The 57,671-nt window shown below is 59.5% G+C and carries 55 protein-coding genes (2 of these 55 cut by a window edge); 15 read left to right on the top strand and 40 right to left on the bottom strand.

Features of this window, described 5'->3' with window-relative positions; translation table 11 throughout:
• Together sufB and QP922_RS03435 are read right to left on the bottom strand one after the other, a co-directional pair.
• Window positions 1–477 carry the beginning of a Fe-S cluster assembly protein SufB gene (sufB, locus tag QP922_RS03440; RefSeq protein WP_284807929.1) on the bottom strand. The gene continues 969 nt to the left of window position 1, outside the view, so the window shows 477 of its 1,446 coding nt (coding positions 1–477); the start codon lies at window positions 475–477; its stop codon lies off the left edge, out of view.
• A gap of 21 nt (window positions 478–498) precedes the next feature.
• The gene (locus QP922_RS03435) at window positions 499–1,149 is read right to left on the bottom strand and encodes a helix-turn-helix transcriptional regulator (RefSeq protein ID WP_070671386.1); all 651 of its coding nucleotides are present in this window, start codon (window positions 1,147–1,149) and stop codon (window positions 499–501) included.
• Window positions 1,150–1,343: 194 nt separating this feature from the next.
• Between QP922_RS03435 and mptB the strand changes: the two genes are divergently transcribed.
• The 5 genes from mptB (at window position 1,344) to QP922_RS03410 (ending at window position 6,984) form a co-directional block, all read left to right on the top strand.
• Window positions 1,344–3,107 carry a polyprenol phosphomannose-dependent alpha 1,6 mannosyltransferase MptB gene (gene mptB, locus QP922_RS03430; protein WP_284807928.1) on the top strand — a complete coding sequence of 588 codons (1,764 nt, stop codon included), beginning with the start codon at window positions 1,344–1,346 and terminating at the stop codon, window positions 3,105–3,107.
• 6 nt (window positions 3,108–3,113) lie between these two features.
• Window positions 3,114–4,028, top strand: a complete 915-nt coding sequence (locus QP922_RS03425; RefSeq protein ID WP_284807927.1) for an ABC transporter ATP-binding protein — start codon at window positions 3,114–3,116, stop codon at window positions 4,026–4,028.
• Window positions 4,029–4,082: 54 nt separating this feature from the next.
• Window positions 4,083–4,844: an ABC transporter permease gene (locus QP922_RS03420; RefSeq protein WP_284807926.1), complete on the top strand. Its 762-nt coding sequence runs from the start codon at window positions 4,083–4,085 to the stop codon at window positions 4,842–4,844.
• Window positions 4,845–4,999: 155 nt separating this feature from the next.
• The gene (locus QP922_RS03415; RefSeq protein WP_284808032.1) at window positions 5,000–5,902 is read left to right on the top strand and encodes a COX15/CtaA family protein; all 903 of its coding nucleotides are present in this window, start codon (window positions 5,000–5,002) and stop codon (window positions 5,900–5,902) included.
• Window positions 5,903–6,015: 113 nt separating this feature from the next.
• Window positions 6,016–6,984 (top strand): quinone oxidoreductase family protein, encoded by a 969-nt coding sequence (locus QP922_RS03410; RefSeq protein WP_039675262.1) that lies wholly within the window; start codon window positions 6,016–6,018, stop codon window positions 6,982–6,984.
• Here QP922_RS03410 and QP922_RS03405 read toward each other — a convergent pair.
• Complete coding sequence (locus tag QP922_RS03405; protein ID WP_284807925.1) at window positions 6,981–7,925, bottom strand: heme o synthase; 945 nt, start codon at window positions 7,923–7,925, stop codon at window positions 6,981–6,983. The two genes, QP922_RS03410 and QP922_RS03405, sit on opposite strands and share 4 nt — an antisense overlap.
• A 276-nt stretch (window positions 7,926–8,201) precedes the next feature.
• Here QP922_RS03405 and tkt point away from each other — a divergent pair, with 276 nt between their 5' ends.
• The 5 genes from tkt to pgl all read left to right on the top strand — a co-directional run bounded on the left by tkt (window position 8,202) and on the right by pgl (window position 14,917).
• Complete coding sequence (gene tkt / locus QP922_RS03400) at window positions 8,202–10,277, top strand: transketolase (RefSeq protein ID WP_284808031.1); 2,076 nt, start codon at window positions 8,202–8,204, stop codon at window positions 10,275–10,277.
• 84 nt (window positions 10,278–10,361) lie between these two features.
• Window positions 10,362–11,447 (top strand): transaldolase, encoded by a 1,086-nt coding sequence (tal, locus tag QP922_RS03395; protein ID WP_284807924.1) that lies wholly within the window; start codon window positions 10,362–10,364, stop codon window positions 11,445–11,447.
• A 253-nt stretch (window positions 11,448–11,700) separates the two neighbouring features.
• Window positions 11,701–13,152, top strand: a complete 1,452-nt coding sequence (zwf, locus tag QP922_RS03390) for a glucose-6-phosphate dehydrogenase (RefSeq protein WP_502869585.1) — start codon at window positions 11,701–11,703, stop codon at window positions 13,150–13,152.
• Window positions 13,153–13,172: 20 nt separating this feature from the next.
• Window positions 13,173–14,111 (top strand): glucose-6-phosphate dehydrogenase assembly protein OpcA, encoded by a 939-nt coding sequence (locus QP922_RS03385; protein WP_070671164.1) that lies wholly within the window; start codon window positions 13,173–13,175, stop codon window positions 14,109–14,111.
• A 44-nt stretch (window positions 14,112–14,155) separates the two neighbouring features.
• Window positions 14,156–14,917 (top strand): 6-phosphogluconolactonase, encoded by a 762-nt coding sequence (gene pgl, locus QP922_RS03380; RefSeq protein WP_070671161.1) that lies wholly within the window; start codon window positions 14,156–14,158, stop codon window positions 14,915–14,917.
• 146 nt (window positions 14,918–15,063) lie between these two features.
• Here the strand turns inward: pgl and secG are convergent, their stop codons facing one another.
• From secG to pyrR, 29 genes are all read right to left on the bottom strand, one after another.
• The gene (gene secG / locus QP922_RS03375; protein WP_039675251.1) at window positions 15,064–15,297 is read right to left on the bottom strand and encodes a preprotein translocase subunit SecG; all 234 of its coding nucleotides are present in this window, start codon (window positions 15,295–15,297) and stop codon (window positions 15,064–15,066) included.
• 196 nt (window positions 15,298–15,493) lie between these two features.
• Window positions 15,494–16,273 carry a triose-phosphate isomerase gene (tpiA, locus tag QP922_RS03370; RefSeq protein WP_070671159.1) on the bottom strand — a complete coding sequence of 260 codons (780 nt, stop codon included), beginning with the start codon at window positions 16,271–16,273 and terminating at the stop codon, window positions 15,494–15,496.
• A 38-nt stretch (window positions 16,274–16,311) separates the two neighbouring features.
• Window positions 16,312–17,529 carry a phosphoglycerate kinase gene (locus tag QP922_RS03365; protein WP_070671157.1) on the bottom strand — a complete coding sequence of 406 codons (1,218 nt, stop codon included), beginning with the start codon at window positions 17,527–17,529 and terminating at the stop codon, window positions 16,312–16,314.
• A gap of 191 nt (window positions 17,530–17,720) precedes the next feature.
• Window positions 17,721–18,728 carry a type I glyceraldehyde-3-phosphate dehydrogenase gene (gene gap / locus QP922_RS03360; protein ID WP_070671156.1) on the bottom strand — a complete coding sequence of 336 codons (1,008 nt, stop codon included), beginning with the start codon at window positions 18,726–18,728 and terminating at the stop codon, window positions 17,721–17,723.
• Between the two features lie 389 nt (window positions 18,729–19,117).
• Window positions 19,118–20,107 (bottom strand): DNA-binding protein WhiA, encoded by a 990-nt coding sequence (gene whiA, locus QP922_RS03355; protein WP_070671154.1) that lies wholly within the window; start codon window positions 20,105–20,107, stop codon window positions 19,118–19,120.
• Window positions 20,108–20,248: 141 nt separating this feature from the next.
• Window positions 20,249–21,214, bottom strand: a complete 966-nt coding sequence (locus QP922_RS03350) for a gluconeogenesis factor YvcK family protein (protein WP_284807922.1) — start codon at window positions 21,212–21,214, stop codon at window positions 20,249–20,251.
• A 63-nt stretch (window positions 21,215–21,277) separates the two neighbouring features.
• Window positions 21,278–22,159, bottom strand: a complete 882-nt coding sequence (rapZ, locus tag QP922_RS03345) for an RNase adapter RapZ (RefSeq protein ID WP_284808030.1) — start codon at window positions 22,157–22,159, stop codon at window positions 21,278–21,280.
• 94 nt (window positions 22,160–22,253) lie between these two features.
• Window positions 22,254–24,308 (bottom strand): excinuclease ABC subunit UvrC, encoded by a 2,055-nt coding sequence (gene uvrC, locus QP922_RS03340; RefSeq protein ID WP_284807921.1) that lies wholly within the window; start codon window positions 24,306–24,308, stop codon window positions 22,254–22,256.
• The gene (locus QP922_RS03335; RefSeq protein WP_070671146.1) at window positions 24,308–24,871 is read right to left on the bottom strand and encodes a PH domain-containing protein; all 564 of its coding nucleotides are present in this window, start codon (window positions 24,869–24,871) and stop codon (window positions 24,308–24,310) included. Before QP922_RS03335 ends, uvrC begins: the two co-directional genes overlap by 1 nt.
• 82 nt (window positions 24,872–24,953) lie before the next feature.
• A complete protein-coding gene (ribH, locus tag QP922_RS03330) occupies window positions 24,954–25,436 on the bottom strand; it encodes a 6,7-dimethyl-8-ribityllumazine synthase (protein ID WP_284807920.1) in 483 nt (160 codons plus the stop codon).
• Between the two features lie 36 nt (window positions 25,437–25,472).
• Window positions 25,473–26,735, bottom strand: a complete 1,263-nt coding sequence (locus tag QP922_RS03325; RefSeq protein WP_284807919.1) for a bifunctional 3,4-dihydroxy-2-butanone-4-phosphate synthase/GTP cyclohydrolase II — start codon at window positions 26,733–26,735, stop codon at window positions 25,473–25,475.
• 11 nt (window positions 26,736–26,746) lie between these two features.
• Entirely contained in the window at window positions 26,747–27,361 is a 615-nt protein-coding gene (locus tag QP922_RS03320) for a riboflavin synthase (protein ID WP_284807918.1), read from the bottom strand.
• Between the two features lie 7 nt (window positions 27,362–27,368).
• Complete coding sequence (ribD, locus tag QP922_RS03315) at window positions 27,369–28,367, bottom strand: bifunctional diaminohydroxyphosphoribosylaminopyrimidine deaminase/5-amino-6-(5-phosphoribosylamino)uracil reductase RibD (RefSeq protein WP_284807917.1); 999 nt, start codon at window positions 28,365–28,367, stop codon at window positions 27,369–27,371.
• A gap of 8 nt (window positions 28,368–28,375) precedes the next feature.
• Window positions 28,376–29,053, bottom strand: a complete 678-nt coding sequence (gene rpe, locus QP922_RS03310; protein ID WP_284807916.1) for a ribulose-phosphate 3-epimerase — start codon at window positions 29,051–29,053, stop codon at window positions 28,376–28,378.
• A 28-nt stretch (window positions 29,054–29,081) separates the two neighbouring features.
• Window positions 29,082–30,623 (bottom strand): RsmB/NOP family class I SAM-dependent RNA methyltransferase, encoded by a 1,542-nt coding sequence (locus QP922_RS03305; protein WP_350309348.1) that lies wholly within the window; start codon window positions 30,621–30,623, stop codon window positions 29,082–29,084.
• The gene (gene fmt / locus QP922_RS03300; RefSeq protein WP_284807915.1) at window positions 30,620–31,585 is read right to left on the bottom strand and encodes a methionyl-tRNA formyltransferase; all 966 of its coding nucleotides are present in this window, start codon (window positions 31,583–31,585) and stop codon (window positions 30,620–30,622) included. The genes QP922_RS03305 and fmt overlap by 4 nt, the downstream gene beginning before the upstream one ends.
• A 71-nt stretch (window positions 31,586–31,656) precedes the next feature.
• Window positions 31,657–32,166 carry a peptide deformylase gene (def, locus tag QP922_RS03295; RefSeq protein WP_284807914.1) on the bottom strand — a complete coding sequence of 170 codons (510 nt, stop codon included), beginning with the start codon at window positions 32,164–32,166 and terminating at the stop codon, window positions 31,657–31,659.
• A 91-nt stretch (window positions 32,167–32,257) separates the two neighbouring features.
• Complete coding sequence (locus QP922_RS03290) at window positions 32,258–34,291, bottom strand: primosomal protein N' (protein ID WP_284807913.1); 2,034 nt, start codon at window positions 34,289–34,291, stop codon at window positions 32,258–32,260.
• Between the two features lie 11 nt (window positions 34,292–34,302).
• A complete protein-coding gene (gene metK / locus QP922_RS03285; RefSeq protein WP_284807912.1) occupies window positions 34,303–35,526 on the bottom strand; it encodes a methionine adenosyltransferase in 1,224 nt (407 codons plus the stop codon).
• 129 nt (window positions 35,527–35,655) lie between these two features.
• Window positions 35,656–36,897, bottom strand: a complete 1,242-nt coding sequence (gene coaBC / locus QP922_RS03280) for a bifunctional phosphopantothenoylcysteine decarboxylase/phosphopantothenate--cysteine ligase CoaBC (RefSeq protein ID WP_284808028.1) — start codon at window positions 36,895–36,897, stop codon at window positions 35,656–35,658.
• 110 nt (window positions 36,898–37,007) lie between these two features.
• Window positions 37,008–37,310 carry a DNA-directed RNA polymerase subunit omega gene (gene rpoZ / locus QP922_RS03275; RefSeq protein ID WP_039675212.1) on the bottom strand — a complete coding sequence of 101 codons (303 nt, stop codon included), beginning with the start codon at window positions 37,308–37,310 and terminating at the stop codon, window positions 37,008–37,010.
• 38 nt (window positions 37,311–37,348) lie between these two features.
• Entirely contained in the window at window positions 37,349–37,918 is a 570-nt protein-coding gene (gmk, locus tag QP922_RS03270; protein ID WP_284807911.1) for a guanylate kinase, read from the bottom strand.
• 7 nt (window positions 37,919–37,925) lie between these two features.
• Window positions 37,926–38,246 carry an integration host factor, actinobacterial type gene (gene mihF, locus QP922_RS03265; protein ID WP_039675208.1) on the bottom strand — a complete coding sequence of 107 codons (321 nt, stop codon included), beginning with the start codon at window positions 38,244–38,246 and terminating at the stop codon, window positions 37,926–37,928.
• A gap of 259 nt (window positions 38,247–38,505) precedes the next feature.
• Window positions 38,506–39,366, bottom strand: a complete 861-nt coding sequence (gene pyrF, locus QP922_RS03260) for an orotidine-5'-phosphate decarboxylase (protein ID WP_284807910.1) — start codon at window positions 39,364–39,366, stop codon at window positions 38,506–38,508.
• The gene (gene carB / locus QP922_RS03255; protein ID WP_284807909.1) at window positions 39,350–42,691 is read right to left on the bottom strand and encodes a carbamoyl-phosphate synthase large subunit; all 3,342 of its coding nucleotides are present in this window, start codon (window positions 42,689–42,691) and stop codon (window positions 39,350–39,352) included. The genes pyrF and carB overlap by 17 nt, the downstream gene beginning before the upstream one ends.
• A 30-nt stretch (window positions 42,692–42,721) precedes the next feature.
• Entirely contained in the window at window positions 42,722–43,867 is a 1,146-nt protein-coding gene (carA, locus tag QP922_RS03250) for a glutamine-hydrolyzing carbamoyl-phosphate synthase small subunit (RefSeq protein WP_284808027.1), read from the bottom strand.
• Window positions 43,868–43,993: 126 nt separating this feature from the next.
• Window positions 43,994–45,355 (bottom strand): dihydroorotase, encoded by a 1,362-nt coding sequence (locus QP922_RS03245; protein WP_284807908.1) that lies wholly within the window; start codon window positions 45,353–45,355, stop codon window positions 43,994–43,996.
• Between the two features lie 18 nt (window positions 45,356–45,373).
• Window positions 45,374–46,345 carry an aspartate carbamoyltransferase catalytic subunit gene (locus QP922_RS03240; RefSeq protein ID WP_284807907.1) on the bottom strand — a complete coding sequence of 324 codons (972 nt, stop codon included), beginning with the start codon at window positions 46,343–46,345 and terminating at the stop codon, window positions 45,374–45,376.
• On the bottom strand, window positions 46,346–46,942 hold the full coding sequence (gene pyrR / locus QP922_RS03235) for a bifunctional pyr operon transcriptional regulator/uracil phosphoribosyltransferase PyrR (protein WP_284807906.1): 597 nt from the start codon (window positions 46,940–46,942) through the stop codon (window positions 46,346–46,348).
• A gap of 172 nt (window positions 46,943–47,114) precedes the next feature.
• Between pyrR and QP922_RS03230 the strand changes: the two genes are divergently transcribed.
• The 5 genes from QP922_RS03230 to QP922_RS03210 all read left to right on the top strand — a co-directional run bounded on the left by QP922_RS03230 (window position 47,115) and on the right by QP922_RS03210 (window position 50,626).
• Window positions 47,115–48,461, top strand: a complete 1,347-nt coding sequence (locus QP922_RS03230; RefSeq protein WP_284807905.1) for a TIGR01777 family oxidoreductase — start codon at window positions 47,115–47,117, stop codon at window positions 48,459–48,461.
• An 87-nt stretch (window positions 48,462–48,548) separates the two neighbouring features.
• Window positions 48,549–49,064, top strand: a complete 516-nt coding sequence (locus QP922_RS03225; RefSeq protein WP_284807904.1) for a YbjN domain-containing protein — start codon at window positions 48,549–48,551, stop codon at window positions 49,062–49,064.
• Window positions 49,057–49,560 carry a YbjN domain-containing protein gene (locus tag QP922_RS03220; RefSeq protein WP_284807903.1) on the top strand — a complete coding sequence of 168 codons (504 nt, stop codon included), beginning with the start codon at window positions 49,057–49,059 and terminating at the stop codon, window positions 49,558–49,560. Before QP922_RS03225 ends, QP922_RS03220 begins: the two co-directional genes overlap by 8 nt.
• Window positions 49,557–50,144, top strand: a complete 588-nt coding sequence (locus QP922_RS03215) for a hypothetical protein (protein ID WP_284807902.1) — start codon at window positions 49,557–49,559, stop codon at window positions 50,142–50,144. The genes QP922_RS03220 and QP922_RS03215 overlap by 4 nt, the downstream gene beginning before the upstream one ends.
• 2 nt (window positions 50,145–50,146) lie before the next feature.
• The gene (locus tag QP922_RS03210; RefSeq protein WP_284807901.1) at window positions 50,147–50,626 is read left to right on the top strand and encodes a hypothetical protein; all 480 of its coding nucleotides are present in this window, start codon (window positions 50,147–50,149) and stop codon (window positions 50,624–50,626) included.
• Window positions 50,627–50,670: 44 nt separating this feature from the next.
• On the opposite strand, the gene QP922_RS03205 is transcribed toward QP922_RS03210, so the two are convergent.
• From QP922_RS03205 to QP922_RS03170, 8 genes are all read right to left on the bottom strand, one after another.
• Complete coding sequence (locus tag QP922_RS03205) at window positions 50,671–51,525, bottom strand: PPK2 family polyphosphate kinase (RefSeq protein ID WP_284807900.1); 855 nt, start codon at window positions 51,523–51,525, stop codon at window positions 50,671–50,673.
• A 24-nt stretch (window positions 51,526–51,549) separates the two neighbouring features.
• Window positions 51,550–52,305 (bottom strand): sulfite exporter TauE/SafE family protein, encoded by a 756-nt coding sequence (locus QP922_RS03200; protein ID WP_284807899.1) that lies wholly within the window; start codon window positions 52,303–52,305, stop codon window positions 51,550–51,552.
• Window positions 52,302–52,787 (bottom strand): pantetheine-phosphate adenylyltransferase, encoded by a 486-nt coding sequence (gene coaD, locus QP922_RS03195; RefSeq protein WP_284807898.1) that lies wholly within the window; start codon window positions 52,785–52,787, stop codon window positions 52,302–52,304. The genes QP922_RS03200 and coaD overlap by 4 nt, the downstream gene beginning before the upstream one ends.
• Window positions 52,788–52,792: 5 nt before the next feature.
• Window positions 52,793–53,362 (bottom strand): 16S rRNA (guanine(966)-N(2))-methyltransferase RsmD, encoded by a 570-nt coding sequence (gene rsmD, locus QP922_RS03190; RefSeq protein ID WP_284807897.1) that lies wholly within the window; start codon window positions 53,360–53,362, stop codon window positions 52,793–52,795.
• 62 nt (window positions 53,363–53,424) lie between these two features.
• Entirely contained in the window at window positions 53,425–55,521 is a 2,097-nt protein-coding gene (locus tag QP922_RS03185) for an ATP-dependent DNA helicase RecG (RefSeq protein WP_284807896.1), read from the bottom strand.
• A gap of 3 nt (window positions 55,522–55,524) precedes the next feature.
• Window positions 55,525–56,916, bottom strand: a complete 1,392-nt coding sequence (locus QP922_RS03180) for a DAK2 domain-containing protein (protein ID WP_284807895.1) — start codon at window positions 56,914–56,916, stop codon at window positions 55,525–55,527.
• A 10-nt stretch (window positions 56,917–56,926) separates the two neighbouring features.
• Complete coding sequence (locus QP922_RS03175) at window positions 56,927–57,568, bottom strand: uracil-DNA glycosylase (protein ID WP_284807894.1); 642 nt, start codon at window positions 57,566–57,568, stop codon at window positions 56,927–56,929.
• A protein-coding gene (locus QP922_RS03170) for a thiamine-phosphate kinase (protein ID WP_284807893.1) crosses the window boundary here: on the bottom strand, window positions 57,565–57,671 show its end. It continues 853 nt past the right edge of the window; the window shows 107 of its 960 coding nt (coding positions 854–960); its start codon lies off the right edge, out of view — the gene reads right to left on this strand; it ends in the stop codon at window positions 57,565–57,567. The genes QP922_RS03175 and QP922_RS03170 overlap by 4 nt, the downstream gene beginning before the upstream one ends.

Genomic DNA, 57,671 nt, shown 5'->3' with positions numbered 1-57,671 from the left:
GAAGATAACGCCTTGCGCCTCAAGATCCTCACGGATCTTGTGGTAGACCACCTCGGACTCGTACTGAGCAGCAACACCTGAGACAAGGCGCTTCTTCTCAGCATCCGGGATGCCCAGCTTGTCGTAGGTTTGCTTAATGTCTTCCGGAAGATCATCCCAGGTCTGGGCCTGCTTCTCGGTTGAACGAACAAAGTACTTAATGTTGTCGAAGTCGATCGCAGACAGATCAGGGCCCCACGTCGGAACCGGCTTCTTATTGAACACACGCAGTGCCTTGAGGCGCGACTCGAGCATCCACTCGGGCTCGTTCTTCTTCTTGGAAATGTCGCGAACGACATCCTCGCTCAATCCGCGGTGTGCTGCTTGGCCGGCTTCGTCGGAATCGTGCCAGCCATACTCGTAGCCGCCGATGGAGGAGATGATCTCGTCGTCGCTCATCTTGGTTTCAAGCCCTGGTGCTGGTTGTGCCTGTGTCAAAGCCCGCTCCTTTCTCGTCGATTAGCGTTCCTGCCGTTCCGCCGTAGAGGGCGACACGGGTGTTAAAGGGATATTTGTGGTGCAAATGCCGTGGCCGTCCGCAATGGAGGCCAAAGGTTGCACATGTTTTCCTAAAAGGGCAGAGAAGACTTCCTGTTCAGCCTCACACAGCTCCGGGTGCTCAGCGGCCACATGAGCCACCGGGCAATGGTGCTGGCAAATCTGCACGCCGTTACCCACAGACGTGACCGTGGCAGCGTAACCGTGCGCATCAAGAGCCTCAGCAAGCTGGCGTGCTACCGCTGGAACCGATTCATCTTCGTTGACCAGAGGTTTAACGTCTTCCACGAGGCGCTCGAAGCGAGTCTTGGCGAAGCGGCGTACCGCCTCTGGGCCACCTGTTTCACGCAACGCAGTCAGAGCTTCAGCTGCCAGTTCGTCGTAGGCATGGCCAAATTGTGCACGGCCTTGATCAGTGAGACGAAAATGTTTGGCTGGGCGGCCACGCCCCGCCGTATGCCCGGGGCGGGCTGGCGGGCGGCGGTGTACCACCTCAGTGAGTCCTTCTTCCACCAGAATGTCTAAATGCCGGCGGATGCCAGCAGCCGAGAGACCCAGGCGCTCACCCAGGTACGACGCCGTCACGGGGCCGTCCTTGAGAAGCAGCAACATGACATGGCGGCGGGTATCGCCCTCGGTGGAGCGAGTCTCCTTGGTCACGGTGTGCACCTCCTTGAGTGTGTCCTGGGGAACGTGTCTCAGATTAGACAACACTAGTGTTCCTTAATTGATTCCCGTTTTCCACCTTTTAGCCTTCATCGGGACGTGCGTGTCGCCTGCGAGGCGAGCGACTAAGGTAGACACTCATGAATGAGGAGCGTCACTACACCCGATCGGGGCGGTTCATGCGCGTCGTGTGGGGTGTACGCGATGAACTGCCACGGATGGGCCTCGCCGGTTCACGTTCGGCTCTCCTCCACGAGGATGCTCCATATGCGGCACGCACGGATCACGAAGCCGGGCTTGGCGACGACCACCGGCGCACCATCGCCCATCTCCGTACATTGTTCACGTTGCGGTGGTTGGGCACCATCGGCGCTTTGCTCATCGGACTTGGGGGCCTCGGTGCAGGCGCGCTGCCGGTAGTTGGCAACCCTTATGAGTCCCTCCCCTTTGGTTCGCTCATGTCCCGCATGCTGCAATCGGCGTCTGCCCTTGTCTTCATTGGTGTGGCGTTCATGGTTCTGGCCTGGGTCTGCATGGCGCCCCTCGTGGGCGCTCCCTTGCGTCTGCCGATACCAAGGCAGCAGTCCTCGGGAGAAAACTATGGACAGGAACAGCGTTTTAGCCATTCTCCCCGCGTGGTTACTCAAAGTCAGATGTGGCGTACGTGGCTGGGATGGGTGCTGCCGCTTGTCGTCACCGCTCCCCTTTTTACCCAGGACATCTACTCGTACTTGGCCAACGGGTCGATTGTCATGCAGGGCCTCGATCCCTATTCTGCTGGCCCTGTCGAATTGCTCGGCGCCGATGACGACCTTGCTCGTTCGGTCCCCTTCATTTGGGCCAATTCGCCGTCGCCTTATGGGCCTGTTGCCTTGGGTTTGGCCGCCGTGGTGAGCTGGTTGACCAATGATTCCATTATTTGGGGCGTCATCCTTCACCGCCTTTTCTCCCTGTTAGGAATTGTCGCCGCGGGGTGGGCCATTGCTCACTTGGCGGCGCGCTGCCGAGTTTCCCCCGAGGCCGCACTTTGGCTGGGCATCCTCAATCCCCTCACCATCCTTCACCTCGTTGGCGGAATACATAATGAGGCCTTCATGTTGGGGCTTGCACTCGTGGGCCTCGAACTAGGTTTACGTGCGGTCAATGACGAGCACTCCGCACGCTGGCATCAATGGCTTCTGTTTATAGCCTCCGGTGTCCTCATTTCCTGTGCCGGTATGGTCAAGGTCACTGGCTTTATTGGGTTGGGTTTTGTTGGTATGGCGTGGGCCAAGAGGCTCGTCGATAAGCACAGCGTCTCGCCACTTCGCGCCGTGCTCAGCGCTGGAGTCGTGCAGCTCGTCGTCCTAGCCCTCTCCATTGCGTTCATAACTGTTGTTACTGGCATAGACATTGGCTGGGTCTTCGGCCAGGGCGGTGCAGCGACAATTCGCTCCTGGCTGTCCACGACGACGTCGGTAGGCGTCGGCGCCGGTTTCCTCGGCATGCTGTTGGGGCTTGGCGATCACACCGAGGCAATCCTCACCGTCACCCGCAGCGTCGGCGTGATCATCGCCACCGGTTTTATGGTCCGCATGCTGTTCGCTGTCTACCGCGGCGCTATCCACCCAGTGGGTGGTCTGGGCGTATCCACGTTCGTCCTTGTCGTCTTTTTCCCCGTCGTCCAGCCGTGGTACATCCTGTGGGCAATCCTGCCGCTAGCTGCATGGGCAAACCGGCGCTTCTTCAGGATGGCGGTCATTCTCTATTCTGGCGTGATGAGTTTCATCGTGCTGCCCCGCGGTTTGGGGCTTCCTCCGGGGACCGTCTTCGTCATATATCTCGCCGCACTTCTCACCTTTGTGGCTCTCGCTACGGTGGGGTGGGTTGCGTTACGCAGGGCTGGTGTCCGTGTCCTACACTAGGCCTTCGTGAATACAACAGCGCTGGCCCTGGATAACGTTGTCAAGACCTATGGTGACGTGAATGCGGTAAACGGGTTAAGCTTCCGCGTCAATCGAGGCGAGATCCTCTGCTTGCTGGGCCCTAACGGCGCCGGTAAAACGACCACCATTGACATGTGTGAGGGGTTTACCACGCCCACATCTGGCACGATCAAAGTCCTCGGTCTCGACCCTTCCAGGCAACCGGATGCCGTGCGCTCCCGCATCGGCATTATGTTGCAAGGCGGCGGTTCCTATTCCGGAATCAAGGTGCGCGAGATGCTCAAACTCAGCGCTTCCTATAACAAGAATCCTTTGGACCCAGACTGGCTGCTTGATGCTCTCGGCCTAGGTGGTGTCGCGAACAATACCTACCGGCGTCTCTCCGGCGGACAACAACAGCGGCTGTCCTTAGCCCTCGCCATCATTGGGCGCCCAGAACTGGTGTTCCTCGACGAGCCCACCGCCGGCATGGATGCTCAATCGCGGCTTGCCGTGTGGGACCTCATCCGCGCCTTGCGCGCCGATGGCGTAACTGTCGTGTTGACCACGCACCTTATGGATGAAGCCGAGTCCTTATCCGACCATGTGGTCATCATTGACCACGGCAAGCTCGTAGCGAGTGGAACCACCACGGACCTTATGGCCTCAACGGAGACCTCCCAGGTGAGCTTTGAAACCGCCAGCCCGGTGGACATCGATAAGCTCCGCTCCGCAGGTGTCAATGCCGAAACGGTTCGCCCCCTGCACTACCGGCTGAGCACCCCCGCTCATCCCGAGGCAATTGCTGCTCTCACCGCGGAGCTGGCCCGGCAAGATGTCCTCGTGCGCAGCCTCGAAACATCACACCGCAATTTGGAAGATGTGTTCCTTGACCTTACCGGTCGGGAGATGCGCAGCTAGCAATCATTTATTTCCGCGCATCACGCTCGCGGAACGCTTCACGGAGACTACACAATGAGCACTTTCGCACCAGGTACGTTTACTCCTCAGCCGCAGCGCGTCGGCGTGGCATCGATGGCTCGCGCCCAAGGCGCTATCGAGTCAAAGCTCATGCTGCGTCATGGTGAGCAACAACTTCTCAGCATCATCATTCCTCTCGCTATCCTCATCGGCGCCCACCGCCTAGAGAGAACCACCGGTCACGGTATCGCTGAGATTTTCCCAATGGTGCTCGCTGTCGCCGCAACCTCGTCCGGGTTTACCGGCCAGGCAATCTCCCTTGCCTTTGATCGCCGCTATGGGGCCCTCAAACGAACAGGCGCCTCTGGCGTTCCCGCCTGGGCCATCGTCGTGGGCAAGATCATCGCCGTGCTCTCCATGGTCGTCCTCCAAGTTCTCGTCCTCGGCACAACGGCAACGATTCTGGGTCTGCGTGTAGGGGTGGAGGGTATTGCCGTGGGCCTCGTCGCTCTTGTGCTGGGTGTCGCGGCTTTTACGGCACTGGGACTTCTCCTCGGCGGCACTTTAAGTTCCGAGGTAGTTCTGGCCGTGTCCAACCTCATCTGGTTTATCCTCCTCGGCACCGTGGGATGGGTCATGTTCTCCCAGGGCTTGGGCGATAACGGGCTTCTTACCCTCGTGCCTACCGTGGCAATGGCGGCCGGCCTCGATACCGCGTTGAACGGGTCTTTCCCCGGATTCGAGCTCCTGGTTCTCGCGGGCTGGGCCGCGGCGGCGTCGGTTGCTGCGGTGCGATGGTTCCGCTTCGATGGCTAAATGTGACTTTTCTCCCCAGGTAGCTGTGCCAGGCTCCTGGTATTAGTTCCGGGCGCGCCCGGGCGGTAGGGTTAAAAGCTGTGAGTACCGCCAATATATCGTCGCCCCCATCATCCGTTCAGGCAACCCGTGGCCAAGTTGGCCCATCGGTGAAGATGCAGCGCATCCTCGCGCTGATCCTTCTTCTATGCCAAGGTGGCATCACTGTTTCCGGCTCCATTGTTCGCGTCACCGGCTCCGGTTTGGGCTGCGTGACGTGGCCTAACTGCCATCCCGGCTCGTTGGTTCCGCTCAAAGGCGCGGCCCCTCTGGTCCACCAGGTCATCGAGTTTGGCAACCGCCTCCTCACCTTCGTCGTCGCAGCCGCCGCTGTGGCCACAATCGTGGCGATGTACAAGGCAAAGCGGCGGAAAGAACTCAAGGTCTATGCCTGGCTGGGGCTCTTCGGCATCGTGGTGCAGGCGCTCATCGGTGCGCTCTCGGTCATCCTCAAACTGTCGTGGTGGTCTGTAGCGATCCACTTCCTTCCGTCCATGGTGCTGGTATGGATTGCCGCTCTGCTGTACTCGCGCATCGCCGAACCTGACGAAGGGATTCCTACCCGTCTCTTCCCTGCTGCTATTCGTACCCTCGCGGTGGTTGCCGCTATAGCACTGTCTCTTGTCTTGCTTACTGGCACCTTTGTGACCGGTTCGGGAACGCATTCAGGTGATGCCGGCGTCGGCATGGAGGGCCGGCTTGGCGTTGATACCTACGGCATGGCCGTCATTCACGCGATCTGCATGTACGTATATCTCGCGCTGACACTGGTCGTCGTATTCCTCCTACACCGCTCTGATGCGCCGACGGCCGCTAAGAAGGCTGGCTGGGTGCTCATCGTGTGCATCCTCGTGCAGTGGGCCATCGGAGTGCTCCAGTTCTACCTGCACATTCCTCGCTGGACTGTGCCCTTCCACGTCGGCATGTCCTCTGTTGTGACCGCGTTTACCGCGTTGCTGTGGGCTCATGGCCAACGCCGCATCCTCAAAGAAGAGCAGCCGTCCGCGTCCGTGCAGTAGTTGCTGCCCAGCGCGTTGAAAGCCGAACGGGGCAAAAAGGCGCGGTCTCCCCTCATGACGGAGACGGCGCCTTTTTGCTGCGCTCTCACCGTTATGTCGTTTAGCCTAGGTATATGCATGCAATTCAGGTAACCACGACCGGAGGACCTGAGGTCCTCACCTACACAGAGGTGGACAACCCCGCGCCGTCGGAGGAGCAGTTGCTTGTCGATGTCTCCGTGGCCGGCGTCAACTACATCGATACGTACTATCGTGAAGGCATTTACAACGCCTCTACCCCGTTCATCCTGGGTCTTGAAGGCACGGGACGAGTCGTCCACGATCCTAAGGGCGAGATTGCTGAGGGCACCATGGTGGCCTGGGACCATGCCTTTGGCTCCTATGCGGAGCAAGTGTGCGTGCCCCGTGATCGCGTCGTCGCCGTACCGGACGAGATTCCCTCAGCCGTTGCCGGCTCCATGCTTCTGCAGGGAATGACTGCCCACTACCTCAGCCATGGCGTCTACCAGCTCGGTGAAGGCGCTTCCTGCCTCATCACAGCCGGTGCCGGCGGAGTGGGCCTCATCCTCACCCAGATGGCCAAGTCACTGGGTGCAACCGTGTACTCGGTGGTCTCAACTGAGGAAAAGAAAAAGCTCGCCTACTCCGCCGGCGCTGACGAGGTCTTTCTCTACAGCGAGGGACTAGCTGAGCAGGTGCGCCGCTTTAATGGTGGCCGGGGCGTCGACGTGGTCTATGACGGCGTGGGCAAAGATACCTTTAACGAGTCCCTTGAGGTTGTCCGTCCCCGCGGCACCGTGGCACTCTTCGGCGCTGCCAGCGGTCCGGTTCCCCCGATGGATCCGCAGTTGCTCAACAAACACGGCTCCATCTTCCTCACTCGTCCCTCCCTTGGTGCGTGGACGGCACAGGAAGGCGAGTTCCAGATGCGTGCGCAGGCGGTCGTCCAAGCAGTGATCGACGGTGACCTCAACTTCCGTATTTCCGCCGAGTACCCCCTCGCTGAGGCCGAGCAAGCACACCGCGACTTGCAGGAGCGCAAGACAACTGGCTCGATTGTGTTGCGCGTACGCGAGGATTAAAAGAGGGTCACAGACCAGCCGAGCATTCGACCGATGGGCTCCCAGCCCACTACGGCGTCGACAGACAAGCCGATAAACAGTACCGAGAGGTAGTTGTTGGAGTAGATGAACAGGCGCATGGGCTTAACCTTGGCGCCCTGTTTGACTCCTTGGTGAAGGCGAATGGCCATCCATAGGAAGACCGCTCCCGAAGCTACCGCAGCGACGAGGTAGATCCACGATGCGGCCGGAATGATAAGCAGGGTAACTATGACCGTGCCTACCGTGTACCACACAATCTGGCGGGTCACTTCAGCTTCTGGGGCCACGACCGGCAGCATCGGTACGCCTGCCTTGCGATAATCCTCTTTGTACTTCATGGCGAGCGCCCACGTGTGCGGCGGCGTCCAAAAGAAGATGATGAGGAAAAGGACAATTGCCTGCCACCAGCGGTCCGGCTCCCCTGCCGGCGCATTATCGCGGATGACTGCCCAGCCCACCATTGCTGGCATGCAGCCGGCAAGGCCGCCCCACACAATGTTTTGTGCGTTTCGCATCTTGAGAAACTTGGTGTAGACGAAGACGTAGAAGAAATTGGTGAGCAGCACGAAAAAGGCTGCGAGCCAGGAATGAGCCAGCACGCCAAGCCAAAAGACCGACAGCGCCAACATAATCCATGCGAAGATCGCGGCATTGCGACGCGAAATGGTGGCGCGCACGAGTGGGCGTGCACGGGTGCGCTGCATCTTCTGATCGATTTCATAGTCCACAACATTGTTGAATGTGTGGGCCGCGGCCGCGCCCATCCAGCCGCCAAAGATGGTGGAGATGATGAGCCAGAAGTTCGAGGACACCGCCTCAAATCCGCGTTGTGCCTGGAGCATCGCCGGGATTGCCGCAACGAGGAGGAGCTCAATGATCCTCGGCTTCGTTAGCGCAAAATAGGCCTTGATGGTCTCCAAGGAACAGTCCTCCGTAAATCCGGCTACACCAGCGTCTGGGTTATGGGTCTTTGTAGTGGTCGGCTACGCGCACTGAAAAGTTCCCACGCATCCCACTGAGCTTGAGCACACAGGCGCTAGCCTCAACCATGCCAGCCTACCGCTCGGAACCCGGTTTCTATAATTCGGCGGAGCGTGGCCAAAAGCGCCTAGACTGTTGAACGGTATATCTGTTTCCAGAAGCGAAGTGAGGTTTTCGCCGTGTCGCACGAGAAGTTGTCCCCAGAACTGCAGGCTATGGTCCAGCGCCGCTACCCTTCCGACTGGACCGACCTTGATACCCGCGCTGTGGACACCGTGCGTGTACTGGCTGCAGACGCTGTCCAAAACTGCGGTTCGGGCCACCCGGGTACTGCGATGTCGTTGGCACCGCTGGCCTACACGTTGTACCAACGCGTCCTCAACCACGACCCCGCAGACGTGCACTGGGCTGGCCGTGACCGCTTCGTACTGTCCGTTGGTCACTCTTCCCTGACGCAGTACATCCAGCTTTTCCTCGGCGGCTTCGGCCTCGAGAGGGAGGATCTCAGGGCGCTGCGCACTTGGGGCTCCAAGACCCCGGGCCACCCGGAAGTCCACCACACCGACGGTGTCGAGATCACCACGGGTCCATTGGGCCAAGGCCTTGCTTCCTCGGTAGGTATGGCCATGGCGGCGCGCAAGGAGCGCGGGCTTTTCGACGCTTCCGCTCCCGCCGGCGAGTCTCCCTTCGATCACTTCATCTATGTCATCGCCTCCGACGGCGACCTGCAGGAAGGTGTCACCGCTGAAGCATCGTCCCTCGCGGGCACCCAGCAGCTGGGCAACCTCATCGTCTTCTGGGATGATAACCGTATTTCCATTGAGGACGATACGAATATTGCCTTCAATGAGGACGTGGTCAAGCGCTACGAGGCTTATGGCTGGCACGTGCAGACTGTGGAATCCGGCGAGGATGTCGAAGCCCTCGAAGCTGCCGCTGAGGCGGCCCGCGCCGAAACCACCCGCCCATCCTTCATTCGCGTCAAGACGGTCATCGGCTACCCAGCCCCCAACAAGATGAACACCGGTGGCGTCCACGGTGCTGCCCTGGGTGAGGACGAGGTCGCCGCCACCAAGGAAGTCCTCGGCTTCAACCCTGAACAGCATTTCCACATCGACGAGGATGTTCTGGCTCATACCCGTAAGCTCACCGCGCGCGGTGCCCAGAAGCACGCTGAATGGCAAAAGAAGTTTGACGAGTGGGCAGCAGCCAATCCGGAGGAAAAGAAGCTTTTCGATCGGCTCCAGGCCCGTGAGCTACCGGAGAACTTTGCCGCTGAACTGCCCTCCTGGGAGGCCGGTGAATCACTAGCAACCCGTAAGGCGTCTGAGGCCGCTATCCAGGCACTGGCGGCGTCCTTGCCGGAGATGTGGGGTGGCTCCGCCGACTTGGCGGGCTCCAACAACACCGTCATCAAGGGTGCTGATTCCTTCGGCCCAGAATCCATCACCACGAACGCATGGTCCGCACAGCCCTATGGCCGCAACCTGCACTTCGGTATTCGTGAGCACGCGATGTCCGCGATCATGAACGGCATCGCACTGCACGGAAATACCCGTGTCTACGGCGGTACCTTCCTCATTTTCTCCGAGTACCAGTATCCGGCCGTGCGCCTTGGAGCCCTCATGTCCACTGATACCTACTACGTGTGGACCCATGATTCCATCGGCTTGGGTGAGGACGGTCCTACCCACCAGCCGGTTGAAACCCTCGCAGCCCTGCGTGCCATCCCGAACCTCTCCGTCATCCGTCCGGCAGATGCCAACGAAACTGCCCAGGCTTGGGCCGCGGCAATGGAGTACAAGGCTGCACCGAAGGGCCTGGCCCTCTCTCGTCAGAATCTCCCGGTTCTCGAGGGCACCAAGGAGAAGGCCACCGAAGGCGTTCGCCGCGGCGCCTACATTCTTGTCGAGGCTTCGAAGGAGACCCCGGATGTCATCCTGCTGGCCACTGGCTCCGAGGTGCAGCTGGCCGTTGAGGCCGCTAAGCAGCTTGAGTCCGAAGGCACCGCTACCCGCGTAGTCTCTGCTCCGTGCTTGGAGTGGTTCGATGAGCAAGACACCGAGTACCGCGAATCCGTCCTTCCTTCCTCCGTCCTTGCCCGCGTGTCCGTCGAAGCTGGTGTGTCGATGCCATGGCACAAGTACACCGGTTCCTTCGGCCGCACGGTTTCGCTGGAGCACTTCGGTGCCTCTGCCCCGGCAGGCGAGCTTTTCGAGAAGTTCGGTTTCACAGCCGAGGCTGTAGTCGATGCCGCCCGCGATGCCCTCGGCGCCGCTCAAGCTAACTAGTCCACCGCCAACTTGCCCACGCTATTTCTTTAGCCCCACACCACGGCGTTTCGCCGCCGGACACGAAAGGATTCCGCACTCACCATGACGCACATCGATGATCTCGCTGAACTTGGCACTTCAACATGGCTCGATGATTTGTCGCGCGAGCGCCTCGATTCAGGTAATCTCCGCGAGCTTCTCACCTCCAAGTCCATCGTGGGTGTCACCACGAATCCGGCTATCTTCGCATCAGCGATGTCCTCTGGAACCTCCTACGACGCTGATATCGCTGCGCTGAAGGATCAGGAGGCAACGGCTGATGACGCTGTCTACTCCCTCGCCATCGACGATGTCCGCAATGCCTGCGATGTTTTCTCGGATATCTTCGACAAGACCGGAGGACGCGATGGCCGCGTTTCCATCGAGGTGGATCCGCGCATCTCCGCGGATGCTGAGGCCACGTTGGCTCAGGCCCGTGAACTGTGGGCGAAGGTGGATCGTCCCAACCTCATGATCAAGATTCCGGCTACGGAAGGTTCCCTGCCAGCTATCACGGACGCCCTCACTGAAGGTATTTCCGTCAACGTCACCCTGATTTTCTCAGTGGAGCGTTACGCTGAGGTCATCGCTGCCTACAAGGAAGGCATCGCCCGCGCGGCGAAAGCCGGTAAGGACGTCTCCGCTATCCATTCCGTAGCATCCTTCTTCGTGTCTCGCCTTGATACCGAGGTGGACAAGCGCCTCGAATTGCTAGGTAGTGACGAAGCTTTGGCACTTCGTGGGAAGGCCGGTGTGGCCAATGCTCAGCGTGCCTACGCACTGTTCACCAAGGAGTTCGGCGCCGATTCTGGGCTGCCAGAAAGCGCGCAAGTACAGCGTCCGCTATGGGCATCCACGGGTGTGAAGAACCCCGAGTACCCCGCCACGCTGTATGTCTCCGAGCTGGCAGGCCCGAACACGGTGAACACCATGCCGGAGAAGACTATCGACGCTGTCCTTGAACAGGGCAACCTGCACGGCGATACGCTCAGTAACGCTGGTGCACAGGCAGATAAGGTCTTCGCACAACTGGAAGCAGTGGGCATTGACTTCGCCGATGTCTTCTCTGTGCTGGAGCAAGAAGGCGTGGACAAGTTCGTCACTGCGTGGGAAGAACTCCTCTCCTCGATGACGGATCGCTTGGCTTAGCCGCCGCCTTCTCCGAGTCCATCCGCAGCCGGAAAAACCGCGCTGCGAAGCATCTCTTTAAGGTTCAGCCGCACCACTCGCCCCACCAACACACAGGCAACTATCGTTGGTGGGGCGCGTATCGCTATGCTGGGCTGTTGGACTTACCTCACACAGACCGAAAGGACACTTAGTGAGCACTACCAGCGCGTGGGTCAACCCGTTGCGCAACGCGAAGGACAAGCGTCTTCCGCGCATTGCTGGACCCTCTGGCATGGTGATTTTCGGCGTGACCGGTGACTTGGCACGCAAGAAGCTCCTGCCGGCCATCTACGATTTGGCCAACCGCGGTCTGTTGCCGGCCGGCTTCACCCTCGTAGGCTACGGCCGCCGCGACTGGGACAAGGACGCCTTCTGCGCCTACGTTCGCGAGGCTGCCGAAGCAGGCGCCCGCACTACCTTCAATGAGCATGTCTGGGAGCACCTAGCCAAGGGCATCGAGTTTGTTCAAGGCAACTTCGATGATGCCGGCTTTGACAAGCTCTCAGCGCGGCTGTCTGAGCTCAACACCTCCCGTGGCACGGGTGGTAACTGGGCCTACTACTTGTCCGTTCCACCAGAGTTCTTCTCTGATATTTGCCACCAACTGGAACGTGTAGGCATGGCCGATAGCACGGAAAGCTCATGGCGCCGCGTCATCATTGAGAAGCCATTCGGCCACGATCAGGCTTCCGCCCGTGAGCTCAACGAGATTGTTAATGCCGTCTTCCCAGAATCGTCGGTCTTCCGTATCGACCATTACCTGGGCAAAGAAACCGTGCAAAACATCATGGCGCTGCGCTTTGCCAACCAGATCTTCGAGCCGATGTGGAATGCGCACTACATCGACCACGTCCAGATCACGATGGCTGAGGACATTGGCCTAGGCGGCCGAGCCGGCTACTACGACGGTATTGGCGCTGCGCGCGACGTCATTCAAAATCACCTGCTGCAGTTGCTTGCACTTGTCGCCATGGAGGAACCATCTTCCTTCGCCCCGGCAGCCCTACAGTCCGAGAAGATTAAGGTCTTGGAAGCCACGCAAGCGGTGCATCCGCTCAACAAGACCACCGCTCGCGGTCAATACTCGGCCGGTTGGCAAGGTTCGGTGTATGTCAAGGGTTTGCGTGAAGAAGAAGGCTTCGATCCCGAATCCACGACCGAGACCTACGCCGCCTGCACTCTCAAGGTGAATTCGCGCCGTTGGGCTGGAGTCCCCTTCTACTTGCGCACTGGCAAGCGCTTGGGCCGACGTGTCACCGAAATCGCCCTCGTGTTCAAAACTGCCCCACACCAACCTTTTGACCAGGGTCAGGCCGAGGCACTCGACCAGAACGCTGTGGTTATCCGTGTTCAGCCGGATGAAGGCGTGACCATGCGCTTTGGTTCAAAGGTTCCAGGTTCCACGATGGAAGTCCGTGATGTCAACATGGACTTTGCTTACGCCTCCGCCTTCACCGAAGAGTCCCCCGAGGCTTACGAACGCCTCATCCTCGATGCGCTTTTGGATGAGTCTTCGCTCTTTCCCACCAACCGTGAGGTTGAATTGTCGTGGTCCATCCTGGATCCCATCATTGAGTACTGGTCTGGTATTGGCCAGCCCGAACAGTACCGCGCGGGAACGTGGGGACCCGAGTCCGCTGATAGAATGCTGCGCCGTCAGGGTCACTCCTGGCGCCGTCCGTAGGTCCTGAGGAGTACAGCACCATGATTATCCCTTTGCCCGATACGACGACGCGCAAGATTTCCCAGAAGCTCGTGGAGATGCAAGAGCACTACACCCTTACCACGGGCCGCGTGCTCACACTTATCGTCATGACACAGGAAGGCGATGACCTTGACAATCTGCTGGACTCTGTCCGCGATGCCTCTCATGAGCATCCTTCCCGCGTGATCGTCATTGCGCGCGCCAATCCAGCTGATAAACCGCGCCTTGACGCGGAGCTGCGTGTTGGCGGCGAGGCTGGTGCTTCCGAGATCGTAGTCATGCATCTCCACGGCGCTTTGGCCGACCAAGCAGAGGCAGTGGTCACTCCCCTGCTGTTGCCCGATACACCTATCGTGGCGTGGTGGCCTACGGCCTGCCCTCAGTCCCCAGCTTCGGTTCCGATTGGTAGGCTGGCTCAGCGCCGCATCACCAACGTGGCCCATGGTGATGGCGTCGATCAATACGACCTTCACCTGTTGTCGTCAGGTTATAAGCCGGGTGACTCCGATATGTCCTGGGGCGCTATCACCTTGTGGCGCGGCATTGTTGCGTCGGCGCTGGACCGCCACCCGCACGAGCCTGTGACCTCGGTGGAAATCGCCGGTGCACACAACCATGCAGCCGTGGACTTTGCCGCAGGGTGGCTTCTCGACGCCCTCTCCGTCCCCGTCCACCGCACCGTCACTGAGTGCGACGACAACACGTTCCCGATTGCTTCCCTGGTGTTCCGCCGACCGACTGCAGATGTCAGCATTACGGTCGTCGACTCCGAAACCGTCAAGGTCACCGTTCCAGGCTCACCGGAATCCCTCGTGAGCCTAGCGGTTCGCTCGGAAGCTGAGGTGCTGTCCGAGGAACTTCGCCATTTAGACGCAGACAGGACATACGCCCATGCTCTCCGTGCTTTGGCGAACGTAGACTACAGTGAGAAGCAATAAAGAAACTGAACCTCGATAGTTTTCACGAAGGATCGCCCTGCACCATGGTTACTCTTCACCGCGTCAGCGATGTAGACGAACTCATATCCTCCGCCGCTCTCGCATTCGTCGATGCGATTGCGGCAGTCCAGACCCCGGGCGGCGGCCTGCATAAAGATGGCGTCGCCCGCGTAGTGCTCACCGGTGGCGGCGCAGGGATTGGTCTCCTTCGCGAGCTGGCGCGCTTGGACCACGCTGCCAAGACGCAGGGACCCGATTTCCCTGCGCTCGCGGTGGATTGGTCTCGCGTTCATGTCTTCTTTGGTGACGAGCGCAATGTGCCAGTCACGGACCCCGATTCCAACGAAGGTCAAGCCCGTGAAGCACTCCTCAGCCACGTAGATATTCCAGAGCAGCACATCCACGGTTATGATCTCGGCGCTATCTCGATGGAGCACGCGGCTCAGGCCTACGAGGGCGAGATTCGTGAGTTCGCTCCTGAAGGCTTTGACCTCCACTTGCTGGGCATGGGCGGAGAAGGCCACATTAATTCCATTTTCCCGCACGCAGAGGCTGTGTACGAAGACAAAGACTATGCCTTTGCAGTCCATGATTCGCCCAAGCCCCCGGCAGAACGTGTCACGCTGACCTATCCTGCGATTAACCGTTCGCAGCGCGTCTGGTTCCTCGTCGCGGGCGAGGAAAAGGCAGAGGCCGCAGCGCATCTTGTCGCAGGCGACGCTGCTGAGGACTGGCCCGCTGCCGGTGCCCACGGCACCGAGGAAACTGTTCTATTCCTCGCTGACAGTGCTGCCACTGAGCTATAGAGCATAGAGTCCCTCAGGCTTTTAGAAAGCCGACTCACTAGGGACTTCTCGCATCAACGACAAAAGCCGCGACCTTACCTTCTTGAAGGAGGTCGCGGCTTTTGGTTCTGCTACCCACACGCACATGGCGTGCAGAGATAAATATTCTAGCTGTACGCCTGAAGCAGGTTCAGGGCCACGATGCAGGCGAGCCAGATAATGACCATGACCACGGTGTAGCGATCAAGGTTCTTCTCCACCACGGTAGAACCAGAAAGGTTGGACTGCACGCCGCCGCCGAAAAGACTCGACAGGCCGCCGCCCTTGCCCTTGTGCAGAAGCACGAAGATGGACATGAGGATTGCGGCAATCACCAGGATGATTTCCAGTGCCAAGATCATGAAATAGTTCCTTGTTTACACGGTTGAAGCGTTTGTAATGGTTGCGCGGCAACAAGACGGCACTACTGGAGGTGCCTCAGTATCTAGCCAGCGCAGGATATTCCTCGATGCTACACCATAAAGCGGGCCGGAAACCATTCCGACCCGCTTAGCGGTAGTGCAGCTGTGTGGTGCAGCGGCGTGAGTGCGTCAGAGCCTAAGCATCCGAAGCAGCGTTAGCTGCCAGCTTGGCAAACTCCTCACCCTTGAGCGATGCGCCGCCAACCAGACCGCCGTCAACGTCCGGCTTGCCTACGATTTCAGCAACGGAGTCAACCTTGACGGAGCCACCGTAGAGAATACGGATGCTCTCTGCAACGTCATCGCCACCAAGCTCGCGGACGAGGTCACGGATGGCCGCGCACACTTCCTGAGCGTCATCAGCAGAGGCCACCTTGCCGGTACCGATGGCCCACACTGGCTCGTAAGCAATAACAGTCTTGGCCAAGTCATCGGCTGACAGGCCCTCCAGCGAGTTGCGGGTCTGGGTAACCACGTAATCAACGTGCGTGCCCTTTTCGCGAACGTCAAGCGGCTCGCCTACACAGACGATAGGGCTGATGCCATTGGCCAGAGCCGCAGCGGCCTTCTCAGCCACGAGTTTGTCGGTCTCGCCGTGGTACTGGCGGCGCTCGGAGTGGCCAACGACTGCCCACGAGCAGCCCAGAGCAGAGAGCATCTTGCCGGAAACCTCACCGGTGTAGGCGCCGGACTCGTGCTTGGAGATGTCCTGGGAGCCGTAGGTGAACTTGAGGTCGTCGCCGTCAACAAGAGTCTGCACAGTGCGGATATCGGTGAACGGAACCATGAAGGCGACGTCGACCTTCTCGTAGTAATCCTTCGGCAGTGCAAAGGCGAACTTCTGTAGGGAGCCAATGGCTTCCTTGTGGTCGAGGTTCATCTTCCAGTTGCCTGCGATAAGTGGGGTACGTGCCATGATGTGCCTTTCTACAGGTTGAGCTTGAACGTAGTGGATTAGGACTCGAGGACCTTGACGCCCGGCAGCACCTTGCCCTCCAGGAACTCCAAGGAAGCGCCGCCGCCAGTGGAAATGTGGGAGAAGCCTTCTTCGTCGAGGCCGAGGAGGCGGACGGAGGCTGCGGAGTCGCCACCGCCAACGACGGTGAAGGAACCGTTCTTCGCGGTGGCATCGATGATGGCCTGTGCGACACCTGCGGTGCCCTTGGAGAAGGCCTCCATCTCGAAAACGCCCATGGGGCCATTCCAGAAGACAGTCTTGGAGGTAGCGATGACCTCATCGAACTTCTTCACAGACTCCGGTCCGATATCGAGGGACATCCAGCCTTCCGGAATCCCGTCGAGCGCGACGACCTTGTTCTCAGCGTGAGCATCGAACTCAGTGGCTGCTACTAGGTCGACTGGGAGAACAATCTTGTCGCCGAAACGCTCAAGCAAGTTCTTGCAGTTGTCAATCTGATCCTCCTGCAGCAGAGAGTTCTGAACGTTGTAGCCCTGTGCTGCCAAAAGCGTGTAGCACATGCCACCGCCGATGATGACCTTGTCAGCCTTGCCAGCCAGTGCCTCGATAACGCCAAGTTTGTCGGAGACCTTAGCACCGCCAAGAACGACGACATAGGGGTGCTCCGGCTCCTTAGCCACAGCAGCGAGAGTCTCTACTTCCTTCTGGACGAGCTTGCCAGCGTAAGCGGGAAGGCGCTTAGCCACGTCGTAGACGGAAGCCTGGGCGCGGTGGACAACGCCGAAACCGTCGGAAACAAAGGCTCCGTTGTCAGCGGCTAGAGCGACAAGTTCATCGGCAAAAGCGCCACGTTCAGCTTCTTCCTTCGAGGTCTCACGCGGGTCGAAGCGAACGTTTTCCAACAGGAGAACATCGCCATCGTTGAGGCCGTTCGCGCGTTCATGAGCGTCCTCACCGCTGACATCGCCGGCGAGCGCAACGTACTGGTCGAGAGCTTCGGACAGAGCCTCAGCAACCGGCGCCAGCGAGTACTTCGGCTTGACCTCACCTTTCGGACGTCCCAGGTGAGCGGACAGGATTACCTTGGCGCCGCCCTCCACGAGTGCCTTGATGGTGGGAAGGGACGCAGTGATGCGGCCGGAGTCAGTGATGTTTCCTTCATCATCCAAAGGGACGTTGAAGTCCGAGCGCACGAGGACGTGGCGGCCCTCGACGCCTTCTGCGAGCAGGTCATCCAAAGTCTTGAAAGCCATGGTGTTCTCCTTTAATGGTCTGTGTTCAAGCTAAAGGTTAGAGGTATTCAGTTAAGAAGTGTGGGAAGGTGTATCACTATCACCCCCACAGACGACAACCGGCCCAGCGCACGCCACGATAGCGAGGGCGTAGTGCATGGGCCGGAGTAGTCACAGCGTTGTCACTGTGGTCATCTAAAGGCGCCGGAGCCTTAGAGCTTGGAAGCTACCAGGGAGGTGGTGCGGACCAGCTGGTTGGTGTAGCCCCACTCGTTGTCGTACCAGCCAAGTACCTTGACGAAGTTGCCGTTGGACACCTTGGTCATACCAGCATCGAAGATGCAACCGTGCGGGTCAGTGATGATGTCGGTGGAGACAATCGGGTCCTCGGTGTAGCCCAGGGTCTCACCGAACTCGCCGGTAGCGGCTTCCTTGATAGCGGCGTTGATTTCCTCAGCGGTAACCTCACGAGAAGCCTGGAAGGTCAGGTCGGTAGCGGAACCGGTGATTGTCGGCACACGCATGGCGTAGCCGTCGAGCTTGCCCTCCAGCTCCGGGAGAACCAGGGAGACAGCCTTGGCTGCACCGGTGGAGGTCGGAACCATGTTCACGGCTGCGGCGCGAGCGCGGCGCAGGTCGCGGTGCGGAGCGTCCTGGATGCGCTGGTCACCGGTGTAAGCGTGGATGGTGGTCATCAGGCCCTTTTCGATGCCGAACTTCTCGTGCAGGACCTTGGCCATCGGAGCGAGGCAGTTGGTGGTGCAGGATGCTGCGGAGATAACGTTGTGGTTGGCAGCGTCGTACTCGTCAGAGTTGACACCATAGACGAAGGTTGCGTCAACGTTCTTGCCCGGTGCGGAGATGATGACCTTCTTGGCACCAGACTCGAGGTGAGCCTTTGCTGCTTCACCATCGGTGAAGAAGCCGGTGGACTCGATAACAATGTCGACGTTGTGCTCGCCCCAGTTCAGGTTCTTCGGGTCGCGCTCAGCGGACACGGCAATTCGGTGACCGTTAACGGTGATGGACTCATCATCGTGTTCAATCTCGCCATCAAAGCGGCCGAGAACGGAGTCATACTTGAGCAGGTTTGCCAGAGTAGCGTTATCGGTCAGGTCGTTGACGGCGACAACCTCGAGGTCATTGTTGCCCTGTGCAACTGCACGGAAGAAGTTACGGCCAATGCGGCCGAAGCCATTGATGCCTACGCGAATGGTCACGGTAATGTCTCCTCAAATAATCGAGTGAAGTTCTGCGTGGGGACGTCCGATAGGCGGCCACTCTCTTGTGACGTCGTCGTCGGTTTTCCCAACACGGCCGATACTACCCACGGATTTTGACCTTCGCACAGGTCCGTAGCTCCCTCAGTGAACGCGCTAGCAGCATGTTCAAAAGAGGCGTACACTGGTAGAGCGTCTTTTAGCGCTCGGGGGTCAGATACACCGTTACACCTGCAGATATGCCCGTTCATGTGGGATTGTGTTGCATAGTGTTGAAACGACGTGGGATATGTCACCCAACCAAAAACTAGTTAAGCCACCCAGACATATATTCAGGGTGGCTTCGCCGAAATCCGTCAGACTCATGTCCGAACGGGCATCAACATGGCTTAGGCATCATCGAAAAGGTCCTCGGTGACGGACTTTGTTGTGTCGGGGACGCCTAGCTCTTTCGCGCGTTTATCTGCCATGGACAGCAGTCGTCGGATACGGCCCGCTACTGCATCTTTGGTCATCGGCGGGTCCGCCAGACGTCCTAGTTCTTCCAAGGACGCTTCACGGTGCTGTACGCGCAAACGGCCTGCATCGGCCAGGTGCTCAGGTACGTCATCCCCCAAAATCACCATTGCACGCTCGACGCGCGCAGCTGCAGTGACAGCCGCACGCGCCGAGCGGCGCAGGTTGGCATCGTCAAAGTTGTCGAGGCGACGGGACGTATCATGAGCTTCGCGCTGAATGCGCTTCTTCTCCCAGGTCAGGCGAGTTTCTTGTGCACCCATACGAGTCAACAGCGCACCAATAGCGTCACCGTCGCGTACTACGACACGGTCCGCACCACGAGTTTCCTTCGTCTTAGCTGGCACACCTAGGCGGCGGGCACAGCCCACAAGCGCTAGCGCTGCCTCTTGGCATGGGCAGGTAACTTCCAGAGCTGAAGAACGCCCCGGCTCAGTGAGCGATCCCTGGGCCAGGAATGCGCCACGCCACGCGGCCTCATTATCGGCAATAGAACCGGAGATAACTTGCGGTGGCAGGCCCACTACTGGGTGCCCAGAACGCGTCACCAGACCGAGTCGACGGGTAAGCTCCTTCGCGCCAGACGTGATACGTACCTGAATGCGGTTCTTCTTTGACGAAGACGCGGGACCCGCTAGGTGCGTCGTGGCGGTGATCGAATACAGCTCATCCAACGCCGCGACGAGGCGGTCAGCCACCTTTTTAGACTCCAGCTCGACGTCGTAGGTGACGCGCTCGCCAGTGACGTGAAGCTCGCCAGCGAACCGCAAGATAGCCGCAACCTCTGCCGCGCGGGCAGACTGACGCGGTACGGAAACCGCCGTTAGTTCCTCCTTGACCTGATCGGTCAATGACGCAGACACCTCGTGTCTCCCCTTTCGACTGTTGATGCCGCCATGCGGCTGTAAGTGCCCCATAGTTTAACGTGCGGGCCGTGCGCACGCGCACGCCAGGGGTTCTACCGCACCTTGCTGGCCGAACTAAGCAGTACGTCGATGCTTCGGCTAGTGGGTCTCTCTGGCGTACTCGCTGTAGAGCTCATTAAACACCGCAGCAAGCTTATCGGGACAATGCTTGTTAAGGGTTTGCCCGTTGTCATCGACCTGGCACACGTCCCGGAATACCGCCGTCGCTCCTAGCACGCTTGCAGCACGCTGAACAAAGACACGCTCGGATTCATTCGGCAAGCTTTCGCTGTCGACGATAACGCGGTCAACCCGTAGATTCGGGGCATGTTGTGCCAGTACGTGAAGGTGACGTTCGGCAGAAAACCCTTGGGTTTCTCCCGGCTCGGCAGACAGATTCAGGACGACGACACGCAGCGCGTCCGAGGACGTTATAGCTTCCACGATGTCCGGAACCAACACGTGTGGCAAGACAGAACTAAACCACGATCCAGGCCCTAGGGTAATCATGTCCGCTTGATGTAGCGCGTCAAGAGTTTCTGGGTTTGCATCCGGACGTTCCGGAATGATGCGCACGCGGCGTACCTGTCCCACCGTCGAGGCAACGGCTACTTGGCCGCGCACTGCGCGCATGACACGGGGGTCGTCGTCAAGCCCGGCAACATCTGCCTCAATATTAAGCGGGAGGTTGACGGACGGGAGCACCCGTCCAGCGGAGTCCGTTAGCTTAGCCACCGCATCGAGCGCGGCCTGGAAATCACCCAGCACGTCGCTCAATCCGGCGATGAGCAGGTTACCCACGGCGTGTCCAGCCATGGCACCATCGCCGCGAAAACGGTGCTGCAAAGTTGTGGCCCACAGCTGGCCTTCTTCGGAATCACTGGACAACGCAGCTAACGCCATGCGTAGGTCCCCGGGAGGAATGATGTCAAGCTCACGGCGAAGCCGACCGGAAGAGCCGCCGTCATCCGCCACTGTCACAATGGCAGAGATCGCTTCGGCGCCCGTACGGCGAGCTGCCAGCAGGGTTTGGTAAAGACCATGGCCACCACCAAGGCTAGCCATGTGAGAAGGAGCTATGGTCACGTAGGTACCGGCTTTCGATGTGTGGTGTGAGAGAGAGTGAAACTAATCGCGATTAATGTCGCGGTGCAGCGTACTGACGTCGATGTCCCCGCGCTCGCGCAGCCTGCGCGCGACTTCTTCAGTAATCGCGACGGAGCGGTGGTGACCACCGGTACAGCCAATGCCTACCGTGATGAAGTTCTTTCCTTCATGGCGGTAGCCAGTCAGCATCGAGTCAAACATGTTGATGAAGTTCTGGATGAAGGGCTGTGCAGCATCACGTGACAAGACGTAGTCAGCTACAGGCTCGTCTGTACCGCGGTAGCCGCGCAGTTCCGGAACCCAATAAGGATTGGGAAGGAACCGGACATCGACGACGAGATCGGCATCACGCGGTGAGCCATGTTTGAAGCCAAAAGACTCAAGCGTGACGTGCTGGCGTTCATGCCCCATCTCACCGAACGACGCCTCGATAGCTCGGCGCAGGTCGTGGATGGATAGATTAGTTGTGTCGATGATGATATCGGCACGGTCACGAATCTCCTGGACGGCTACGCGCTCACGTTGGATACCTGCCTTGAGGGTCTCCCCGTCCTGGAGCGGGTGAGTACGACGTACCGAATCGAATCGACGAATAAGGACATCATCGCGTGCATCGAGGAAAAGAAGCGTGGGCTTCATATCCAACTCAGTCAGCTCATCCAGTGTTTCTGGAAGGGATCCCGGGAACATACGGGAGCGCACATCCGTCACCGCCGCAATCTTCGTCACCGGTGAGTCCGGGCGTGCACAAAGCTTGAGCAGGTCAACGATGGCTTTCGGCGGGATGTTGTGGGCCACGTAGTAACCCTTATCCTCCAACACCTTGGCTGCCGAGGTTAGGCCTCCACCGGACATGCCGGTCACCAAAATGGGCGGGGAATCAAACAACGTCATGGCCTCTATTCTTACCACCTCACCTGAAGATTCGGTGTGAAAACGGCAACGAAACCGTGACGGGGTACAACTTCCTACAGCGAGGTCTGCGGACGCTTAGGACTTAGTCCTTATGCAGGTGGTCGTACACCGTCTGCGCGAGCTTCGGGCCAAAGCCTTTGACCTCCGCGATATCCTCCACGCTGGCTTCCTTGAGCTTCTTCACGGAGCCGAAATGTTTGACCACATCAGTGCGTCGTTGTGGCCCCAAGCCTGGTATGGAGTCCAGCACGGATGTCCGCATGCGCTTGGAACGTTGCTGACGGTGATAGGTAATGGCCACGCGGTGCGCCTCATCACGCAGGTGCTGAAGTAGAAAGAGCGCTTGCGAATTGCGTGGGAGGATAACGGGTTCATCGTCACCAGGCACCCAAATCTCCTCCAGACGCTTAGCCAAGCCAATCAGGGTGACATCGACAATGCCCAGTTCGTCGAATACTGCCTGGGCAGCTGCCACCTGGGGCGCACCGCCGTCGACGATGAACAGCTGTGGAGGATAGGAGCTGCGAGTCGAGTTGCTGGCGGCTTCCTCGCGCACTCGTTCGTCAGCGAATGTGGTGTTCTCCAGTTCCTCATCCGGCACGGCGCGTTTGTCATCGTGGTGGTGTTTGAAGCGGCGTCGGGTGACCTCAGCAATGGAGGCCACGTCATTGGAGTGCCCGTCACCGGCGGCTTCCTTAATGCGGTAGCGGCGGTAATCCGACTTGCGCGGCAGACCATCTTCGAAGACAACGAGGGAGGCCACAACATCGGTGCCTTGGATGTGCGAAATGTCCGTACATTCAATGCGCAGCGGTGCGGAGTCCATGCCCAAGGCTTCCTGCAGTTCTTGCAGCGCCGCCGACCGTGCAGTGAGGTCACCAACGCGTTTGAGCTTGTGCTGACGCAGCTGCTCCTTAGCGTTGCGTTCTACGGTCTCCATGAGCGCGCGTTTATCACCGCGTTGCGGGACACGCAGGTCTACTTGGGCGCCGCGCAGTTCCTCCAAAACGATCTTGACTTGGTCGGCTTCCTCAGGTGGGACCTGCACCAAGATTTCACGCGGAATAGCGTTGCCGCGATGCACGTCGGTGTGGGACTCTTGGTCTACTCCCCTGCGCTCCAGTTTGGCGTCCTCGGCGGCTTCTTGGCGCTGCCTGTCGACGGCATCGGAATAGAACTGCACAAGAAAGTTCTGGATAAGCGCCGGCAGCCCAGGGTCCGGCTTGCCCTCCTCGATGGGCTCCGTCGTGGCTTGGTCGCCCGATCGCTCGACTACCCACCCGCGTTGGCCGCGGATACGGCCTGCACGCACATGGAAGATCTGTACTGCTGCTTCAAGCTCATCGGAGCAAAACGCAATGAGATCGGCGTCAGTGCCATCAGAGAGCACCACCGCCTGCTGCTCCATGAGCTTGTCAATCGCGCCCAAGTCATCACGGAGGCGTGCGGCCAGTTCGAACTCTAGCTTCTCCGAAGCTTCTTCCATCTTGCGGGTCAACCGCTTACGCACTGGCGCAGTGTTGCCGTTCATGAAGCTTATGAGTTGGTTCACCGTCTCGCGGTGTTCTTCGGGGCTGACCCGCCCAATACATGGGGCATCGCACTTGCCGATGTAGCCCAGCAAGCACGGCCTGCCTAGGCGCTCGTGGCGGTTGTACACGCCTTTAGCGCACGTGCGCATGGGGAACACACGGGTGAGGAGATCGAGTGACTCACGTACTGCCCACGCATGCGAATACGGTCCGAAATAGCGCACGCCTTTGCAGCGCGGGCCACGGTAGAAAAACGCACGCGGGATAGTCTCCCCCACCGAAACCGCCAGCATAGGATAGGTTTTGTCATCGCGGTACATGACATTGAACCGCGGATCGAAACGCTTAATCCAGGTGTATTCCAGCTGGAGTGCTTCCACCTCGCTGGCCACCACAGTCCATTCCACCGACGCGGCTGTGAGAACCATCTGGCGGGTCCGCGGATGCAGTTGCGTGATGTCCTGAAAGTAGTTGGACAAACGCGCACGGAGGTTCTTTGCCTTGCCCACGTAGACAACGCGGCGGTTCTCATCCCGGAATTTATAGACGCCCGGGTCCGTAGGAATGCTTCCAGGAGCCGGGCGGTAAGTCGTGGGATCAGCCACTAGTCATCCTGCGGCATGTAGCGGGCTTCAAGGTCACGGAAGGAACGCACCTTCGGGATCACGTCAGCCTTATCACCGGATTGCAGTGCCCACACCGGCACGTACTCGAAGTCCGGCAGCTCGATGCGAGCCATTCGCGAACCTTCCGGGAAGGACAGGCCGTAGATCACCTGCCATGGATAAAAGCGCGTACCCACAATGTTGCGAACCTCCACACCATCAGAATTAGCGCGAAGACGCGGACGGGTAAGCGCGATCCAGGACAGGACGGAGATCAGCACGCCCACTCCGGGGAAAGCGAATTTATCAATAGTGGTCACGCTGGCGCCGGTAAAGGACAAACCTACGGTAAAGCCCATGAAGAGGTGCGCCGCCATCACAAGAATGACCCAGACGATGGCTACTTTGCGCAGGAAGGGCGAGCGGGCTTCGTACTCCCAAGGCTTCGTCGATGTCTGAGCGAAGGGATCGGCACTGGTATAGGCCAACATCTGTTCTTCGCTCAGTTCGGGGCGAGCAGTATTCGGCTGCTCCTTATCCGAAGGAACCTGTGGGTTCGTCATCGAGTCCTCCATCCGTTTATCACTCCCGTTTCTCGGCGTCGCCTACCGCAGCTAGGGCCGCGTCACCCATCAACTGCGCAGGCTACTGCGGGGTCGACTCGTTCAGTGTACGCAAGGCGTGCACGGTTTCTAAAGCTGCATGCATGGATTCCGCGCCCTTGTCTTCGGTGGAATTGTCAAAACCGGCGCGGTCAACTGCTTGGTCATACTCGTTGACGGTAAGCACACCATTGCCTACCGGCGTCGACTCATCCAGAGCAATGCGAGTCAGGCCTTGTGTTACCGAGTCACACACATAATCAAAGTGCGGGGTCCCACCGCGTACTACGCATCCCAGCGCAACGACGGCATCGTGCGTACGTGCCGCAGCTTGGACCACTACCGGCAGCTCCAGTGCACCGACGACGCGCACAGCGGTCACTTCGGCACCTGCTGCTTCAGCGGTTTCAATAGCGCGGCGGTGCAGCTGATCGCAGATCTCCTCGTTCCACGTCGCCGTCACCACAGCTACGCGGATACCTTCACCGGAGACATTCTTCGGGGTAGGAAGGCCTTCTTTGCTCATTGTGTGCTCCTTTGTGAACGTTGAAGTCGAAAACGTTTAAGAGTGTTTCTCGTCCCACTCTGCCACCTGCGGCAGGTCATGGCCCATACGGTCACGCTTGGTGCGCAGGTAAGCGATGTTATCCGCCGTCGCGGGGGTAGCCAGTGCGGTGCGTGCCGAGGCATCAATGCCAAAGCCCTGCAGACCTTCGCCCTTGTGTGGATTGTTGGTCAACAGATTCACAGAAGTCACGCCGAGATCTCGCAAAATCTGACCGGCCACGGAGTATTCGCGGGCGTCTTCCGGCAGGCCTTGCTCAACGTTGGCGTCCACGGTGTCCAAACCGCCGTCCTGCAGGCTATAGGCCTTGAGCTTGTTGATGAGCCCAATGCCCCGCCCTTCCTGGCCACGCAGGTAGATAACTATGCCCCGCCCGGCTTCCTGCACAGCACGCAAGGATTCCTGCAGCTGCGGGCCACAATCACAGCGCTGGGAACCAAAAACATCGCCGGTCAGGCACTCCGAGTGCACACGCACCGGCACATCCGTAGCACCAACGTAATCCTTAAGGTCACCGACGATGAGTGCAATGTGCTCGCGCTTGTCGACGTCATTCCGGTAACCCACCGCCCTAAACTCGCCGTGTTCGGTGGGCAAGCGGGTCTCTACCTGACGGGTCACCTGTTGCTCGTTGTGACGGCGCCATTCGATGAGCTGCTCAATGGAAATCATCGTGAGTCCATGCTTATCGGCGAAGCGGCGCAATTCCGGGGAGCGCGCCATATCGGTCGGATTCTCTTCAGAAACAATCTCGCAGAGAACACCTGCTGGGCGCAGTCCAGCCAGACGGGCCAAATCGATAGAGGCCTCAGTGTGCCCATCACGCTCGAGCACGCCATTGGGGCGCGCTTCCAGGGGAACCACGTGGCCTGGACGGGTGAAGTCGGTGGGCTTCGAGGAAAGGTCCGCCAACGCGCGAATCGTCTCGCAGCGCGAGGTGGCGGAGATACCCGTGGAGCCATTGGCTAAGTCCACCGTCACCGTGTAGGCGGTATGACGCACGTCTTGGTTCACAGCCATCATCGGTGGCAGGTTGAGCCGCTCACAATCCTCTGGCAGGAGTGGTGCGCAAATGTAGCCGGAGCTGTAGCGCACCATAAAGGCCACGAGTTCTGGAGTAGCCAACTCAGCGGCAAAGATGAGGTCACCCTCGTTCTCGCGGTCCTCGTTGTCCACGACGACGACAGCTTTTCCGGCCGCGATGTCCGCGATGGCTTGGTCGACGCTATCTAGAGTGAAGGTTGAATCTGCGGCGGTCATAAGGATTAACTCTATCCCTCCCCTAAGCGCGCAATGACGTTAGGGTGAACCATCTTCTCCACATACTTAGCTACCACGTCAACTTCCAGGTTGACCGTCGCCCCAGGTTCCAGAGATCCGAAAACCGTATCGCGCAGGGTGGTCGGGATGAGCGAGACCTCAAAGTAGTCCTCGCCCACTGCCGAGACAGTCAGGGAGGTTCCTTGCACGGCGATGGAGCCCTTCTCCACCACGTAATGCGCTAGCCCCTGCGGGAGGCTGAAACGCAGGACTTCCCAGTTCTCCGACGGTGCCCGTGACAGCAGCTTCGCCGTTCCATCCACGTGCCCTTGGACAATGTGTCCGCCGAGGCGTGTGGTGGGAAGGACCGCACGCTCGAGGTTGACCGCCGAGCCAATCGATAGTTCCCCCAGTGAACTGCGGTTCAAGGATTCCTGCATGACATCGGCAATAAACGTGCCTTCGCCAAACTCAGCTACGGTCAAGCACACACCATTGACCGAGATCGAATCACCAAGCTGGGCATCGTCTAAAACTGTCGTCGCAGCAATACCGAGGCGCACGGCATCGCCCTGCTCCTCCACGCTCTTCACGTGACCGATTTCTTCTACAAGTCCGGTAAACATCGAGTCTTTATCCTTTCCTCTGATATTCAACAAGGAGGTCATCGCCCAGTTCCAGGACGGAGTGACGGCGCCAGCGCGGTGCATCGGCCAGCGTCGATGTCACCGCGTGCGTGAGCACACCAGTGCCTTCCCCGAGGATCACGTTGCCCAGGTAGGCCTGAATCCGGTCGACATACCCGAGCTCCAACATGCTGGTGGCAAGCCCAGCACCGCCCTCCACGAGGATGTCACGGGCCCCACTGGCGTACAGCTCAGCTAGGGCTTCCTGCGGCGTGGCATACTGCTCGAAACCCAAACGTGCCAGGTTTTGGGCGCCATGCTTGGCGACGTCCCTGCTGCCCACCACGACACGCCGCGGCTGGTTGTCACGCAATTCACCGTCTGGAAAGCGCGCAGTGAGCGAAGGGTTATCAGCCAACGCCGTGCCGGTGCCAATGAGGATGGCATCGCGCCGAGCGCGGTCGATATGGACGTGTTCGCGGGCCCGAACACCGGTAATCCACTGGCTGGTTCCGTCGGCAGCAGCTGTGAAGCCGTCAAGGCTTTGGGCAAACTTCAGCGTGACATGGGGCCGGCCCAGGTCCATCGCAGTAAGCCACGGTATGAGGGCATCCTCGATCCCTGCGGGCGCTTCAAGCGTGCCGACGGTGATGCCGGCCGCCGCTAAGGCCGCGGCACCGCCCCTTGCCTTGGGAGTGGGATCGGGATGGAGGAAGTACACACTGGCCAGGGAGGCGTCGATAAGCGCCTGCGCGCACGGACCCGTGCGACCGGTGTGGTTGCAGGGCTCCAACGTCACCACGGCGGTCCCGCCGCGGGCCTTCTCCCCCGCCGCCGTGAGCGCCATAATCTCCGCGTGGGGACCGCCGGGAGGCTGCGTGTGTCCCACGCCAGCAATCTCACCGGAGGAATCCAGAATGACTGCCCCGACGGGTGGATTGGGGCTGGTGGTACCTCGTGCTTGGGCGCCGGCCGTCATGGCCAGGCGCAACGCATTCTCAATCAAAGCTCTGGTTACAGCGTGGCTAGGCGGCGCAATTCGTCGACAGCCGCGGCCTTATCCGCCTGCTTGTAAATGGCGGAACCGGCCACGAAGGCATCACAACCGGCTTCTGCGGATTGACGGATGGTGTCGGCAGAAATGCCACCGTCGATTTCAATGAGTACATCCAGACCGCGCTCATCAATGGACTTGCGCAGCGTGCGAACCTTGTCGAGTTGCTCAGGCATGAAGCTTTGACCGCCAAAACCCGGCTCCACAGACATAACGAGAACCTCGTCGAAGTGCTCCAAAGAATCCAACCACGGTTCAATCGGGGTGCCAGGTTTGATGGAGAATCCTGCACGCACGCCAAGGTCCCGAATCTTCTGTGCAAGCGTTAAAGCCGCGTCTTTGTCGGCGACAGCCTCAACGTGAAAGATGATGCAATCAGCACCGGCCTTGGCATAGGTCTCGACCCACTTCTCTGGCTCCTCAATCATGAGGTGCACGTCGAGGGTTTGCGTCGTGATGCCGTCCACGGTGGCGGTGATGTCCGGGCCGAAAGACAAATTGGGGACGAAATGACCATCCATAATGTCAACGTGGATCCAGTCCGCGTTGGCTACTGCGCGGACTTCCTCACCGAGTTGGGTAAAGTCGGCGGCCAGAATAGACGGGGCAATAATAGGACCAGACTTTGTTGCAGACATGTCACTCAGCCTAGTCCCTTCGTCCTCTCTAGTCCGCTAGTCGGCGAAGGACCGCGAAAAACATGGCGTCGGTGCCATGACGATGCGGCCACAACTGTGCGGAGAGTTCGCTGCCCACATTGCCCATGTCCGGCAGGAGTTCGCGCGCATCGAGCTCTTCAATGCGCAACGCTGCTCCTTCGCCGTGCTTGGCGACGGCCGCATCGACAATCTCGCGGGTTTCACGCAGGTCCGGCGAACACGTCGAATAGACAACAATGCCTCCCGGGCGAACCAGGTTAAGTGCGGATTCGAGAAGCTCTGCCTGCAGTGAGGTGAGGTCCTTGATATCGGATTCAGACTTGCGCCATCGGGCTTCTGGTCGGCGACGCAGGGCGCCGAGGCCGGAACAGGGGGCGTCGACAAGAATGCGGTCAAACCCAGGCTCGAGGCCAGGCGAGCGGCCATCGGCAGTATGCACACGGACCGGCAAATCCCTCGCGGTCTTTTCCACCAGCTTCGCTCGGTGCGGGGACACTTCGACGGCGTCGACAGTTGCGCTGTCGATGCGCGCAATAGCTGCCATGAGCGCAGCCTTACCACCCGGTCCGGCACACAGATCCAGCCAGCGGCCGGTGTCGTCTCCAATCAGGGGAGCCTCTGTGACCGCGCGTGCAATAAGCTGCGAACCTTCATCCTGTACCGCGGCCATACCTTGGCGCACGGGTTCCAGCGAACCTGGGTCACCGTGCTCAAGATAGACCGCGTATGGCGAATACTGGCCCTCCTCGCAGCCGGTCATGAGCGCGAGTTCTTCTGCAGTAATGTCTCCTGGACGCGCTACCAGGTGCACGATTGGCCGCTGGGAATCAGCCTCCAGCGCCTGCTCCAACTCATCCGCATCTCCTAAAACTCGCGCGAAAGAGCGGGCAATCCACTCGGGATGGGCGTGGCGGAAGGCTAATGCTGCAATCTCGCCGCTCGGAGTCAGCTGTTCCAGCCACTCTTCTGCTGGCGTGCGGGTAATGGTGCGCATGATGCCATTGGCAAACCCTTTAGCCTTTTCGTGGCCAGCTGCCTCGACGAGGCGGACAGTGGTGTCGACGGCTGCATGCGCCTCCACGCGGGTATAAAGCACCTGGTACGTGCCCAAACGCAGTGCTGTGAGAACCTCCGGCGCCATCGCATCAAGTCCACGGGAGGCACATTTCGCGATAACCGCATCAAGCACGCCTTCGGTGCGCAGGGACCCGTAGGTAAGTTCTGTAGCAAACGCCGCATCGCGTCCAGAAAGTTTGTTCGCGTTCAGCGCCTTGGGCAACGTGAGGTTAGCGAAGGCATCGTCAGCATCCACTCGCCGAAGTACGTCGAAAGCTACCGCGCGCGGCACATCGACACCGCTGCGGCGCGCCGCGTGAATTAGCGAGTCAGTCGGGCGAACGCGATCATGTCGGCGTCCCGCGGTGCCACGATTGTTGTGGCGCGCTGAGGCACGCTTTTGCGAGCCGACATGACCCTTTGTGTCGTGGTTCTTCTGTCCCCGATCAGCCGGGTCACCGGACTTGCTGCGGGATCTGAATCCTCCGCTCACGAGAAGGTCACCTCATTCTGTTCATCCTTGGGCAACTGGCTGCTCAAACCTCTGCCCCAATCAGCGGCGTTCATCATCTTCTTGCCTGGCGGCTGAATCTGGCCCAAACGCACTGGGGCGCTGCCCGTGCCGACGACAACATCCTTCTTACCCACGCGCACCTCACCCGGACGCAACTCAGCCTCGCCTGGTTCAGCAGCAGCTAGGCTGACCGGACCGACCTTAAGGCGCGACTCTCCCAGAAGCGTCCATGCACCCGGGCCTGGAGTATGGGCGCGGATGTGGCGGTCGATGACGTCGGCAGGCTGTGCCCACTCAATCCGGGCATCCTCTGTAGCAATCTTGTGCGCGTACGTCGCTTCACCTTCCTGCGGCTGTGGGGAAATGCTGCCGTCTTCGAGACCATCCATCGTCTCCACGAGAAGGTCTGCCCCGGCGTAAGCAAGGCGGGTGAGCAGATCATCTGCGGTATCGGTGGGCTGGATTCGCTCCTCCAAAGTCGCAAGGATGTCACCGGTATCCAGCCCCTTGTCGATGCGGAAGGTGGTAGCGCCAGTGACCTCATCGCCAGCAGCGATGGATGCTTGGACTGGGGCCGCTCCGCGCCACGCGGGAAGAAGGGAGAAGTGCAGGTTGACCCAACCGTGGGCCGGAACCTGGAGAAGGTCTTCAGTAATAAGGTTGCCATAGGCCACCACCGGAATTGCCTCGGGAGAAAGCTCGGCGAGACGTGCGCGGAGGGCATCGCCGTCCTTGGTCCCCGGCTTCAGCGTGGTTGGTGTCAGCACCTCAACTCCATGTTTCTCCGCTAAAGCCTTGACCGGGCTTGGGTGGAGGCTGCGTCCACGGCCGCGGCGGGCATCGGGGCGCGTAATGACTGCAGCGACCTCATGGCGGGAAGCAATGAGCTTCTCCAGCGCCACGACGGCTGGCTCGGGGGTTCCGGCGAAAATGATGCGCACTGTAAGACTCGTACCTTTCTAATAAACGTGTAGGAGGGTTCCGTATGGGAGTTCGCGAATGCGGTTATGGATTAAGCGTTAAACCAATCTGATTCTCGGATGGCCTTCATAGATTCCTTCCGCAGCTCAGTGCTCAGGCGCTGTAGAAAGAGCACTCCATCAAGGTGGTCGGTCTCGTGCTGAATGCACCGCGCCATAAGGCCTGACGCCACCATAGCGAGTGGCCGTCCTGACGTATCGAAACCACTCACTCGGACCGTGTTGAAGCGTTCAGTTGGCAGCGAGATGCCCGGGATGGACAAACAGCCCTCGGTTCCCAGTTGGGTCTTATCCCCTATGGCTTCCCATTCTGGGTTAATGATGGCTCCACGAAGCCCATCTTGATAGTGCGAGCAGTCAAAGACAAAGATGCGCTTGGTCAGGCCTATCTGGTTAGCTGCAAGGCCCACTCCACCGGCATCCTCCATTGTCTCGAGCATGTCTTGAGCGAGGCGCTCGAGGGATGGACCGAACTCAGCAATCTCCTCGGCACGGGTATTCAGGACAGGATCGCCATATAAGCGAACCTCGCGCACAGTCATGGTGAGTACTCCTCGTCGTTGGGACGTTCTTGACCGACAATAGTTCACCGCGCACCGTCCGCGCCCACAAGGTACCCCTCGCGCGTGCCGGCTAACCGATGTTGATGGGATCGACGGCGATACGTAGCGGCAACACGTCTTTGCGCGCACTGCGCACCGCGTTCGCGGTACGCAACGCCATACCAAGTTCCGCGCGTGGCCCTAATGGAGTGCGCACCAAAAGTCGTTGAGGCTCACCGCCGCGCTCGCGGTCATAGTCGCCCGGCAGGCTCACACCAGGCGGCAAAGGCACAGGACCGAGCAGTTCTGCATGTTCCGGGAGCTCTACGAGCTCGAGGAAGGAATCCAAGGAGGCATCGGCACCGTCGATTGCCGCCATGTGCACTGCGGGCGGGAAACGCACCTCCCGACGTGCTTGCAACTCCGCGCCAGCAGCGCCCACCATATCCCAGTTCATGAAGAAACCCACCAGGGGTAGCTGTTCATCAGCGGCCACAATGACCACACCACCAGCTTCCGCTGGGCAGACGAGTGTAGCCGCAACAGCCCACTTAGCCAAGGTATCTTCCGTTGCGCGCAAATCTTGGCGGCCCAACAGCGCACCGGTTTCTACAAGCAATGCGGCACCATAGTGGCCATTGTCTGCCACACGTGGTTCCGCGCCGGGAGTGGAAATCACGAGAGCTGGGCCCTGTGGGATCTCATCAATCACCTTTGAACCGCCCGACTGAATAACACGTGTTTGGGGGAAGGCGCGCCCCAGCTCTTCCGCGGTGCGCTCGGAACCCAACACGATCGCGCGCAGGCGCGGTGAGCCGCACTCGGAACAGCGATAGTGCGTATCCACTCGCCCACACCAGCGGCAGGTTGGCAAAGAGGCCGACTGCGTATCGCTACCTCCTGTGGAGGGAAGGCCCAAAGGGCCATTGCAGTGCCGGCAGCGCGCCGGGGAGTAGCACTGACCACACGCAAGGATAGGTGCGTAACCTTTGCGCGGTACCTGAACGAGGACTGGTTCGCCTCGGTCGAGGGCTGCTCGAGTGGCGTGGAAAGCTGGCCCTGAGACCGACGTTGTTCCTCCCTGCATGTGCCGGGTGAAGTTGACGCCGAAGGCACCCACCGGGATGATGTCAGGGCGCGTTGCTCTAAGTGCCTCCTGCGTGGGCGCGAGGTTGTGTGCCCACCCGGATTCCACCAAAAGCTGAGCCTCAGCGGTGCGCGAATGGCCAGCTAGAATCAGGCTGCATCCTTCGTGTACTGAACGCGTACTGAGCACCTCACGAGCATGAACATAGGGTTTGAGGTTGTCCACGAGGTTATCGTCGCCATCGTTGAGAATGACCGCGAGCTGCATATCTTTGACGGGGGCGAAAGCCGCTGAACGCGTTCCAATGACAATGCGGGATTGACCCGTCAGCGCTGAAAGATAGCGCCGGTAACGCGCCTGGGGTCCAGTGCTATGAGCAAGGACAGTGATCTGTTTCGCGGAGACATACTGGCGAAAAGCCTTTTCCAGCCGGTCAAGGTCGCGCTGATCGGGTACAACCATGAGCACGCCCCCGCCCGTGAGCGCCACGCTCGTGCCGAGAGCTGCGAGTGCCTCAGCCCAGTCTGTTCCTGGCGCTATTTGCCAGGCCGCACGAGCGATGTGCCCTGCTAGAACGGAATCGACGAAAGACTCACCATGTTCATACCGTGACCACGCGGAAAGATCTGGATGCTCAGTGCTGCCTAACTCTTCCCATGGAGTATCAAGATCGGCTTCTTCTGCCTTCGCATGACGCGCGGGAATAGCCGTGCGGATGATGTCGGAACGCACGCCGCCGTACCGTGCTGCCAGCGCTTCCACCAATGCAGAAATAACAGGCGTGTAGACCGCGTACGGCGAAATGACGCGGTCAATGTAGCGCAGAGAGCCTTCAAATTCTGAGTCACTGCCGCGTGCAAGCAGGATGGCGTCGACAAGCCGGCCGTTGAAGCGGATGCGCACACGTACTCCTGGCTGCGCTGCCTCTGAATCAGCCTCATCAATGAGGTAGTCAAAGGCGCGGTCCAGGTGTGCCACCCCTAACAAAGGCAACACCCGCGCGACCGGTTGATGGGCGGCGGGTGTCTTCTTGGGCATAGCGCCCGATTCTACAGGCCTGCGGCGCGGCGTAGATCCTCAGCTCGGGAGGTGTCCTCCCACGGCAGGTCGACGTCGGTACGGCCGAAGTGGCCGTAGGCGGCAGTCTTGCTGTACAGCGGGCGCAGAAGGTCCAAATCGCGGATGATGGCTGCCGGGCGCAGGTCAAAAACCTTGTTGACAGCGGCCTGAATAGTACCGTCGGTCAGCCCGTTCTTCGCGGTGCCAAAAGTCTCTACGTACAGGCCCACCGGCTTAGCACGACCAATAGCGTAGGCCACTTGAACTTCGGCGCGGTCAGCGAGACCGGCAGCCACGATGTTCTTGGCCACCCAGCGCATTGCGTAGGCAGCAGAACGGTCCACCTTGCTCGGGTCCTTGCCGGAGAAGGCGCCACCGCCGTGGCGGGCCATGCCGCCATAGGTATCAACGATGATCTTGCGGCCGGTCAGTCCGGCATCACCCATGGGGCCACCCAGGATGAAAGAACCAGACGGGTTGATGAGCAATTCAGTCTCGTCGGTGTAGTACTTGCCCAACTCGGCATCATTAACAACCCATTCCACCACGTGCGTACGCAGCTGCTCGGCGAGCCATTCCTGCGTGACGTCCGGGTCATGCTGGGTGGAGATAACGATGGTTTCTAGGCGGGTAGGAACATCATCTTCGTCGTAGGCGAAGGTCACCTGAGTCTTCCCATCGGGGCGCAGGGAAGGGACAATTCCTTCCTTACGCACTTGGGTCAGGCGGCGGGATAGACGGTGAGCCGTGGAAATCGGGAGCGGCATAAATTCGGGCGTCTCATTAGTGGCGTAGCCAAACATGAGGCCTTGGTCGCCGGCGCCGTACTGGTCATCATCCTCATAGTCACCGGAGCGCACTTCGGTGGAAGCGTCCACACCGGCGCCAATCTCCTGAGACTGCTCACCAATGGCAACGTTGACACCGCAGGTGCGGCCATCGAAGCCAACGTCAGATGAGGTAAAGCCGATGTCCACGAGAGTCTTGCGAACAATCTGCGGGATTTCGACATAGCCAGAGGTGCGGACCTCGCCCACGACGTGGACCTGGCCCGTGGTCACCATCGTTTCGACGGCAACGTGGGCATCGGGGTCGACCTCCAGAAGGGCGTCAAGAATGGCGTCCGAGATCGCATCACAAATCTTATCTGGGTGACCTTCTGTCACGGATTCGCTGGTGAAGAGGCGTACTGCCTGAGTAGCTGATTCAGTCACACATTGTCCTTAAGCTAGTTCCGCGCGCCGTGGGGACAGAGAAAGCTGATACAAAAACTCAACCTAAAAAGCGGCGCGTTAACACCAGCCCATCGTAGACCAAGCGGTCTACAGCTGCAAGAACGAGTGCTACATCGGAAGCATTTCATTCACGGCATCAAGAATTTGCGCCGCTACTGCCTGCTTGCTGCCGTGCTCTACCACTACTGGTTCCACACCACGTCGAAGAATCCAACCCGCGCTGGTCGATTGCCCAAAGACCTTGCCCTCTCCCACTTCATTGGCCATAAGGACATCGCAGCCTTTCCTTTCAAACTTTTGCTGGGCGTACTCGAGTACGCTCGTGTTGTCATCGCCAGTCTCTGCGGCAAAGCCCACGATGACGGCATCTTTGTTAAGTTCTCCACTGTTGCGCCGCTCCACGAGCCCTTTGAGGATGTCCGGATTTTCCACCAACTCAAGGCGGGCCAAGTCCTCGTCTGCGGCGCCTTTCTTCATCTTGGAATCGGCCACGCGTGCTGGGCGATAATCCGCTACTGCAGCCGCCATGATGACAATATCGGCATCTGCGGCGTGCTCGTTCATGGCGGACTCCATATCGCGCGTTGAGGTTACCCGTACAACCTCGGCGCCTGAAGGCACTGGAAGGTCCTCAGTATCACCGGCCACGATAGTGACTTCGGCTCCGCGCTGGGCAGCGATTTCCGCAAGTGCAAAGCCTTGACGGCCCGAGGAGCGGTTACCAAGGTAACGAACTGGGTCAAGATTTTCCTGGGTGCCTCCAGCCGAAACAACAACCTTGCGGCCCTTCCAGTCGAAGGGAACCTCGTGACCCTCAATGACGGTCCGTGCGAACTCCGCGATCTGGCTCGGTTCAGGTAGCCGTCCAGCACCAGTGTCCTTACCTGTCAGGCGTCCATGGGCGGGTTCCATAACGGTGATACCGCGGCGGCGGAGCGTTGCCACGTTGTCTTGGGTAGCCGGATTCAACCACATCTCCGTATGCATCGCGGGGGCCACGATGACCGGGCAAGTCGCCACCAGCACAGAAGCAGTGAGCAGGTCATCGGCACGACCGCAGGCAAGCCGCGCGATGAGGTCCGCCGTTGCGGGCGCAATAACGACAGCGTCTGCCTGCTGGCCCAGAGCCACATGCTGGACTTCATCCACCGCGTCAAAGACCGTCGTCGACACCGGGTTGCCAGATAGAGCCTCGAAGGTGGCCGCACCGACAAAATTGAGCGCCGCTTCGGTGGGCACCACGCGCACGTCGTCGCCGCGCTCCTTGAAGTCACGGATAAGGTGGCACGCTTTGTATGCGGCGATACCTCCGGCCACACCGACGAGGATGCGACGGCGGGAACTAGTCATGTCTGGGGTTTCCTGTACGTCCTTCACCCGGACGATGTTACCCAAGACGCACGAAACCCACCCAGGCACCTCACGCGATGCACTAGGTGGGTATCGAAGACTAGTAGAGCTTAGTTGCCTTCCTCGTGGTCGAGGAGACCTGCCTCGATCTCGCGCAGGGCGATGGACAGAGGCTTTTCACCCGGCTCCGGGGTCACCAGCGGTCCGACGAACTCGAAAACGCCTTCGTCTTGTTCCTGGTAGTAGCTGTTGATCTGACGCGCGCGCTTAGCGGCAAAGATCACCAGGGCGTACTTGGAAGAGACCTTATCAAGCAGCTCATCAATCGGCGGGTCAGTAATACCCGTCGGCGGATCGAATACTGGCTCAGGCTTTACGGCCTCAGAATTAGCAGGTGTGGTCACGTTGGTCACATGCACCTTTACTGTTGGTAGATGGTCAAAATCTTGGTCTATCCACGCAGGATAGCACTAATAGCAGCTACGGCCTCATCGAGTTCATTATTGACTACGACGTGGTCGAACTCCTTTTGCGCGGCAAGCTCCGTCTCTGCTGTCTGCAGTCTGCGGTCGATGACATCTTGGGGTTCCGTTCCACGCCCAGTGAGGCGCTCTACGAGAACATCCCATGATGGCGGGGCAAGAAACACGGTTTCTGCCTCCGGCATCGCCGCCTTGACGTTGCGGGCGCCTGCAAGATCAACCTCCACCAACACCGGGCGGCAAGCCTGCAAAGCTTCCTGAACCGGCTGTGCCGGCGTACCGGAACGCTGCAGACCACCGTGAATTTCTGCCCATTCGAGCATCTCGCCGGCGTCGATACGTTCCTGGAAGACCTCCGGGGTGACGAAGAAATAGTCAACCCCGTCGGTCTCGCCAGGACGGGGTTGGCGCGTCGTCATAGAGACGCTGAAGTAGAGGTTGTCGACATCGTCGCGCAGGCGCGAAACCACAGTGGACTTGCCCACTGCAGACGGCCCGGCCAATACGACCAAGCGTCCGCGTGCAGTTTCGTCAGCCATTGCGTATTTACTCGCCGTAGCCGAAACGCTCGAGCAGAGCGCGACGCTGACGGTCACCCAGGCCACGCAGGCGGCGGGTCTGAGCAATCTCCAGGTCCTCCATGATTTCCTTAGCCTTGACCTTGCCCACCTTCGGCAGCGCCTCGAGGAGAGCGGAGACCTTGGTCTTGCCGATGATCTCATCGGTCTCAGCCTTCTCCAGAACATCCTGCAGGTTGGTCTCGCCACGCTTCAGCGCAGCCTTGAGCTCAGCACGAGCCTTGCGGGCCTCAGCGGCCTTTGCGAGAGCTTCCTTGCGCTGCTCATCAGTCAACTTGGGAAGGGCCACGGGTTTCCTCCGATTTCATTAGTGTGAACATTGTCGTCTGATGCTTGGCACCAGAATCTCGGTCCTCTGGGAGAAGGTTTCCCCAGCGGGAGGGAGCTTTTACTCCCTCCACGAACCGACTTCTGGCAATCCTAGCACTGGTCTGTACGCGATGACGCAACCCGGTCCCCTTCTTTTAAAGGTTCCTGCACGTCAACGCACATGCCCTAAACAAAGTACCAGGTAAACGGCGTGCTCGTTAATTGGGCACGCCGTTGACCTAATCCCGGAACTCCGCCGCCGTTTCAATGACTGCTTTTCGCAGGTCAGCGACCTTGGGTCCACGCGAAAGAATTGCGCGCGACACATTGGCAAACCCCAACTCCGGTGCTGATTTAGTCAGCGCACGGACATCAGCAGGCGTGGCGCCTTGGGCACCAACGCCCGGCAGAAGCACCGGTCCATTTAATTGGTCTAACTTCGGCGGTGTGTCGAGTGTTGCGCCAACAACCACGCCCAAAGCACCCACCATGGACTTGTTACCGTCCGCTTGAGCTCCCACAGCTGCATTACGTTCTGCCAGTTCGTCCACGACTCGCTGGGCTACACTTCGACCGTCTACGGTGAGTGATTGCAGGGCTTTCGCCTCCGGGTTAGACGTTGCCGCCAGAACAAACACTCCTCGCCCGGTGTCCTCAGCCATGTCGAAAACTGGGCTGAGTGCGCCAACGCCGAGGTAGGGCGACACAGTTACTGCATCTGCCCGCAACGGGGAGTTCTCCCCCAGCCACGCCTCGGCATAACCAGCCATGGTGGAGCCAATATCTCCACGCTTGGCGTCGGCAAGGCTGAGGCAATCATTCTCACGCAAAGCCGCCAGAGCTTCCTCCAGCACGGCGAAGCCCTGTGAGCCATAGCGCTCGAAGAAAGCGACTTGTGGTTTCACCATGGCTGCGGTGCCAACGAACGCTTCTACACAGGTCATGGTGAAGGTACGAAGACCGTCTACGTCGGCAGACAGTCCCCAGGCTGCGAGCAGGTGCGGGTGCGGGTCAATACCGACACACAGCCGTCCCCGCTCGCGGCCGGCCGTGACAGCTCTTTCACCGAAGGTCACCGGCGAGTTAGTTGGCAGGGGCATGCTCAAGCTCCTGGAGTGCGCGGACCTTTAGGTCGCCCCGACGCAGCGCCTCGATACCCTGTACCGCAGCGGTCACTCCCTGAACGGTGGTCACGAGCGGCACACCGACAGACACTGCAGCGGCACGAATGTCGTAGCCATCATGGCGAGCGCCGGCGGAACCGGCTGGCGTATTAAGGATGAGGTCAACCTTGCCGCCAAGTATGGCGTCAACGATGGACTCCTGGCCTTCCTCGGCCTCAGAGACCTTGGTAGCAACCTCGCATTCCACGCCATTGCGGCGCAGCATCTGCGCTGTACCGTCAGTAGCCACGATGGTGTAGCCCATGTAGGCCAAGCGCTGAATTGGGAAGATGAGGGTGCGCTTATCGCGGTTGGCCACGGACACGAAGACCGTTCCCTCCGTTGGCAGTTCGCCGAAGGCGGCCATCTCACCCTTGGCGTAGGCAGCGCCGAAGTTATCGGCTAGGCCCATAACCTCACCAGTGGATTTCATCTCAGGCGAGAGCAGCGTATCCAGCAGCTGACCGTCCGGGCGACGGAAGCGGTTGAACGGTAGGACCGCTTCCTTTACTGCGATCGGGTGCTCAAGTGGAAGGGAGCCGCCATCGTAACTTGACGGGATAATACCTTCCTCACGCAACTCTGCAATGGAAGCGCCCAACATGACGCGTGCAGCAGCCTTGGCCAGTGGGACGCCCGTAGCCTTGGATACGAACGGCACGGTGCGAGAGGCACGCGGATTGGCTTCGATGACGTAGAGGGTATCGTCCTTCAGCGCGTACTGAACGTTCATGAGGCCCTTGACGCCGATTCCATGGGCAAGGCGGCGCGTCGATTCACGCACCTTATCGATGTCCTGGGGGCCAAGGGTCATCGGCGGAAGAGCACACGACGAGTCACCGGAGTGAATACCGGCTTCCTCAATGTGTTCCATGACGCCGCCGAGGTAGACCTCCTCCCCATCACAGAGTGCATCGACGTCAATCTCAATAGCGTTGTCGAGGAAGCGGTCCACCAATACCGGGTGATCCGAGGTGATTTCAGTAGCGCGCTCAATGTAGTCACGCAGGGAGTCCTCGTCATAGACAATCTCCATACCACGGCCGCCCAAGACATAAGACGGGCGGACAAGCACTGGGTAGCCGATGCCTGCGGCAACCTGGCGAGCCTCGTCGAAGGAGGTTGCAGTACCAAACGCTGGGGCTGGAAGTTCTGCTTCCTCCAGAACCTTGCCGAATTCACCGCGGTCTTCTGCCAAGTCAATAGCTGCAGCCGAGGTACCGACGACCGGAACACCGGCAGCGGTGAGGCGCTCAGCCAGACCCAGCGGAGTTTGACCGCCGAGCTGAACGATGACACCGGCAACCTCGCCAGACTGTGCCTCTGCGTGGTAGACCTCCATAACGTCCTCAAAGGTCAGCGGCTCGAAATACAGGCGATCGGCGGTGTCATAGTCGGTAGACACAGTCTCCGGATTGCAGTTGACCATGACGGTCTCGTAGCCCTCGCGGGAGAGCTCCAGTGCAGCGTGGACGCAGGAGTAGTCAAACTCAATGCCTTGACCGATGCGGTTGGGGCCGGAGCCCAAGATGATGACCTTGCCCTTGGAACCGTCCGCGCTCTCGCGGACCTCGGACTCGGCATCAGGATTCAGCTCATAGGTGCTGTAGTGGTACGGGGTCTGAGCCTCGAACTCACCGGCACAGGTATCGACGGTCTTATAGACCGGGCGAATTCCTAGGGACCAACGCAGGGAACGCACGCCGTCTTCGCCGGCGAACTCCGGGCGGAGTGCAGCAATCTGGGCATCAGACAGGCCGAAGACCTTGGCGCGGCGCAGGAGCTCCGCATCGAGCACAGGAGCCTCAACAAGTTCGGTGCGGAACTGAACGAGTGCCTCAAGCTCCGCGAGGAACCAGGGGTCAACGTTCGAGTGCTCATGCAGCTGTTCCACGGTAGCACCGAGGCGGAAGGCTAGCTCGATGTCGTACATGCGGCCCTCAGTTGGGCGCTCCAGATCCTTGAGCACAGCGTCCAAGTCAGTAGCGCGCTCGCCGGCGAAGTACTCGTCCGGCTGAGTCCAGAATCCGGCAGGCTTGCCCTCCAGGGAGCGCATGACCTTATTGAGACCGGAGATGTAGTTGCGGCCAATGCCCATGGCCTCGCCTACGGACTTCATCGTTGTGGTGAGGGTGTCATCGGCACCTGGGAACTTCTCGAAGGCAAAGCGTGGTGCCTTGACAATGACGTAGTCCAGCGTCGGTTCGAAGGCAGCCGGAGTAACGCCGGTGATGTCGTTGCGAACCTCATCAAGGGTGTAGCCGATGGCCAGTTTGGCGGCCAGCTTCGCAATCGGGAATCCGGTGGCCTTGGAGGCCAGCGCGGAGGAACGAGACACACGCGGGTTCATCTCAATAGTGATGATGCGGCCGTCGTCCGGGTTGACAGCAAACTGGATGTTGCAGCCGCCGGTATCAACGCCGACCTCGCGGATAATCGCAATACCCTGGTCACGCATCGTCTGGTACTCGCGGTCCGTCAAGGTCAGGGCCGGGGCCACGGTGACGGAATCACCAGTATGGACGCCGAGTGCGTCGACGTTCTCGATGGAAGCGATGACCACGACGTTATCGTCGCCGTCACGCATAAGCTCAAGCTCGAATTCCTTCCACCCCAGAATGGACTCTTCGATAAGAACGTTGGCTTCCGGGGACGCTGCCAAGCCGCCACCAGCAATGCGCTCTAGGTCCTCCTCATTAAACGCAAGACCGGAGCCCAAGCCACCCATGGTGAAGGACGGGCGCACGACTACCGGCAGTCCGAGCTCCGCTACAGTCTCGTGGACCTCTTCCATGGAGTGGCACACGCGAGAGCGAGCGGACTCGCCGCCAATAGAGGCCACGATGTCCTTGAACTTTTGACGGTCCTCACCGCGTTCGATCGCGTCGATATCGGCTCCAATGAGCTCAATGCCGTACTTCTTCAGAATGCCCAAGCGGTCCAACTGCACCGCGGCATTGAGAGCGGTCTGGCCACCAAGAGTTGCCAGGACAGCGTCGATAGGGTGGCCCTCCTCCTTTTCCTTACGGAGGATTTTTTCAATGAACTCGGGCTCGATGGGCTCGACATAGGTGTGGTCGGCGAACTCTGGGTCCGTCATGATGGTGGCCGGGTTGGAGTTAACCAGCGTCACACGCAGGCCTTCCTCCTTGAGCACGCGGCAGGCCTGGGTACCGGAGTAGTCAAACTCACAAGCCTGGCCGATGACAATCGGGCCGGAGCCGATAACCAGGACGTGATTGATGTCGTTGCGCTTTGGCATAAGTTTCTTCTTCCTCTTCCTGGTTGCGTTTTACTTGTTCGGAGACTTCTCAGCCATGAGCTCGACGAACTGGTCAAAAAGCGGGTTGGCATCGTGTGGACCAGCGGCGGACTCAGGGTGGTATTGCACGGAGTAGGCCATGCCGTTCTTGAGGGCAACGCCTTCGATGGTGTTGTCGTTGAGACAGGTATGCGACACCACGGCCGGTCCGAAGTCAGTGTCGAATTCCTCGCCGGCGGGGTCTTCTTTACCGGACGGGCTAGCCAAAGCGAAGCCATGGTTCTGGGAGGTGATATCAATCTTGCCGGTGAGTTGGTTACGCACAGGCACGTTGATGCCGCGGTGGCCAAATTTCAGCTTGTAGGTGTCCATGCCCAGCGCGCGGCCAAGAATCTGGTTGCCGAAGCAGATACCGAAGAAAGGGTACTCGGCTGCAAGGATGTCGCGGACAATGCCCACCATGACGTCGGCAGTTGCCGGGTCGCCCGGGCCATTGGAAACGAAGACGCCATCGGGGTTGTACTGCTTAATCTCCTCGAACGGGGTATTTGCGGGTACCACGACGGTTTCAATGCCGCGCTGCGCAAAGTTGTTCGGCGTCGCGGTCTTAACACCCATGTCATAGGCCACGACGGTAAAGCGCTTCTCCCCGACTGCCTCAACCGTGTACGGCTTGTCGGTGGAAACCTCTTCAGAGAGGTCAAGCCCGGCCATGGACGGCTGGTTCTTTACCTCAGCAATGAGCTCCTCGACATCCCTCTCAGCAGCCTCGCCGGAGAAGATACCGGCCTTGATGGAGCCGTGGTTGCGGAGGTGGCGTACCAAGGTGCGGGTATCGATACCGCCAATGCCAATGATGCCCTGCTTCTCCATCTCCTCCGGCAAAGAACGCTTCGCGCGCCAGTTGGAGACGCGGCGAGAGAGGTCACGAATCACGAGACCGGCGACCCAGATTTGATTGCCGTGGGACTCGTTGTCCTCATCGTTCCAGCCGGTATTACCAATCTGCGGTGCGGAGGTCACCACAATCTGACGGTGGTAGGACGGATCCGTCATCGTTTCCTGGTAGCCGGTCATGGCAGTGGTAAACACGGCCTCTCCCAGGGTGGTGCCGGTAGCACCAAAGCCGAAGCCACGGAAGGTACGGCCATCAGCCAAAACCAGGATGGCGGGAATGGGCTTCGTGCTCGGGCGCGCCTCACTGGTCGAGGTTGCAGTTGAAGTCTCTGTGGAAGTCACGGTGTGGTGGCCTTTCGAATAGAAAGCGTTGGTTGCTCGTAGTGTATTTTTCTATTGTCCCGATTATTCGGCGGTGAGGTCGTAGGTCACCGATCCACGCAGGATGGTGTGTGTGACTCGTGCGCCAAACTCTTCGCCTTCGTAGGGGTTGTTTTCCGACTTCGAAGCCAAGCGCGTGGAATCAGAGACCCACGGGTGCTCTGGATCGACAATGGTGAGGTTGGCCGGCTCGCCTTCGGCGATGGGGCGACCGTGACCGGGCAGACGGGTAATTTCAGCCGGACGCTCGGACATGACGCGGGCGACGAAGCGCCAGTCCGCCAAGCCGGTCGCGACAAAAAGCTTGGCGATGACAGCCAGGGAGGACTCCAAGCCCAACATGCCGGGCTTGGCATTTTCAAACTCCACGCACTTGTCTTCGCTGCCGTGCGGGGCGTGGTCGGTAGCCACGACGTCGATAAGCCCGTCAAGCAACGCCTGACGAAGAGCTACGGTATCGGACTCCTCGCGCAGTGGCGGGTTGACGCGGAAGACACCGTCGTAGGACACGAGCTTGTCATCCGTCATAAGCAGATGATGCGGAGTGACTTCCGCGGTCAGCGGGATGCCCTGCTCCTTTGCCCACTTGAGAAGCTCGACGGTTCCCTTCGTGGAGGCATGGCAGATGTGCATACGGTTGCCGTAGTCACGGGCAAGGAGTGCATCGCGCGCCACGATGGACTCCTCAGCCACGCGCGGCCAGCCACGCAGGCCCAAACGTGCGGCGACCTCGCCTTCGTTGGCGCAGGCGCCTTCAGTCATGCGGTGATCCTCAGCATGCTGGGCCAAGAGGACATCGAGGCCCTTGGCATATTCCAACGCACGGCGCATAAGCTGTGGGTCTTCAACACACTTGCCGTCATCGGAGAACATACGGACCTTGGCGTCAGAGCGGGCCATCATACCGAACTCCGTAAGGGTCTTGCCTTCGAGGCCCTTGGTGATGGAGCCAACCGGGTGGACATCGCACAGGCCCAGCTTTTGGGACTTTACCCATACAGACTCGGCGATAATCGGCTGGTCAGTCACGGGCATGGTATTCGCCATGGTGAATACCGCCGTGAAGCCACCCTTGGCAGCGGCACGGGAGCCGGTCTCAATGGTTTCAATATCTTCACGGCCAGGTTCGCGCAGGTGAACGTGCATATCCACCAGGCCCGGCAACAGGACGTTGCCGCCGGCGTCAATGGTGCGGTCTGGAGACGTGTTGCCGGACTCATCGCCCGCGGCACCCACCGCGTCGGCCCCAGCACCGATCGACGCGATAACGCCGTCTTTGATGAGGACGTCGGTGGGGTCGCCCTCACCGTAAGGACGCACGTTGGTGATGAGCAGGGTGCCTGCCGCTGGGGCGGAGAGCACGCCGGTGTCAGGATAAGTAGTCATATCTAGGTATCTCCTCGTCTAGATTCCGGCGTTCTCGCCATTGGTAAGCAGAGTGAACAAGGTAGCCATGCGTACGTGAACACCGTTGTTGACCTGCTGGAGCACAGCCGAATTATCGAAGTCTGCAACGGCGTAGTTAATTTCCATACCGCGGACCATGGGGCCTGGGTGCATGATGATGGCGTCCTTCTTCATCGCTGCGGCACGGTCCTTGGACAGGCCATATAGCGTCGCGTATTCACGGTGCGAAGGGAAGAAGCCGCCATTCATGCGCTCAGCCTGAACACGCAGCATCATGACGACATCTGAGCCAGGAACCTCAGCATCGAAATCGTGGGATACCCGTACCGGCCAGTTCTCCACACCGAAAGGCAGCAAGGTGGGCGGCGCCACCAGGGTGACGTCAGCGCCCAGGGTGGTCAGCAAATCAACATTGGAACGCACCACGCGGGAATGCAGGCAGTCACCCACAATGGTGACCTTGAGGCCTTCAAAGCCGGTACCAGAGCCGGAACGTTCGGTGTCAAGGCCTAGGCGTTGGCGCATCGTGGTGGCGTCGAGAAGCGCCTGCGTTGGGTGCTGGTGTGCCCCGTCACCGGCGTTGATAACACTCGGTCCCTGACCTCCTGGGGCTACCCAGCTGGCCAGCTGCTGTGCCGCACCCGACGAAGGATGGCGGATAATGATGGCATCCGCGCCAATAGAGGTCAGTGTCAAGCCGGTGTCCTTCAAAGACTCGCCCTTCTTCACCGAAGAGCTGGACGCGGAGAGATTAATAACGTCAGCCGACATCCATTTACCGGCGGTTTCGAAGGAGGAACGCGTACGCGTGGAGTTCTCGTAGAACAACGTGAAAACGGTGCGACCGCGCAGGGTCGGAAGCTTCTTGACTTCCCGGCCGTTGAGCGCTTCGCGGAAGCGGTCCGCCTCATCCATGAGCGCCAGAATTTCGGCAGCGCTTAAATCAGCGATATTAATGAGGTGTTTCATTTAGGCCTCCTTGCTGGGGTCGGCCGATGCGGTAGAACGAGTGAGCACAACGGCATCGCGGCCATCGATGTCGGCGTTGTAGACGGTGACATCCTCATCACGCGCGGTGGGGATGTTCTTGCCCACATAATCAGCGCGGATAGGAACCTGGCGGTGGCCGCGGTCCACGAGGACGGCGAGCTGGATGATGTCGGGGCGGCCAATATCGGCGAGAGCATCGAGCGCAGCACGAATGGTGCGGCCAGAATAGAGCACATCATCCACGAGAATGACGGTGGCGCCGTTAATGCCGCCATCCGGCACCGTGGTGGGCTTAAGCGCGCGATGCGGGCGCGAGTACAAGTCATCGCGGTACAAGGTGATGTCAAGGGAACCCCAGGGAACCTCCACCCCAGAGAATTCCTCGATTTTATCTGCAAGGCGCTGTGCTAGCGGCACGCCACCAGAGGGAATGCCTAAGAGCACGACCCGAGGAGAATCACTCGAATCAAGCGCAGTTTTTTCAATGATCTGGTGCGCGATGCGTGCGACGGTACGCGCGACGTCGGACGAGCTCAGCAGCTCGTTGGACTCCGCGTGAATGTCGGTTTCACTCATCGTGACCTCCTTCCCCGCCTCACAGTGCGGTCTTTAAAGGATGTCGGACAAGGGTTACTTAGACTGTCTATGCTTGAAAGCCAGCACCAACCATAGCACTTTTCCCTTGCTCTTTTGAAGGCTCGCACCGAGCTTTCTTACCCCCAATCACCGTGAGGCAGGTCTTTACACAGTGAGTTTCACCACCCAGCACGTTGTTCCAGCACCGCGCGAGGAGGTGTGGCAATGGCACGAGCGCCCCGGAGCACTGACTAGGCTCAACGCACCGTTTGGATTCATGACTCCTCTCCAACAAGCACAATCCCTGGCCACTGGTACCTCGGTGCTCGGGCTGCCGGGCGGACTGAAGTGGGTTGCGCGCCATGACCTCGCTGGATATCAACCACAGAAATCCTTCCGGGACGTGTGCATCAACGCGCCGTTCCGCGCCTTGGCTCATTGGCGCCACGAGCACCTCTTTGAAGATCACCCAGAGGGCACGCTCATTACGGACAAAGTCGATACCCGAATCCCCACCGCAGTTATTGAGTCCATGTTTGCCTACCGCCAGCATCAGCTCGTGGAGGATTTCCGTTTCAAGCAGCGCTTGGGTGTGCTGAATGATAAGCCATTGACGGTGGCTCTTACCGGCGCACATGGCACGGTGGGAAAGGCAGTGTCCGCGCAGCTGACCACGCTGGGACACACCGTCATCCCGCTCGTTCGCTCGAACCCAGGGGTTGGCGAGCGTCTGTGGCGCCCGAATCTTCCTGCCAAGGATCTCCTCGAGGGCGTCGACGTCCTCATTCACCTCGCCGGCGAACCCATATTTGGGCGTTTTAACTCCTCTCATAAGGACGCTATTCGGGATTCCCGCGTGGGCCCAACGCACTTGCTCGCACACGTTGCCGCCACCACGGATTCTGTGCGCGCGATGGTGTGCGCCTCCGCCATTGGTTTCTATGGTCCTGACCGCGGCGATGAAGAACTTACCGAGAACTCTGAGCGCGGTGAAGGTTTTCTTGCTGATGTCGTCGAAGCATGGGAAAACGCCTGCGCACCAGTGCGCGATGCCGGCAAGCGATTGGTGAATATGCGCACCGGCATTGTGCAGTCAGGAAATGGCGGCATGCTCCCCCTGTTACGTGCAGTGTTTTCTACCGGACTTGGTGGAGCGTTTGGCAAAGGTGAAATTTGGTACAGCTGGGTGGCCCAGGATGATCTGCAGGACATGTACGTTCGCGCCGCTCTCGACTCTCAGTGGGAAGGACCCATTAACGCTGTCTCCCCCAACCCAGTCCAGAATCGCGACTATGTCGATGCTTTGGGACGCAAACTGCATCGCCCCACCGTCATTCCCATCCCGAGCCTAGGCCCCGCCTTGCTCCTAGGCAAAGAAGGAGCCCGCGAATTGGCCCTGGCTAACCAGAAAGTTATTCCCGCCAAGCTGGAAGAATTGGGCCATGTTTTCCGCTACCGGGAGGTAGACCAGGCCCTGGCCCACGAGCTCGGCGGCGAGGAGCTCTTCCAGACCCCCTAGGCCGCACCCGGTCATCGTGGCTCCGGTAGGGTCGGGGCGTAAAGAAAAATTTGGTTGTAAACCAAGCAAAGTGAGTGAGACAAAGAATTGACTGACGCGACTAACCAGGGCGGTGCGCAGGAGCGCGTATTGCTGCCCGATACCCCAGTGGAGGACGTAACGCTCGAGCGTATTGCGGAAATCTTCGAGTCCGAAGGTTTGGAGTACCGCATGGAAGAGCAGCAGACTGAGAATCAAGGCACCGTTAAGCTACTGCGCACGGGTTTCTCCAACGCGGCCATTGCCTTCCAGCTCGTCGGCTCCTCACTCATTGTGGACTCCGTCTGGCGTGGCTCGGTACCTTCCTCCGAGGCACCGAACCTGCTCATGCACATCAACTCGTGGAACCAGGACCACTTCACACCGACGTTCCGCTTCTTTGAGGCCCCTGACAATGCCTTGGCGGTTTCTGGTGCCCGCGAGCTCAACACGTCGCATGGTGCTTCCCGCAACCAGCTGGGCGCCTTCGTGATGTCCACCTTGGATGCAATCCTGCAGTCCTTCGAATGGATTGAACAGCACTACCCGCAGCTTGTGACCTGGAAGGAGCACAACCATGACTAAGCCGGCTCAAGATCCTCATGCCTTGCCCGACGTCACCCTCGATCGCATCATCGCCGCGATGAAGACCTTCGACATTGAGCTCGAACCGGTCACCGGCCGCACCGATGCCGCCACCGCCAACCTCAACGGGCTACCGTGTATGTTCGCTGTGCTCGACAGCGTGGCCATTGTGCGTTGCGACGTGCCTACCGACGCCGAATACGCCAAGGCAGACGCCGGACTTTTCTTGGCCGCCAACCAGATTAACTCGGTGGCCATGGGCGCCAGCGCAGTTATCACTGACTTCGACGGCATGCTGTTGGTGCGCACTGAGTCTGATATTCCGTGCGCCGCCGGCATGAATGACGAGCAGCTCGCTTCAGCTCTGCGCGCCTCTGTGGATGGCGTCATCAACGCCCAGAACGCCATGGTCGCTGCCGCTGAGGAGATGGCGAAGCTCGGTTCCGAATCCGCAGCACAGGCCGGCGAAGGCAACCCTGAAGGCGCGGAGAAGTGACCGACCTTCACGCTATTGAACCGGTGAGCATCGACCGGCTCGCGCAGCTGTGCGAGCTTATCGACGCCGACTATGCCATCATCGAAGCTCCCCGCACCACTGGCGATGCGGATACCGATGCGGATATTCAAGCCGAGGATGCGGAAGCCAGCCTCCACCGCGTACTCCAGACTGGTATCCCTCATATTGCAGTGCACTGTGACCTCAATGAGGAAGGCGATACCTTGAGCGCCTTCGCCACCTGGGAAGGTACCCTTCCCGAGTCCGCAGAAGAAGACGTTGCGGCCACCGTCGCTGAGCTCAACTGGGCCAGCGTTGCGCCAACGTTGAGCTACCTCGTCACAGGTGGTGCTGAAGAGCAACCAAATAGCGGAGAGATCCAGTTCTGCGCCAACCGCGCCATGGCTGTGGGCGAAGGCCTGTCTTTGGCCCAACTCGGTCACTTCTTGCTCAGCTCCCTAGCGAGCTTCGCCGAGATTTTTGAAGTCGTGGCCGAGCATTTCCCACAAGCAGTGACATGGAATGCAGCGCCGTTGAAAGCAGTGACGTTGAATGACATGCAAGAACAGGAAGCAGAGGACTAATCGTGAGCGCTGATCCCTACGAGATTCTGTCAGGCTCTCCCCTGCCGGCGGTCACCCGTGATCGCGTCCTGAGCCTGCTTAATGGCGCGGAACTCGACATGGCCGCCACCGCCCACCCAGAGGATGCCACCGCCGCTGTCGCTCGGCTCAATGACCTGGATTGGGTCATTACCGTCGAGGAAGGCCTTGTACGCTTGGAATGCGTTCTGCCTACTCAGCTCGGCGAAGAGGTCATTTCCCTGTTCCACGTGTTGTGCAATGAGTTCAATTCCGGTGCCTTCGATGGCCGCGCCCTCGTGGGCACCGATAACGGCAGCATTGAGCTGCGGGGCGACGCCTGCTTCGTCACCACCGCGGGCCTGAGCGAGGACCAGCTTTTCCATGCCCTCAACGTGGCCATCATTAACGCCCAGGAGGCACTGCTGTCCGTCCTCGATACGTTTAACGCCACCGCCCGCGAACTCGCAGACAGTGACGACTAAAACGCTGTCAGGTTAAGAAACCGGGTAGAGGGTAGAAACAGCACCTAGTCGGCGTTCTCAATGCGCTCGCGCTCGACTTCTGGGTCGAAGTCGGGCGCGGGCCACTCTAAGTGCAGGTGTCGGAGGAGGTCCACGATAAGGAACTTCAGCGCCATGCGGGCATATTTCTTGTTGTCAGTGGGGATGACATACCAGGGAGCGTAATTTTCATCCGTGCGCTGAATCGCGTCTTGGTAAGCCTCCATGTATTGGTCCCAGTATGCACGTTCCTCAACGTCTGAAGGATCGTACTTCCAGAATTTATCTTCGCGCTCTGTACGCTCAAGCAGATTGTCCTTCTGGGCCTCCTTGGAGATGTGCAGGAAGATTTTGATCACCTTCACGCCTCGAGCAGTGAGTTCAAGCTCATAGTCACGAATGGCCTCAATACGGCGATCGACTTCCTCTTCATCTACCCACTCGTGCACACGCTGGATCAGCACATCCTCATAGTGTGAACGGTCGAAAGCCACGATTTGGCCTGGCTTCGGATCGTGTTTGCGGATGCGCCACAGGAAGTCGTGCTTCAGCTCTTCCTCGGTAGGTTTTCCAAAGCCGACAGTCGTCGTTCCTTGCGGGTCAAAGGTGCTAAAGACGTGGCGGATGGCACCGCCTTTTCCGGAAGTGTCCATACCCTGCAGGACGATAAGTGCGGCCGGGGCATCCTCACCGTAGGCACGCCCGTTAGCAAAGAGACGCTCCTGCAGCTCGTAGAGCACATCGTCATACTTGGAGAACCGCGCATCGAGCTCTTCTTTATCCCCGTCGAAACCCGGGGTGCTCGAGGGATCTACCGAGTCAATCTGGAAGTTTTTGCCTGCGCGTAGGTTGAGTGCGTCTTCAATCTTGAATTTCGCCATGCCGACCAGCCTACAGAAGCCGCCCTAGGCACCCAGCGTCATGAGTCCCCGAATAAGCGCGCTAAGGGAGCCTAAACTCGCCACAGTCAGGGAGAGCTTGCGTGCGTGTTCACGGGAAACTCGCCCAGCAATCTTCGTGCCCACCTGGATTCCGATAAACATACCAACGATGCCGAAGGGCCATACCAGCCAATGCAGGCCCTCGAAGCCGCCAGCACCTAAGAAGTACTTCGTAAGCACGGAAAACAGTCCACCGACGAAGAAACAGGGCTGAAGCGTAGCTGCATACACTGCTTGCGGCCAGCGTGCGGCCTGGGCATAAACAGTAATCACGGGCCCCGCAACACCAGCCAACGTATTGGTGAAGCCACCCAGAATACCGGCGGATACCGCCGGACCCGTGCCATGCAACTCCGGCACAAAGTGCCGGCCAAAGGACACCACGCCCAGTGCGGTGAGGAGCGCACCACCAACGAGGACCAACAGCATGGCTGTATCGATCCGCGCAATGAGCAGGGCCGCCGGGATAGAGCCCAGAACCATGAAAGGAGCGATGCGCGCCCACTTGCCCCAATCGACGTCCTTGCGCATGGAATACGTCGTGAGAACCGCGTTGATGCAGGCCAACACATTGGTAACCATAATGCCTTCTACCGGCCCCAACATGAGGGTCAAGATGGGACCACCGATAAGCCCCAAACCCATGCCGGATACGCGTTGAAGACACGATCCTACGGCGACGATGAACAGGATGGAGAGTGGGATGACCAGTACGGTCACTGCTGCTGTTCCTGGTAGCGCGCCATGACGGCCTTGGCCACATGCTCAGGGAACATGCCCGTCACATCGCCGCCGTACTTTGCAACCTGTTTGCACAACGAGGAGGAGATGTAGCCGTATTTCTCATCCGTAAGAAGAAAGACGGTATCAATTCCGGACAAGCGGCGGTTCATCTGTGCCATGGGCAGCTCGTACTCGTAGTCCAATGAGGAGCGCAAACCTTTGACCAGAGTGTCCACGCCATGTGCGCTGGTGTAGTCCACAAGCAAGCCGCCCCACCAGTCCACCTCAATATCCGGTGACACGGTCTTACGGATGAGGTCAACGCGTTCTTCGACGTTGAACAAACCAGAGGGTTTATCCGGGTTCGCGGTGACGAGCACGGTGACCTTGTCAAAAAGTTCAGCCGCGCGTTTGAACACGTCGACATGTCCCAGTGTGATGGGGTCAAAGGAACCAGGGCAAACTGCGTGGGTTGGCATTGGACTTAGTTCTCCTCGCTTCGGTGATAGATGGCCATGTCAAAACGTGCGATACCAAACGTACGCTTCTTAAGTTTCTGACCGGTGGGTTCAAACCCTTCAGGCCACTCCGTCTGGGGTGTATCAACGTGGCGTTCAATCACCACAATCGCATCATCATCCAGCACAGGTTCAATAGCGTCGAGCAGGCCATCAACGTCGTCGAACTCGTAGGGAGGATCCGCAAGGACAATGTCGAAATAGCCGCGTGGTGCGGTGGCCAGGTAGGTCGAGGCTTTCATCTCCCGTACCTCAACGCGGGGGTGCTTGACCACGCCAATGTTGTGGCGGATCACCTTGACCGCGGCAGAGTTATGTTCCACCAGCACCACTTCTTCGGCACCGCGACTCGCAGCTTCCAGGCCCAGCGCACCGGAACCAGCAAACAAGTCGAGCACGCGGGAATCGTTGAACCCCCAGCGCACGTCTAGTGAAGAAAACAATCCCTCACGGGCACGGTCGGCGGTCGGCCTCGTCCCAGACTCGGGCACCTTGATGCTGCGCCCGCGGGCTTCCCCAGCGATGATTCTCGTCATGGCCTCTACCCTATCGCCCTTGGGGCTAAGGGAGAGGAGTCTCCCCCCGAGATCTGCTGGGTTTAGTTCTTCTCCAGAAAGTCCTGCTCGTCCGCAGTGAGGTTGTGTGTCAGTTCTTCTGCCAGCTCAGGGTTGCGCTCGACCATCGCGGCGGCGTCCGCGTGGGTGCGCTCGACAATCTCGCGGTCGTTGCTCAAATCTAGCAACTTGAGCGTGCGCTTCGTACCGGATTGCAAGGTGCCCAAAATGTCGCCCTCATGGCGTTGCTTGAGGTCGAGCTCGGCTAAGTCAAAGCCGGAAGGCGTATCTGCGATAGCCGCCACACGCCGATAGGACTTAGAGTCTGGCAAAGCGGTGGTGTGCAGCAGACAGACTGATGCATTGCCGCCGCGCCCGACACGGCCGCGCAATTGGTGTAGCTGAGAGACACCAAAGTTTTCTGACTCTCGAATCAGCATGACCGTTGCGTTGGGCACGTCAACCCCGACTTCAATGACGGTCGTGGACACGAGAATATCGATGTCGCCTCGTGCAAAGCTCGCCATGACCTCGTCCTTATCCGGCATCTTACCGTGGAGCATTTCTACACTCAGCCCACGGAACGGCAGGTTGCGCAGCTGCACGGAAAGCTGCTCGACTCCACCATCACCTTCGATGCGCGGGCACACGATATAGGCTTGGTGGCCCTTTTCTACTTCTTCACGGATGCGCTCGATGGCACGGCGAACCCAGTCGGGTTTCCACTCGGGAACCACCGCCGACAGGATAGGTTTGCGTCCGCCGGGCAGCTCTTTGAGCGTGGAGACGGCTAAGTCCCCAAAGACGGTCATGGCAATCGTGCGCGGAATTGGCGTAGCCGTCATGACCAACAGGTGGGGGCTTGTGCCCTCCCTGGTCTTGGTGCGCAAGCTATCGCGCTGCTCCACACCGAATCGGTGCTGCTCATCGACGATTACCAGGCCTAAATCAAAGAACTCGACGGTGTCCTGAATGATGGCATGAGTACCAATCACAATGTCAGCCTCGCCCGACACGATCTCCAGGAGTGCTTGGCGCTTCTCCGCAGTCTTCATCGACCCAGTCAGCACGGTGACGGTTACCCCTTCGGGAACGCTAGCGCTTATCGACGCCCCATGCTGCACCGCCAACACCTCCGTCGGCGCCAGCAGCGCTGCCTGCTTTCCGGCGTCTACTGCCTGGAGCATCGCGCACGTGGCAACGAGCGTTTTGCCCGATCCGACCTCGCCTTGCAGCAGGCGCATCATCGGGACGGTGCCGGAGAGGTCGGTATCGATTTCTCCTATCACGCGGCGTTGCCCATCCGTCAGCTGGAATGGGAGCTCCGACAGCAGCTCATCACGGTAGCCGTCAATAATGGCCGGCATCGGGGTGGCGGTACGCCCTTTGACATCGCGTTGGCGCAGCGCCATCACCAGACCAATGGACAGGGCCTCGTTGTACTTGAGGCGTTGAATTGCACGTTCCGGCCCATTCGGTCCCGGCTCGTGAATCTCGCGTACTGCCTGATCCAGTGTCACCATCATGCGGTAATCCAACGGTTCTGGGATCGGCGGAGTCTGCTCCAGCACCTTATGGATTGCGCCCATGACATACCATGACGTTGCCGTTCCACTGGCTGGATACACCGGAATCCACTCGCGCTTCAGAAAGGTATCGAGCGAACCAAACTGCGCGAGTTTCTTCAGCGAACCGCTACCTTTACCGGCAGCCTTATCCCACATCGAATCCTGGAGGCTGCCGGGGTCCAAAATGAGAAAATCTGGGTGCTGCAGGCTTGGTATACCGCGGAAATACTTCAGCTTGCCGGAGAGCATAATGCGCATGCCGCTGCGGAGAATGCGCTGGACAAAGTAGGCGTTGAAGAACGCCGCCTGGATCCCGCTATCCATGTACAAGGTGAAGACCACGGTCTTGGAGGTGTGGCGGGTGCGGACATCGCGGATAACGCCGGTGATGGTGACTTGGTCACCTTCCTCGGCACCACCCAGGCCGACCTCCTTGTTGTGGCGGATATAGTCGCGCGGATAGTGACTGAGCAGCTCACCGCACGTGGTGTAGCCGAAGGCTTTCTTCAGCGCTGATGCATCCTTCTTGTCCAGTACTTCAGTGAGTTTGCGGTCATCCTGCCACCCCAGCACGGTCTACTCCACCCCAATCTCTGTACGCGTGCCAGGTACGCGCACTACGACCACATCCACGCCGAGGCTGTTCGCAAGTTCCTCTTCCGACACCTCCAAGGCGGTGAGCACTGTGACTTGCTCACCGCCATGGGCTAACAGCGACCGTGAAACCTGCTCGACTGCGCTCACCGTTTCTTCCGCTGGATACCCCACGCGCATGGACCGGGCCGCATCACCCATGGCAGCTACCACCTCAGCAGTATGAGGGTTGTGCGGTTCATAGACCGACATTGCAGCCAAACCTGCTACGAAGGAATCTGCGGGAATGACAGTGGCTTGCCCTGCATCACCTCCACAACCATTGGGCAAGAAAAGATCGCCCGCAGAAGCATCCTTTACCCTGACACCAGGCTTGACCGCGCATACCCCAACCTTCTCAAACAGCTCCCTCACCGCACCGTCTGGAACTGCAGCGAAGATCCGCCGCCCTGGTTGCCCAGCAGTGGATTGCGGCGCTTTGTCTACCGCGGGCAGTGCTTCCAGCCTTAGGTCACTGACCTTTCCCAGAGCGTAAGCCTTTTCGATGACCGCGCCCACGTCGGCACTGTGGATGTGCACGCTGGCGGACGCATTGGTGGCACGTGCAATGACGAGACTATTGCCCATGGAACTCAAAGCTTCCTGGATCACATCCAGATCGCCTTCATAAAAGAAGATGGCTTCAATCTCGGCCCCAGCTGTCTCGGCTTCTACGTGTGTGCTGCGCTTGTGCTCATTGGACTTGAGCGGCTGAACATCTGGCTCCTCTCCGGTGACCTGAGCCAGCAAACACTCCAGCAGGATTACCAGCCCCGCACCTCCGGCATCCACAACGCCCGCCTCCCGCAAAGCAGGCAGCTGCGATGGGGTCTCAGCGAGCGCGCGCCGGGCAGCGCTAAGGACGGCGACCAGAATGCAGTGAAGCTGCGCACCAGACTTTTCGGCTTCAGCCCGCGCCGCATCGCTAGCAGCGCGCAGCACAGTAATGATGGTGCCCTCCACGGGCGCCGCGAGGGCGCGGTCGACAAGTTCGACGGCGTGCGTAAGCGCGGCGGCCAACACTGCACCATCCACACGCGACTCAGTCGTTGCCTCAGCTACACCGCGCAAAACCTGCGAGAGGACCATGCCTGAGTTACCGCGAGCTCCCCGCACGGATCCCAGCGCCAGCGCTTCGGCTACGTCCATCTCACCTTTGTCCGCCTCCGCCAGGGCGGCTTCCATGGTGTGCGCCATATTGGATCCGGTATCAGAATCGGGGACGGGAAACACGTTAAGCGCATTAATCTCAGCGCGGCGGCGTGTAAGCTCCTCCACGGTGCGCGCGGCCCAGGCATGCAGGCCACGCGCGTCCAACTCGGCGGGATACGACATGTGGGCTAGTTTACAAGCGCCAGTCCACGGGCGTGACGCCGCGGGCCTCAAGAGCTGCATTGGCACGAGAAAAGGGCTTCGAACCAAAGAATCCGCGCCGCGCCGACAACGGTGAAGGATGCGGTGAGGTAATGCACTCGGTACCGGGAAGAAACGCTTGGCAGCTCTGGGCGTCACGTCCCCACAGGATGGCGACGATGTCACGGCCCGCCAGCGCCCGAATAGCGGCTTCCGTAATCGGCTCCCATCCAATGCGTCGGTGCGAGCCCGCTTGACCAGGTGCCACGGTGAGAACGCGGTTGAGCATGAGCACGCCCTGGTTGAACCACGCGCGCAAGTCTCCGTCATCGCGGCCTTGAATCCCCAAGTCATCGTGGAGCTCCGCGTAAATATTCTTCAGTGACCGAGGTGCAGCCACACCTGGCCGTGTGGAGAAAGACAAGCCCATCGCATGCCCCGGGGTGGGATACGGGTCTTGGCCCACGATGAGTACGCGGACCTCCTCGACAGGCAGGGACAATGCGGCAAAAACATCCTCAGCCGGAGGCAGATAACTCTGCCCAATGCGCTGTTCAATGCGCGGAAGGTTCTCCTCAAGCGCCGCACGAATGTGCGGCATCCAGGAATAGTGGATACGGGACGTATCGATCATGCAAAACTCTCCCAACCGCCGGTGAAACGTGGTGCTTCGCCACCTACTGTAACGCCCGTTCCACGCAAGACCCTTCCTACGGTACGGAATCCAGAGGGAGCGT

Origin of the sequence: Corynebacterium sp. MSK218, assembly GCF_030232655.1 — a bacterium.
GTDB lineage: Bacteria > Actinomycetota > Actinomycetes > Mycobacteriales > Mycobacteriaceae > Corynebacterium.
Note: the sequence above shows the minus strand (reverse complement) of the source record. Positions and strands in the feature narration are given on the sequence as shown.

What these genes read in the sequence shown, in the direction of transcription:
- QP922_RS03205 (WP_284807900.1), bottom strand. Translation starts at nt 51,525, where the DNA reads ATGGCGAAATTCAAGATTGAAGACGCACTCAACCTACGCGCAGGCAAA.
- QP922_RS03350 (WP_284807922.1), bottom strand. Translation starts at nt 21,214, where the DNA reads ATGGCTAGCCTTGGTGGTGGCCATGGTCTTTACCAAACCCTGCTGGCA.
- pyrF (WP_284807910.1), bottom strand. Translation starts at nt 39,366, where the DNA reads ATGCCCCTGCCAACTAACTCGCCGGTGACCTTCGGTGAAAGAGCTGTC.
- tpiA (WP_070671159.1), bottom strand. Translation starts at nt 16,273, where the DNA reads ATGGCACGTACCCCACTTATCGCAGGCAACTGGAAGATGAACCTCGAC.
- QP922_RS03385 (WP_070671164.1), top strand. Translation starts at nt 13,173, where the DNA reads ATGATTATCCCTTTGCCCGATACGACGACGCGCAAGATTTCCCAGAAG.
- gmk (WP_284807911.1), bottom strand. Translation starts at nt 37,918, where the DNA reads ATGGCTGACGAAACTGCACGCGGACGCTTGGTCGTATTGGCCGGGCCG.
- def (WP_284807914.1), bottom strand. Translation starts at nt 32,166, where the DNA reads ATGACTGTGCGCGAGGTTCGCTTATATGGCGATCCTGTCCTGAATACC.
- carB (WP_284807909.1), bottom strand. Translation starts at nt 42,691, where the DNA reads ATGCCAAAGCGCAACGACATCAATCACGTCCTGGTTATCGGCTCCGGC.
- QP922_RS03435 (WP_070671386.1), bottom strand. Translation starts at nt 1,149, where the DNA reads ATGTTGCTGCTTCTCAAGGACGGCCCCGTGACGGCGTCGTACCTGGGT.
- coaD (WP_284807898.1), bottom strand. Translation starts at nt 52,787, where the DNA reads ATGCCAACCCACGCAGTTTGCCCTGGTTCCTTTGACCCCATCACACTG.
- ribH (WP_284807920.1), bottom strand. Translation starts at nt 25,436, where the DNA reads ATGAGCAAAGAAGGCCTTCCTACCCCGAAGAATGTCTCCGGTGAAGGT.
- QP922_RS03180 (WP_284807895.1), bottom strand. Translation starts at nt 56,916, where the DNA reads ATGTCGTATCCCGCCGAGTTGGACGCGCGTGGCCTGCATGCCTGGGCC.
- QP922_RS03420 (WP_284807926.1), top strand. Translation starts at nt 4,083, where the DNA reads ATGAGCACTTTCGCACCAGGTACGTTTACTCCTCAGCCGCAGCGCGTC.
- pgl (WP_070671161.1), top strand. Translation starts at nt 14,156, where the DNA reads ATGGTTACTCTTCACCGCGTCAGCGATGTAGACGAACTCATATCCTCC.
- QP922_RS03335 (WP_070671146.1), bottom strand. Translation starts at nt 24,871, where the DNA reads ATGACGAACCCACAGGTTCCTTCGGATAAGGAGCAGCCGAATACTGCT.
- QP922_RS03175 (WP_284807894.1), bottom strand. Translation starts at nt 57,568, where the DNA reads ATGATCGATACGTCCCGTATCCACTATTCCTGGATGCCGCACATTCGT.
- coaBC (WP_284808028.1), bottom strand. Translation starts at nt 36,897, where the DNA reads ATGACTAGTTCCCGCCGTCGCATCCTCGTCGGTGTGGCCGGAGGTATC.
- QP922_RS03240 (WP_284807907.1), bottom strand. Translation starts at nt 46,345, where the DNA reads ATGAAACACCTCATTAATATCGCTGATTTAAGCGCTGCCGAAATTCTG.
- QP922_RS03290 (WP_284807913.1), bottom strand. Translation starts at nt 34,291, where the DNA reads ATGCCCAAGAAGACACCCGCCGCCCATCAACCGGTCGCGCGGGTGTTG.
- zwf (WP_502869585.1), top strand. Translation starts at nt 11,701, where the DNA reads ATGGTGATTTTCGGCGTGACCGGTGACTTGGCACGCAAGAAGCTCCTG.
- QP922_RS03320 (WP_284807918.1), bottom strand. Translation starts at nt 27,361, where the DNA reads ATGTTTACCGGACTTGTAGAAGAAATCGGTCACGTGAAGAGCGTGGAG.
- rpe (WP_284807916.1), bottom strand. Translation starts at nt 29,053, where the DNA reads ATGTCTGCAACAAAGTCTGGTCCTATTATTGCCCCGTCTATTCTGGCC.
- secG (WP_039675251.1), bottom strand. Translation starts at nt 15,297, where the DNA reads ATGATCTTGGCACTGGAAATCATCCTGGTGATTGCCGCAATCCTCATG.
- rsmD (WP_284807897.1), bottom strand. Translation starts at nt 53,362, where the DNA reads ATGACGAGAATCATCGCTGGGGAAGCCCGCGGGCGCAGCATCAAGGTG.
- mptB (WP_284807928.1), top strand. Translation starts at nt 1,344, where the DNA reads ATGAATGAGGAGCGTCACTACACCCGATCGGGGCGGTTCATGCGCGTC.
- QP922_RS03410 (WP_039675262.1), top strand. Translation starts at nt 6,016, where the DNA reads ATGCATGCAATTCAGGTAACCACGACCGGAGGACCTGAGGTCCTCACC.
- QP922_RS03220 (WP_284807903.1), top strand. Translation starts at nt 49,057, where the DNA reads ATGACTAAGCCGGCTCAAGATCCTCATGCCTTGCCCGACGTCACCCTC.
- QP922_RS03325 (WP_284807919.1), bottom strand. Translation starts at nt 26,735, where the DNA reads ATGACCGCCGCAGATTCAACCTTCACTCTAGATAGCGTCGACCAAGCC.
- QP922_RS03415 (WP_284808032.1), top strand. Translation starts at nt 5,000, where the DNA reads ATGCAGCGCATCCTCGCGCTGATCCTTCTTCTATGCCAAGGTGGCATC.
- pyrR (WP_284807906.1), bottom strand. Translation starts at nt 46,942, where the DNA reads ATGAGTGAAACCGACATTCACGCGGAGTCCAACGAGCTGCTGAGCTCG.
- tal (WP_284807924.1), top strand. Translation starts at nt 10,362, where the DNA reads ATGACGCACATCGATGATCTCGCTGAACTTGGCACTTCAACATGGCTC.
- QP922_RS03365 (WP_070671157.1), bottom strand. Translation starts at nt 17,529, where the DNA reads ATGGCTTTCAAGACTTTGGATGACCTGCTCGCAGAAGGCGTCGAGGGC.
- tkt (WP_284808031.1), top strand. Translation starts at nt 8,202, where the DNA reads ATGGTCCAGCGCCGCTACCCTTCCGACTGGACCGACCTTGATACCCGC.
- QP922_RS03245 (WP_284807908.1), bottom strand. Translation starts at nt 45,355, where the DNA reads ATGACTACTTATCCTGACACCGGCGTGCTCTCCGCCCCAGCGGCAGGC.